This is a genomic window from Aequorivita xiaoshiensis, from assembly GCF_022008395.1.
GTDB lineage: Bacteria > Bacteroidota > Bacteroidia > Flavobacteriales > Flavobacteriaceae > Aequorivita > Aequorivita xiaoshiensis.
In genome coordinates, this window is the sequence record NZ_JAIRBB010000007.1 from 57,672 (window position 1) to 115,342 (window position 57,671).

Below are 57,671 nucleotides of genomic sequence, written 5' to 3' on the forward strand. Positions count from 1 at the left end.
CTTGTATTCGCTACTCACAATAAAAATAAATTTACCGAGGTTAAGGCACTTCTGCCGCATCATATCGAATTATTAAGCTTAGATGATATTGGTTGTAATGAAAATATTGAAGAAACTGCCGACACCATCGAAGGAAATGCTATTTTAAAAGCTAATTACGTTCGGGATAATTATAATCTAGATTGTTTTGCAGATGATACCGGATTAGAGGTGAAATCGTTAAATAACGAGCCAGGGGTATATAGTGCTAGATACGCTGGGCAGGATAATAACTCTAAAGCCAATATTGAAAAGCTTCTGAATAATTTAGCAGAAAAAAATGACAGAAGTGCAAGATTTAAAACTGCAATAGCTCTTTCAATGAATCACTCAGAAGTATTATTTTTAGGCATTTGTGAAGGTAAAATTATAGAAGAATTGCGTGGGGATTCAGGGTTTGGTTACGATCCCGTTTTTCAACCTGATGGCTATGATAAAACATTTGCCGAAATGACACTTCAACAAAAAGGTGAAATAGGCCATAGAGGAAAAGCAATGCGTCAATTAATTGATTATCTGACTGAATAAGTGGCAATTTGGTAAGGCGATAGATAGTGATTTTTGTGATAAATATTAAATATATCCCAATATATATTGTTAGTTAAAAAGTAAACACTACTTTTGCGGCCTTGAAAAATCATAGCGTAAGGCTTTTGATGATCAAGAATCCTCAGGGTGAGGAGTGCTATAGTGAAGCTGTCCGTTTTTATTTTATATGTCCAGTCGCTTCTCGTTAGCACGCATATAAAAATTTATTTTACAAAAAATGACAGCATTTAAAGCACTCGGCTTAGAAGAGAATCTTCTAAAGGCCATCGCAGACTTGGGTTTTGAAACCCCCTCAGAAGTTCAAGAAAAAGCAATTCCAATTTTATTAGACCGCGAAACCGATATGGTTTCTTTGGCACAAACAGGAACAGGTAAAACCGCAGCTTTCGGTTTTCCCATGTTGCAAAAAATAGACGTAAACAGTCGCACTACCCAAGGACTTATCCTTTCACCTACACGTGAATTGTGTTTACAGATTACAAATGAAATGGTGGCGTACGGCAAGTATATGCCAGGTTTAAACGTTACTGCTATTTATGGTGGTGCAAGTATTACCGAACAAGCTCGCCAAATTAAAAGAGGCTCGCAAATTATTGTAGCTACTCCAGGTCGTATGAAAGATATGATTGGCCGTGGCTTAATTGATATTTCTAAAATTGAATATTGCGTTCTCGATGAAGCAGACGAAATGCTTAACATGGGCTTTTTTGAAGATATCACCGAAATTCTTTCGCATTCTCCTAAAGACAAGAGTACATGGTTGTTTAGTGCTACAATGCCTAAAGAAGTATCTACAATTGCCAAAAAGTTTATGCATACTCCAGTGGAAATCACTGTAGGAGCAAAGAATGTTGGTTCAGATCAAGTAACTCACGAATATTACCTAGTTAACGCAAGAGATCGTTACAACGCATTAAAACGTTTGGCAGATGCTAATCCGGAAATTTTTTCTGTAATATTCTGTAGAACAAAACGCGATACTCAAAAAGTAGCTGAACAACTTATAGAAGATGGATATAACGCAGCTGCAATTCACGGAGATCTAAGTCAAAGTCAACGCGATACAGTAATGAAATCATTCAGGAATCGTCAAATTCAAATGCTTGTTGCAACAGATGTAGCTGCACGTGGAATTGATGTTGATGATATTACACACGTTATAAACTATCAACTTCCAGATGAAACTGAAGTGTACACTCACCGTAGTGGTCGTACCGGGCGTGCTGGTAAAACAGGAGTTTCAATAGTTATTGTTTCTAAAAGTGAAGTTAGAAAGATAAGATCTATTGAAAAGATAATTCAAAAGAAATTTATTGCTAAGGAAATCCCTTCGGGAATGGAAATTTGTGAAGTACAAATGTTTCACTTAGCAAATACGATAAAAAACACTGAGATAAATCCTGAGATTAACGCTTACCTTCCAAATATAAACGAAGTATTAGCAGATTTTTCAAAAGAAGATTTAATCAAGAAAGTATTTTCAGTAGAGTTTACTCGTTTCTTAAATTACTACAAGAACAGTAAAGATTTAAATATCTCTGGTGGAGATCGTAACTTTTCTGAAGATGGCGGAGATAGCACTCGTTATTTCTTAAATGTTGGTGGAAAAGATGATTTCGATTGGATGAGCTTGAAAGACTTCCTTCGTGATTTATTAAATCTTGGTAAAGACGATGTTTACAAAGTTGATGTAAAAGATAGCTTCTCATTCTTTAATACCGATACAAAGCATCAGGAAATGGTGATGAGTGTATTCAAAGATTTTAAACTCGATGGAAGACAAATAAACGTTGAGATTTCTAAAGACACAGGTCGAAGTGGAAGTGGTCGTAGTCGCGGAAGGAAAAGAAGCGATAGAGGCAATCGTAATGATGGTGGAAGAAGAGGTGGCTTTAAAAAGCGCAGTGGTAGTTCAGGTAGTGATAAATCAGCCTTTAAAGGAAAGAGTAGAAGAAGTAACGAACGTCCAAACGTAAAAGGGACTGGCGGTAGACGTAGAAGAAATGCTTAATTAATTCATCATACTGATTTATTAAAATTTAGCGACGTCTTATCGACTATATAATTATATTTACGGGCCTTTTATAAGGGCCCGTTTTTTATTTATTTAAAATGCGCTTTTGGCATAGAGCGTGTACTAATTAATTAGGAGGTTTACCATCCCTAAGGTTAGCTTCTTAAAAATGTTACTTTTAATTATAATGTTTACTATACTAGGGTTCGAATAAACTATAATTTGTCTTAGTTTGTTAATTGTTATTTTTGAATAAGACGAATGCAATTTTTACTATGAAAAAAAATCTCTTACTAATTCTTCTCCTTTTTGTTTCAATTTTATCATTCTCCCAGGAATTACACGATATAAAAGGAGTTGTAATGAACGATGCTAACGATAAAATTTTAGAAAATGTAAACATCGTAAACCTTAATCAGGTAAAAGGAACTACTACTAACGACAAAGGAGAGTTTGCATTAAAAGCAGCAGTAAACGACACTTTATATTTTTCATATCTAGGATTTAAATCGCTTCGTGTACGTGTTACCAATGATTGGCTTAGATTTGGAGACATTAAAGTAAAAATGACTGAACTGGGTATTGCGTTAGAAGAAGTAGTTGTAAAGCCAGTTCAGCTTACGGGTTATGTAGAAATTGACGCTAAATTAATACCTGTTTATGATAATTACCGTTATAGAATTTCAGGATTGAGCACGGGTTATGAAGGAGGTAGTAATCAACCAGGCGCTGTAAGCAAAGTTCTAAGCTCTATTTTTAATCCTGCCGACTTTCTCTATAATGTATTTGGAAAACGGCCACAACAGATGCGGAAAATGCGCAAGATGAAAGAGGATGATGAAATAAGAAACCTACTTCAAAGTAAGTTCGATCGTGAAACCTTAATGGCTGTACTTCAGTTAGAACGTGTTGATATTGATGAGATATTAAACAAATGTAATTACTCTAAAGATTTTATTAGAACAGCAAATGACCTTCAAATTTTAGATGCAATAAGTGGTTGTTATGAAGAGTATAAAATATTGAATAGGGATAAGTAGTGTTGAAATCTAAATCGAAATTGAAATTGAAATTAAAGATGAAGTCGTCTTTCCGTCTGACTCAGTTACTTTAAAAAGAATTTTAAATTTATTTATTGATTTTTTCTTCGGTATCTCTGTGTTCGTATGTGCTTCTTTGTTGTTTCGTTTACAGAAGTTTTCTAAATTTAAGAAAATACATCAATCATGAAAGAAATCATTAATGCACAACGTAACTTCTTTAATACTCACGCTACAAAAGACATTCAGTTTAGAAGGGCTCAGTTAAAAAAACTTCAACAAGCTTTAGAGCAAAACGAAAAATTACTTCACGAAGCAATTTACAAAGATTTCAAAAAATCTGAATTTGATAATTATAGTACTGAACTCTCCTTGCTTTATAAAGACATAAAGGAAGCTCAAAAAATGATTTACAAATGGGCGCGAAAGGAAAGTGTGCCTACTGGAATTCTCAATTTCCCAGCATCAAGTTATATCATTCCTGAGCCTTTAGGAGTTTCTTTAGTTATTGGGGCGTGGAATTATCCTTATCAGCTTTCCTTTGCTCCAGCAATAGCTGCAATTGCCGCAGGGAATACGGTAATTTTAAAGCCTAGTGAATTACCGACCAATACCGCAGCAGCGATGGCAAAAATTGTAAAGGAAAATTTTGATCCTGCGTTTTTTACCGTGGTAGAAGGGGGAGTGGAAGAAACTCAAGAATTACTTAAACAGAAATTTGATAAAATATTTTTTACTGGAAGTACTACAGTTGGTAAGATAGTCTATAAAGCTGCTGCCGAAAACTTAACTCCAGTTACTTTAGAGCTTGGAGGCAAAAGCCCTGCTATTGTTACGGAGAATTGTAATTTAAAAGTTTCAGTAAAACGTTTAGTTTGGGGTAAATTTTTAAATTCCGGCCAAACTTGCATCGCTCCAGATTATGTATTGGTTCATAACAGTATTGAACAAAGATTTCTCAATCAACTAAAAATAGAAATTGAAAGTCAACACTTCGCTTTTGAAAATGATAATTTTCTCCAAATTATCAATAATAAAAACTTTGACAGATTGGTTAAAATGCTCGACCCGCAAAAAATATTTTACGGAGGCGAAACGAATCGCGAATCGCGCTATATTCAACCTACTGTAATGCAAAATGTAAATTTTGACGATGTCGTGATGCAAGAGGAGATTTTCGGCCCTATACTTCCTGTAATTACATATGAAACTATTGAAGAGGCGATTGTAAAAGTAAATAGTTTACCTAAACCATTATCCTGCTATGTATTCACAAAAAGCAATGCCATTAAAAAGAAAGTTTTAAAAGAAATCTCCTTTGGTGGTGGGGCAATTAATGAAACAGTGATGCACATCACAAACGAAAATTTACCATTTGGAGGTGTTGGTTTTAGTGGAATTGGTAATTATCACGGGGAAGCTGGATTTAAAGCATTTACCCATTATAAAAGTATTATGGATAAACCAACTTGGTTTGATCCTTTTATAAAATATTATCCTCATACAAACTTTAGATTAAAGCTGATGCGCTGGATTATGAAGTTGTAAGAAGCTTTTTTTAACTTCACGCTTACCTTTTGCTAGTAGGAAATAATTCATTTTCAGTAATCTCATAATTATTGCTTATATTCTGTACTAATTAATAAGTCAATATATGAAGTTGCGATTAACGCTTTTAATGGTTTTTTCTATTATGACGATTTCTGCTCAAAATTTTACCAAAAAAGCAATTAAACTGGACAATGCTTCTAGTTTAGACCCACTCATTGCTGCTGCTTGGGATAAAAAGTTAGTCTTGTTGGGAGAAGCCAGTCACGGTACCCATGAATATTACATATGGCGAGATAAAATAAGCAGAAGACTTATTGAAGAACACAACTTTAATTTCATTGCCGTGGAAGGTGATTTCGCTAGTCTTTATAAGTTAAATCAATATGTTAAGAATTTTGAGGGGGCAGGAAAGTCGGCAAGAGAAGTTTTAATGCAGTTGAATCGTTGGCCTACGTGGATGTGGGCAAATGAAGAAGTTGTAGCTCTTGCTGAATGGTTACGACAGTATAATGATAGTTTGCCTCCAAACAAGAAAGTTGGTTTTTATGGGATGGATGTTTACGACGAATGGGTTTCAAAAGAAATGGTGTTGGAAACACTTAAAAAAATAGATGAATCGAGCTATAATTATGTTAAACTTCAATACAACTGCTTTAATCCTTATAAAGGCGATAGTTGGCAATATGCTCGTGCAGTTAAAGACGGAAAACCAGATTGCGAAGCTGCGACCGAAAGGGTAGTTACTTATATTAGAAATAATCGTGAAATTTTAGAGAACCTTTCAGATGACGAATATTTTTACTTGCTTCAAAATGCAATTGTAGTACATAATGCTGAAGAGTTTTATCGTGAAAGTATAGCTGCTAAAGATGCCGTTTCTTGGAACTCTAGAGTTTTTCATATGCGAGAAACAGTAGGCGATTTACTGGCGCTTTATGGTAAAAATGCTAAAGGTGTAGTTTGGGCACATAACACGCATATTGGCGATGCTTCGTTTACTAGTATGCGAAATACAGGTGAAATAAATATCGGACAGCTAAAACGTGAAAATTTAGGGAAGGATAATGTTTTTCTAATTGGTTTTTCTAGTTACAAAGGAAAAGTAATTGCTGGTTCTAGATGGGGCGCTAGAATGGAAGAAATGACGATTCCTAGGGCATTAAGAAGTAGTGTTGAGTATAAACTTAAGAAAACCGGTTTGGATGCTTTCTATCTAATTTTTGACGAAGAAGATAGAAAGGAAGAAAATCTAAAGGTTATGGGGCACCGTGCGATAGGAGTGGTATACAATCCCCAATTTGACAGAAGACAGTTTGTACCTACTATTATACCACTTCGATACGACGCGTTAATTTTTTTTAATGAAACAACAGCTTTGCAGCCCTTGCATAAATAGAGGGACTACTTATTCAAATTCTTAAATCTTTGCAACAGTGTAGGGTGCGAATAGTGTGCGAAAACATAGAGAGGGTGTGGAGTTAGGTTACTTAAACTATTCTTCGAAAGTTTTTTTAAACCTGAAATTAGCGGTTCTGATGCGAAAGTGTTTTTAGCATAATCATCTGCTTGGTATTCAAACTTCCTACTTAAGTAATTCATTATTAAACTTGTAATCCCAGAAATCGGGCTATATAACACTCCAAATGCCACCAACCCAATGTGAAACGATGGTTGAGAAACATTTAAGGCTTCAGAAAGTAAAGGGTTCCCAATAAATAAAGATAATAACCACAACGTAAATCCTGTGGTTAAAATGGCAACTAGTAGGTTGATAATAATGTGATTGCGTTTATAATGGCCTACTTCGTGCGCGAGGACGGCCACTATTTCTTTTTCGTTTAAATCATTAATTAGGGTGTCGTAAAGTGTTACGCGTTTCTCACTTCCAAATCCTGAGAAATAAGCATTTGCTTTTGTACTTCTTTTACTTCCGTCAATAACAAAAATTTTGTCTAAAGTAAAACCAACTTTCGATGCGTATTTTTCAATTTCTGAACGCAAGAAACCTTCTTCTAAAGGAGTTTGTTTGTTAAATAAAGGAACTATAAAGCGTGCGTAAAATAAATTCATCAGCACAGTAAATACGGTTATAATTCCCCAAGCATAAAGCCAAAAATTTTCTCCTGTGGTTTGATAAAACCAAATTATTGCTCCTAAAATTATTCCACCAAGAACTGCACCCATAAGCCATCCTTTCAATTTATCGAGAAAGAATGTTTTACGAGATGTTTTATTGAAACCGTATTTTTCTTCAATAACAAATGTGCTGTAATAGCTAAATGGAGTATTTAAAATATCACTTGCAATCATTATAATGCCAAAGAAAACCAAAGCAATTATTATTTCATTGTTGGAAATGGAACGCGCTAAATTGTCAACATATGCGAAGCCATCGAAAAAGAAGAATAGGAGCGTGGCTATTAAAGAAATGGATGAAGTAAGCAGTCCGAATTTATAACGCTCTGTTTTATATCGTTGGGATTTTTGATATTCCTGTTCATCAAAAATATCCTGTAATTCGGTAGGAAGAGAATCACTAAAGTGTTTTGCATTCAAGTAATCCAACGCCTGGTCAATAATAAAACTGACAATTAATATTCCTATTATTATATAGAAAAGAGTTTCTGGACTCATAAGTTAGGTTCTAAATTTTAAGCACCAAAATCCAATACAAGTCATTAATTAAAACTCTGACTTTTTTTTTGGGATTTAGGATTTGGACTTATGTGATTTACGAAATTTACTTTAGGAAATTTCGCTGCCTTTTGGCTTCAAAGATAAGGATTCCCGCAGCTACAGACACATTCATACTGTCAATTTCCCCTTGCATTGGGATGATGATATTTTGAGTGCTGTTTTCTAGCCATTCATCACTTAAACCAGTTGCTTCTGTGCCAACTACAATTGCTGTACTTTCTATAAAATCGCAAGTGTGATATGGTACGGACGCTTGTAAGGCAGCACAATAGATGTTGATGTTGTTTTCTTTTAGAAATGCGATAATTTCCGAAGTACTTCCCGTCGCAATGTTATTTGTAAACAAACATCCCACGCTACTGCGGATAATATTTGGGTTGTACATATCAGTTTTAGGGTTGGCGATTATTACAGCATCAACATTAGCAGCATCAGCAGTGCGAAGAATAGCCCCAATGTTGCCAGGTTTTTCAGGTGCTTCAGCAATTAAGATTAAAGGTCCTCTAGATACGTTCGAGGAACCGTTATTAAGAGAGTTCGAAATCGTTAATGTAGAAATACTTAAATCTTTTACCATTGCAATCGCCAAAACTCCTTCCGTTGAGCTTCGATAAGCTAGTTTTTCATAGATTTCTGAAGTGATTTCTATGATTTCAGTGTTCGTACTTACAGATTTCTTTAGCGCATCAAAATCTTTTTTAGAAATTATTTCAAGACAATATAATAAGGTTTTTAACTGATATCCTCCTTTTACTGCAAGTGAAATTTCACGTAGTCCTTCTATAAAGAAAAGACCTGTTTTTCTACGTTCACGCGATTTTTCTTGAAGGAGAAAAATCTGTTTTATCAACGGATTTTGAAGACTTGTAATTGATTTTTGCATTTTGCAAAGATAAGCTACATATACTTATGTGCAGTTCCTAAATTTATGCGAAGTCCGAAACTAATGTTGAGGTAATTAGCACCATTAAAAGTGTCTTTTAATTCGTTAGGAACATTCACATTCATAAAATCGTGACGTAATTCCGTAGAAGCGTAAACACCTAAATAGTTTGAGAATCGATAGCTTACTTCAGGATTTAACCAAACTGCAGTTGCGGTATCGCTAAAATTGTCACCTGTGGCGTGATTGCGATAGGTTGAATACCCAATTCCAAGTCCTATGCTAGCGTCAAAATCGCCTATGTGCTTTTCATAATTAACCATCCCTCCAAACACATAATTATTGGATCGGAAATAGTTTCCTATTAGCTCGGGGTTGGAAACATTAGATTTAAAAAAACTGAAATATGGGCCAACATATAAGTCTTCAATTGTATTAATTTTAAAAGAAAATCTCGCTCCCATTTTTAAATCCAATCCATTGTTTGCAAAATTATCACCAAAAGCAATTGGAAAATATGGGCCAATACTTATGTTGCCAATGTTCTTACCTGGTCCTAAGCTGTCTATTTTAGTAGTTTCTGTTTGCTGTGCAAGTGCGGTGGATGAAATAAATAACGCCAACACAAAAGTTCTAATATTCAAAAACATATGTATTTTCAGGGTTTGTTAGTGGGATGGAAATTGATTGTTCAGGCTCGCCATTCAATTTGTAAATAAAATCAACAGTTGAACCTAGTTGACTTTCTACATTCATATAAATATCTGAGTATTCGGAGTCTAAAAATCTAAATTCAAAATCCTCATCTTCACATTGGTTAAAATCATTGCCATTTAAGTCAACTCTACAAATAGCGGAATCATAGTCTAATTTGAATTCAAGAGTATTAGTGTCTCCTGGAATGTTGTTGATATGGAGGTTTAGTTTTGCGTACTTGTTTAGCTGAATAACTCCTAGATTATATGTTGTAGCATTGCGGTTACTGGTTTCGTCGTAAAACGCTTTGGCAGAATAATCTATATTTTCAATTAGCTCGGTATCATAGTGGTAATACCATATTTCACCAAAGGGTTTTGAATTAACTGCTATATAAAAATTATAAGGAGGTTTGGACATAAGCGAAGTGAATTCAAATTGTCCGTTTTCATCACTTATAGCTTCGCCTAAAATTGCATTACGGGTTGTTTGAGAGCGTACCGAAATATTTGGTATAGGGTTGTTGTCACTGTTAACAATGGTTCCTGTAACCAAAACACGTTTATCATTCATTATATCAACCTCACAAGATTGAAAGAGCAATACCATACCAAGTAGAAAGTATTGAAATAAATGTTTTCTTCTCATAAATAAGCAATTTTGAATGGGGCAAGAATAATAAAAAAACACCTCAATTATTAAAGAAATCGCTAATTTTTCCTTTTAAATAGGGCTGCTTTTATCAATTATATCATCTAATTCAAATATTATTAAAAGAACCCAGAACAATTATAAAGTTCTCTCTTCGAAATAGTTAACCACCAAAGCCACCATATAATTATAACTCTTTATACCATCACTTTGATTATTTGCTTTTAAGAAATTATCCCAAAATACTTTTGAAAATGTTTCCAAAGGGTTTTCATAACTTCCCCAAAAATCTTGCATTTCTCTATAGCTGTCTAAAATTCCTGGGTTAATGGTTTTTGTTAATTCAAAAAAATCATCTTCACTGTTTCTAAACACATCGCTTAGTAAATAGCGAAGTGTAAATATGTGACCCGCGTATTGTATATAAGTATCGTTATTGTGAAGGGTTGCTAAAGTTGCGATAAAATTAGCTTCATTTTCGGCAGCGTAACCAATTTGATGTGCTTCTTCGTGACAGACCACAACTGGAAATTTATACGTTTTAATTAAATTATTCACTTGTGCTTCTCCAGAAAACGGGTTTATGTAACCGCTGTACCCCATATAGGTTAATCCTAAGCTCCAACCGCTATTTTTAATACTTCGAGGAGAGTAGGCGAGTTGTGGGAATTCTTTTTCTAAATTAATATAGCCATTTATGGATTTTTCCAACATTGTTTTTTGAGTATAGGGAACCGCTACTTTTAGAGTATCACCCCCGTTTAGTTCATTGTGCAATGTGTTGCTCTTTTCAATAAATTTTTTAGTTGTTTCCAGTAATTGCTCGTAGCTGTAATCGCTTTCTAATTGCAGCGATTTATGAAGGGGTAATCTATAGTAATTGAAAGCCCAAAGTATATGGAACATAAAATATACCACTGAAACTGCAGCAGTAATGTCTATTAAAACTCGAAATGGTTCAAAACGAAGTCGATGAGAGTTTTTGTACACCCATCGTATGGCAATAATACCAATTAGTAAATAAAAAACGTCTCCAACCGAAAATGGAACCCAACCAAATAAATAGCGAGAGATTTTTGAAATTATGGGGTACAATCCCAAACTGTAATACTTCTCTACAAATTCGGGAAAATTCTTTAGAATTTGAAGCAGAGATATCTGTATTGGTAGTAGCAGCGCAATGATTAGTGAGGTTCGTCTTTGCATAATTCAAACTTACAAAGGAATTCTTTCTCCTCATAATTTTTATAGCGGATGAAAAACGGTAATTTTGTGGAAATATGCCTCGAATTTAAAAGTCAATTAAACCTTCAAGAAGTTTCGCATATAAAGTGAAGAATAATTTGCAGGAGATTTGTGAATTCGCGGTAAGAATTTTTTCACAATAAAAATTATAACGTATATGAACCAAGAAATAAGAAACTTAGAGCCCAAAGCGCTTTGGAACAAATTTGCAGATCTTAACGCCGTACCGCGACCTTCAAAAAAGGAGGAACGTGTAATTGCTTTTATGAAAGACTTCGGAAAAAGTCTTGGATTGGAAACCATAGAAGATGAAGTAGGAAACGTAATTATCCGCAAGCCTGCAACTAAAGGAATGGAAGACCGAAAAATGATTATTTTACAAAGTCACTTAGATATGGTTCACCAAAAAAACAACGATACAGACTTCGATTTCGACAAGCAAGGAATTGAAATGTATGTTGATGGGGATTGGGTACGCGCTAAAGGAACTACACTTGGGGCGGACAATGGTTTAGGAGTTGCTACAATAATGGCGATACTTGAAAGTGACGATATAGAACATCCAGCAATAGAAGCGCTTTTCACTATAGATGAAGAAACAGGAATGACAGGTGCAAAAGGCTTAAAAGGAGGCATCTTGAAGGGAGATATACTTTTAAACTTAGACACAGAAGAAGATGATGAAATTGGAATTGGGTGTGCTGGGGGAGTAGATATTACTGCTACAGGCGAGTATAAAAATGTTGAAGCCTCTAAAAATGGGCAATCGTATATTATTAGTGTAAAAGGACTAAACGGTGGCCATAGTGGTATGGACATCATTAAGGGTCTTGGAAATGCAAATAAGTTGATGAACAGATTGCTTTTTGCTGCTAATGATTCTATGAATATAGCAAAGCTTGAAGGAGGTAGTCTTCGAAATGCAATTCCGCGTGAAAGTGTTGCTGAGGTTGTTGTTACAGATGAAACTAAGTTTCAAGCAGCGTTCGAAAGCATGAAGAATGATATTCTTGTAGAGTATAAATCTTTAGAAGAGAATCTTTCAATTACTGCTGAAAAGAGCGATGATACTTTTTCTAAAGTAATGCATGACGAATGTCAAACTAAGTTTTTAAATGTTATGAATGCTGCGCATAACGGTGTTTATAGAATGTCTCCCGACATTGAAGACTTGGTGGAGACTTCAAATAATATTGCAAAAGTATCTGTTGCAGATGGTAGCATTAAAATTGAATGTCTAACCAGAAGTTCTGTTGAATCTTCAAAAGCGACTTTAGCAAATGCGTTAAAATCAACTTTTGAATTAGCAGGTTACGAGGTTAAGCTTTCAGGTGATTACCCTGGATGGGCACCAAATATGGATAGTGCTATTTTAAAAGTAATGGATAGTCTTTATGAAAAAATGAATGGTGAAAAAGCCAATGTTGCCGCATGTCATGCAGGGTTAGAATGTGGTATTCTAGGTCAGAATTATCCAGGGATGGATATGATTTCCTTTGGTCCAACTATTAGAGGAGCGCATTCTCCTGATGAGCGTGCAAGTATTTCTTCAGCTCAAAAATACTGGGACTTTACTCTAGAAGTAATGAAGAATATTCCTAAGAAATAACGCTGAGTCGTTTCGTTATTCCAAAGATATAAGAATAGGGTAGGCTAATAGCTTAACTAGCGCTTTTCAATTAATTTAAATAAAAAAGAGGAACTGATTTTAAATCAGTTCCTCTTTATGTATTTAGCAAGATTTGAAATTACTTCACAATCTCTACAAGTTCAAGTTCGAAAATTAATTCAGAATCAGCAGGGATAACTCCTGGAACTCCTCTTTTTCCATATGCTAAATGAGAAGGAATAAAGAGTGTAGCTTTATCGCCAACTTTCATATTTAGTAATCCTTCGCGGAAACCTGGAATTAATTGCGCATTTTTACTGTAATCTGTTGGTACTGGTACGTATTGTCCAGCTGCTTTACGCATTTCATCGACCATCTCGTATTTTTCAGCCTGTGCCAAAATATTTGAATCGAATAATTTTCCGTTTGTTAAGAAACCAGCGTAGTTCATTAAAATTTTATCACCTTCGTTAGGCTGTTCTCCTTCTGATTTTTCGTTGAAGTAAATTTTTAATCCTGATGGAAGAGAATCAGCTTTAGCTTTTAGGGCATTTAATTCCTCTGCTTTGGCAGCTGCAATTTTATTAATGCGTTCTTCTTTCTCTTTTTTCTCTTTTTCTATTTTATTCATTTCTTCAGTAAAGTAAGGTACTTTCACCTTTCCTTTATTGATGATGTTTACTTTTTCAATAATTACTGGAGAAACCGGTTTATCACCAGGTTTTTCTGTTTCTACTACTCCAATTGTATCAACAATATCTTGACCAACTACAATCTCACCAAAAATAGTGTGACGGCCGTCTAACCAAGGAGTTTCTTTTAAAGTAATAAAAAACTGACTTCCATTTGTCGCTGGACCTGAATTAGCCATTGCTAAAAGACCTTTTCTGTCAAATCGAATAGTGTCGGTAATTTCATCTGGAAATGCGTACCCAGGGCTTCCTGTACCATCACCTTTTGGATCTCCACCTTGAATCATAAAATCTTTTATAACTCTGTGGAAAGAAAGTCCATCGTAAAAGCGCTTTCCTTTGTAAATAGAATCTACCATTGCGTTAGTACCTTCGGCTAAGGCTACGAAGTTAGAAACAGTAAGCGGTGCAGTTTCATTTTTTAGTTTAGCAACAAAAGTTCCTTTATTAGTAATAAATTCAGCATATACACCATCTTCTTTTAATTCAGGATATTTTTCCTGACAAGACGCAAATGCGAGCGTAAGTGATAATAATAGAAATGATAATTTTCTCATAAATAATTAATTTTCGTTTGATTGTTCAATTGAGTGTAAAGTTACAGTGCTCTGCACAGGAATATTAGTACCGAGTTTTTTTTCGATCCCATAATAGCCATAGGCTTTATAGGAAGGAAATAGGAAAGTTACTGTTTCACCTTCCTTCATAAGTTTTATGCCATCACGAACACCAGAGATAAGTTCTTGATTGCTTTGGTCTACCTTGTATTGCTGTAAACCATTATCTTTTTCTGAAAGAATCATGGAGCCGTTTAGGTCTTTAATGTCGTAAGTGAATTTTACAATATCTCCTGGATCAGGCATATCTGAAGATGTAGTATCACGTTTATTGTAAAAATACCAAAATCCACTTTCCGACATAATGTAGTTGTGAGTTGAGTCTTTTGCGATTATTTTTTCGATATAATCTTTTTCCTCTTCATAAAGTTTTTTATTTCTTTCTGCAGATTCTTTTATGAATGTACCAGACTGACTTTGTATAGGCTTTCTAGCTTCAGGGCTTTTACAAGAGGTGATTAAAGCCGAGAATAATAATATGTATATTAGCTTATTGAGCATTAGCAAGTTCGTTTTTATAACGTGGCAAGATACTAATAAATTCGTTTATGGTTTTGTTAAGGTCTTGCGAACTTTTTCCTCCGGCAGCGTTAATATGTCCGCCACCACTGTAATGATTGCGAGCAAAATCATTTACCGAAAACGTTCCCTTACTTCTAAAAGAAATTTTCACAATACTCTCTTGTTTATTTTCAATGAATATTACAGCGAAAACAATACCTTTAACCGACAATGCATAATTTACAAACCCCTCGGTATCTCCTTTTCTAAAGTTATTTTCGTCTAATTCCCTTTGCGTAAGTGTGATGTAAGCTGTGTGTAATTCTGGAATTAAATGCAAGTTGTTTAAAGCAACGCCTAGCAATTTTATTCTTTCGGGGCTATTGTTATCGTAAACATTTTGATGGATGATAGCACTTTCTGCACCAGTTTCAATCAATTTTGCTGCAACCTTATGTGTAGTAGGGGAGGTAGAAGAAAAACGAAATGATCCCGTATCTGTCATTATCCCAGTATAAAGATTGGTAGCTATTTCTTTTGATAACTTATCAATTCCAGCTAAGGCATCTATAAAATGGTATACCATTTCTGCAGTAGAGCTCATTTTAACATCGCTATATGTTGCAATAGCGTAATCTGATGGTTGTTGGTGATGGTCTATCATCACAAAGTTTGCAGAAGATGCTTCCAATACCCCCCTAAGTGGGTCGCCCACTCTACTTAAATCGTTAAAATCTAGAGTGAAAACTATATCGGCTTGATTTAACGTCTCATTGCTTTTTTCAATCTCCTTTTCATAAATCAAAATATCATCTGCTCCAGGCATCCATTTTAAGAAATCTGGAAAGTCATTAGGCATTAATACAGTTGTATTATGTCCTTCACCTTTCAAATAAAATGAAAGGCCTAAGCAAGAACCAAGCGCATCCCCATCAGGGTTTCTATGACCGATAATTACTATGTTTTGAGGCGAATTAAGTAGGTTTTTAACTACTTCGGTGGTTTCTTTATTCATAGGGCGCGAAGATACGACAAAGCCTTTTAACCCCAAAGAATCGAATATGGTTAATTATTGTAGGAAATACTGCTGAAGGGATGGAATTATATCTAATTATCTATACTTAGTGTTTAAACAAAAAGCATAGGTTTTGAATGTTGAAAATAAAATACCTATTTTTGCCGAAATTTAAAAAACACAATGAGAACAGACAGAACATTTACAATGTTAAAGCCAGATGCGGTTGAAAAAGGACACATAGGCGCAATTCTTGAAAAAATTAACGCTTCAGGTTTTAGAATCGTAGCGATGAAACTTACGCATATGACTACAAACGATGCTAAAGCATTTTATGCAGTACATAGTGAGCGTCCATTTTATGGCGAATTAGTAGAATATATGACACGCGGTCCAATCGTTGCTGCAATTCTTGAAAAAGAGAATGCAGTTGAAGATTTCCGTACATTAATTGGTGCTACCAATCCAGCAGATGCTGCTGAGGGTACTATCCGTAAAATGTATGCAGCTTCAATTGGCGAAAACGCAGTTCACGGAAGTGATAGCGATGAAAACGCTGCAATTGAAAGTGCTTTCCATTTTTCAGGTCGTGAAATGTTTTAAGCATTTACAAAATAATTTAATTGAAAACGCCTTCCAATTTGGAAGGCGTTTTTGTTTTTACATTATTATTTTGCGTTATCGTAAAATCAACTTTTTTATTAATTCTCTTCCTAGCTCTTCATTGAGTAGTTTAACTATTTTTTCTTTTCCGTAACTGAGCTCTTCACGTAAAACTGAAGAAGTAAGCTGCACGTATAACGTCTCACGATCCAATTTTACATCGGATGTGTATTTTACAATCGCGTGACCCATTACGGTTACCCAAGCTTCTTTAGCGTTTACCTTGTCCAAGCCTTTGTCAAGCTTGTTTTTACCGATAAACTCTTTTAAAGCATCTCCAAGTGATATATTTTCTGCGTATCGTTTAGCCATTTTTTAATTTTAGAAATGTAAATTTTAAGGTGAATTATATACTATTCTACATCTATATTCAATCAACAATGTCAAATTTTCTAAACCTATTGTACGTGTAAGTTTTATTATCTCTGTTTTTTAAAACTAAGGTGCTATCTTTTGCTTCAACTACAGTTTCTTTCCACTCGTCAAATGAAGTTTTGTAGTGCATGATTAATTGGTTTTCTTCAATATTTAAGGTGAAGTCCTCTGTTACACCATTTGTGTTAAAGGTGCCATCAAATTTTGGTGAAACCTTTGTGCGAGTTCCGCTATCGCCATTTATCTCAATATAGTCTATTATAGTGTTTACACCAAAGTTTTTAACTTCTCCGTCTGGCATTTCTACGGTGTTTATTTCCCAATAACCACTAAGATGTTGCTTTTGTTCCTCTGGATTAGGTTTTGCACAAGAAAATAAAACGGTAGTAAGTATTAATAGTATTATTCTAAAATTCATCTTTTCTTTAGTTTATAGCTGAAACATTTTATACGTTTGATGTACTTTTTTGATTACTTCTTCGGTACGTTCGGCGTGAGTATCACTTATGAATAGCTGCCCGAAGTTTTCCTTGTCAACTAAAGTAATTAAATGTTCTACTCGAGTTTCATCGAGTTTGTCAAAAATATCATCTAAAAGTAAAATAGGGTTAGTTTTAGTGTGATTTTTTATAAAATCGAATTGCGCTAGCTTTAAGGCTATAAGATATGATTTTTGTTGCCCTTGTGAGCCAAACTTTTTGATAGGATGTCCGTCAATTTCAAAAATTAAATCGTCCTTATGAATTCCAAAGTTGGTGTACTGCGAAATTTTATCCTTTACAATATTTGTTTCAAGAAGGGTTAGTAAATCGTTTTCTTGTAATTGGCTTTGATAAAGTAAGTTTATGGATTCGTCGCCACTGCTAATCGACTTGTATCTATTTTGAAATATTGGAAAAAATTCTTCTAGGAATGCGTTTCTTTTTCCGAAGATAGATGTTCCGTAATTGTGAAGTTGTTCATTGTAAATGTCAATTGTATCTTGATTAAAGGTGTTGTTTGCTGCAAAATACTTTAATAGGGAATTTCGTTGTGATAATACCTTATTGTATTTGAGAAGAGTTTGTAAGTAATTTGAATCTCTTTGCGAAATAACACCATCGATAAACTTTCTACGTGTATCGCTTCCTTCAATAATTAAATCTCTATCGGCGGGTGAGATGATCACTAGAGGTAAAAATCCAATGTGCTCACTTAATTTCTCATATGCCTTTCCATTTCTTTTTATTATTTTTTTTTGGCCTTTTTTGGCGCTTACAACAATTTTTTCCTGACTATCTTTTCTATCGTAAAACCCTTCAACTACAAAAAACTCTTCTCCGTGTTTTATATTTTGAATTGTAATAGGATTGAAATAACTTTTTCCAAAGGATAAGTGATAGATAGCATCTAGAACGTTAGTTTTTCCTACACCATTATTCCCTACGAAGCAATTGATTTTGGGATCAAATTCGAAGGATTTGGCTTCAAAATTTTTATAATTAAGTAAGGATAGCTTTTGTAAATTCATATAAAAAATTGACTTAGGACATTTAAACCCACCCGATGATACTAGTGCCTTTAAGAACTATTTTAGAGGTTGTTTTCAATAAGGATGTAAAAATACAAGGTTTAACGTGATTTTGTCTAAAGACTTGCGTTCTTTTGTTTAAAATCTATTTTAAAAAGTTTATTATTGCACGTAAATGGTGCTTTGAGGTTTATTAACAGTAGGATTGAATATTAATAAAAAATAAGAAATATTAATCCTTTTAAATTCCATTAAAAATTTTATTTTTGCGCCACTATAATCAATAACTATGGCAACGTACAAAAAACGCGGAGGCAAACCTAGAACTAAGGTTGAAAAAGAAGAACAATTAGAAGACGGCAGCACAACTGCAGAAGTATTTAATACCCTTGACGAAGGCGCATCTAAAACGGAGGCGTGGATTGAAAAAAATCAGAAAGGTATTTTAGGTTTCATTATAGTAGTAGCTGTTTGTGTTTTAGGATATTTTGCTTACGACCAGTATGTAAAAGCTCCTAAAGAGGCAGAAGCAATGAACGAGTTGTTTCAAGCACAAAACTATTGGGAACAAGCTTTAACGGCTCCAGCTAAAGACTCTTTATACAATTTGTCACTTCAAGGAGGTGAGGGTAAATATGGTTTTATTGATATAATCGAAAACTATAGTGGAACAAAGGCGGCAAACCTTGCACACTATTACGCGGGTATGGCTTACCTTAACACTAATAAATATCAAGAAGCAATTGCTCAGTTAGATAAATTTAGCAGCAAGGATGATGTCCTAGCTCCTCTAGCTAAAGGTGCAATTGGTGATGCGTTCGCTCAACTAAATCAGAATGAAGACGCTTTGAAATATTATGAAGAAGCTGCAAAAATGCGCTCTAATGAATTTACTACGCCACGTTTCCTGCTAAAAGCTGGAATTGTAGCGATAGCTTTAAATCAGAATGACAAAGCATTAAAGCACTTCAAACAAATAGCGGATGAATATCCGAATTCAACTGAAGCTGCAAAAGCCGAAATTTATACCGGTCGTGCAGAAGCAATGAAATAAAGAATGGCAACAGAAAATACAAATTTATCGGCTTACGATAAAACAACAATCCCAAATGCGAAGGACTTTCGATTTGGGATTGTTGTTTCAGAATGGAATCACGAAATAACAGAGGGAATGTTTCAAGGCGCTTTCGATGCTTTGAAAGATTGTGGTGCTATTAACGAAAATATAGTTCGTTGGAATGTTCCTGGGAGCTTTGAGTTAATTTACGGATGTAAACGTATGACTCAGAGTTATGATATGCTTGATGCGGTAATTGCCATAGGTAGTGTGATTCAAGGAGAAACTAAACATTTTGATTACGTTTGTGAAGGCGTAGCACAAGGAATTAAAGATTTAAATGTTCAAGGGAATATCCCGGTTATTTTTTGTGTTCTTACAGATAATACTATGCAACAAGCTATAGATCGTAGTGGCGGAAAGCACGGGAACAAAGGAACCGAAGCAGCTATTGCAGCGATCAAAATGGCGCAACTTCGCAAAGATTCTAAATTTTAATATTTAGTATTTATACTTCAAATTCGCTCGGTACCCGAAATTTAAGACTCAAATCCAAATTTTTTCACTCTGAGCATAATCGAAGGGTGCGAATTACTACGCACTGCCAATGAGCAAGTAATACACAATTGGTACAGTAATTGTTCAAAAAACATTTAAATTCAGAATTGAATTGAGTAACTTTGAGGCACAACAATTATGGGACTAATAGGTAGAAGAAAAAATAAGAAGTATAACTATAAACCACGTCATTTTGAATATGACGGAGAAGGTAGCCCTTTTTCTATAGGTCATAAATTTGACCAATACAGGACTACTGTTGGTGAAAACACAGGGATAAAAGCTAAATTTAGAACTGCTTGGGTAGATTTAAGACAGTCTTCAGATAGAAAAACCAATTTAAGACTTTTAGCTATAATTGCAATTCTTGTGCTTATTTTCCTATTTATTATTGATTTCGATTTATCCATTTTCTACGCATAGATTTCAATGTCAGACATTATTCAGTTATTACCAGATCACGTTGCTAACCAAATTGCAGCTGGGGAAGTTGTTCAACGCCCTGCTTCGGTAGTAAAAGAGTTATTAGAAAACGCCATTGACGCGAAAGCTACTGCCATAACACTTGTTGTTAAAGATGCGGGAAAAACACTAATACAAGTTACCGATAATGGAGTAGGGATGAGTGTTACCGATGCGCGATTGAGTTTTGAACGCCATGCAACTTCAAAAATAAAATCGGCTGAAGATTTATTTAACTTAAATACAAAAGGATTTCGCGGAGAAGCTTTAGCTTCTATTGCTGCAATTGCGCACGTTGAATTAAAAACCAAAACTGCGGATTCAGAAATAGGAACTCATTTAACTATTGAAGGTAGCAAAGTAATCTCCCAAGAACCCGCTGTTGTACCGAAAGGAACAACTATATCGGTGAAAAATCTATTTTACAATATTCCTGCTAGACGCAACTTTCTTAAAAGTAATACAGTTGAAACGCGTCATATTATCGACGAATTTCACCGTGTAGCTTTGGCACATCCTGGTGTTGCATTTCATATGCTACACAATGGAAGCGATGTTTTTAATCTTCCATCGTCGAATTCGCGTCAACGAATTGTAAATATCTTTGGAAGTAAAACCAATGAAAAACTCGTACCCGTTAGTGAAGAAACCGAGATTTTAAAAATAGAAGGTTTTGTAATGAAACCTGAATACGGAAAGAAAAGTAGAGGAGAGCAGTTTTTCTTTGTAAACGATCGTTTTATAAAAAGTCCGTATTTACATCACGCGGTAAATTCGGCATTTGAAGGCTTGATGAAAAACGATGTTCATCCAGGGTACTTTTTGTTTTTAGAGGTAGATCCACATTCTATTGATATCAATATTCATCCTACAAAAACCGAAATTAAGTTCGACGACGAACATTCTATTTATGCAATGCTTCGCGCAACTGTAAAACACAGCTTAGGACAGTTTAATATTGCTCCTGTACTTGATTTTGAAAGAGATAAAGGGTTTGATACCCCTTATGAATACAGTAAAAAAGCACCTACAGCCCCAACTATAGAGGTTGATAGAGATTTCAATCCGTTTAAAGAAAAACCTAAACAAGCAAATATAAAATTCCCGTTTAACAGAGGTAAAGAATCTTCTTGGGAATCGTTGTATGTTGGATTGAAAGGTGAAATTGAAACTTCTAGTTTCGGTACCACGCAACAAGCCCAAGGGAGATCTTTGAGTGCCGTAGAAATGGAGTTTGAAAGTGAAGAAGTTACAGGGAATCTTTTTACTGATAAAGAAACTGAACGTGGACAAACAACGTTTCAACTTCAGAATAAATACATTATAAGTCCGTTAAAAAGCGGAATGATGGTAATTCATCAAAATCTAGCGCATCAACGAATTCTTTATGAGGAATTGCTGAAAAACATAACAGTTAAAGAAGCGGTGAGTCAGCAGTTATTATTTCCACTTCAACTTAGTTTTTCTAAACCTGACGTGGCTATTATTGAAAAAATAAGAGAACAGTTGGAGAACACAGGTTTTGTTTTTTCAGAGTTAAAAGATGAAACTATTGAGATTAGCGGAATTCCGGTATTGATACTAGAAAGCCATGTTGTAAATTTGCTAAGTCAGCTTATTAACGATATAAAAGAGGAAGTGCCGGATAGTGGCTTCAGTCAGAACGATATGTTATCTAAATCGATGGCAGCGAGTATGGCGATTAAAACGGGTGTTTCTTTAAATAGCGAAGAACGTGAACATTTAATAAACCAATTGTTTGCTTGTAAGGAACCGTCTGTAAGCCCAACCAATAAGCCAGTTTTCATTACTTTAGACGTAAATGAACTGGATAAGAAGTTTATGTAGAATTAACCTTTAGGGGTTTAAATAATTTTACCGAGGTTTATTAAGATGTGGTGTTTTAAAACACATTGTTTCAATTAGAGGTAGTAATAATTATGGGAAGAATAACAGATACAGTAAAGTTTCTATTAATCCTGAATGTGATCTTTTTTATAGGCACACAGTTTACAGGAGGAATTGCGGAGAGATTATTCGCTTTATATTATTTCGAAAACTCTAATTTCCAATTCTGGCAGCCGGTTACATCAATGTTTATGCATGGCAGCTTTTTCCACATACTTTTTAATATGTATGCCTTGTGGGCTTTTGGTTCACCTTTGGAAATGCGTTGGGGACAGAAGAAATTTCTGTTTTTCTACTTTTCTGCAGGAATTGGTTCGGCGTTAATTTATACCCTTGTAAATTACTTCCAGCTTCATAGTGGCATGGATGATTTGTTAAGTGCGGGGCTAAGTCAGCAGCAAATCATGGACATCTTGGAAACTGGAAAGTATAACACTGCAATTTTAGAGTATGTGTCTCAGGACACAATTCAGAGTATGTACAATATATACAACGGAGTGGCATTGGGTGCTTCTGGAGCAGTATATGGAGTGTTAGTGGCTTTCGGAATGATGTTCCCTACAGTAGAGTTGATGATGATTTTCTTGCCTATACCTATTAAAGCAAAATACTTTATCCCAGGTATTATTGTTTTAGATTTAGTTTTTGGAATTACAGGAACTCAAACAGGTATTGCACACTTCGCACATATTGGAGGAGCGTTATTCGGGTTTATTATGGCTTGGTACTGGAAGAAAAATAGTTTTGATAACCATCGCTGGAATTAATTATGGCAGCAAACAATCTTATAGATAAATACAAGTCGGCCAATATACTGGTGAAGCTTATTGTGATTAATGCAATTGCATTTTTTGCAGTTTATCTAGGCTCTTTCTTTTTAAACACTAGTCAATTTTATTTTTCTCGTTGGTTTGTTTTAAGTGATGATATTGGAAGTCTTATAACTAAGCCATGGACTTTAATCACTTATGCTTTTCTGCATTTCGGGTTTTTACATATCTTATTTAATATGATATGGTTGTACTGGTTTGGACAATTTGTGCTAAACCTGTTTACAGGTAAAAGATTGCTCACGGTATATTTGTTAGGAGCACTTTTTGGTGGCCTTCTATTTGTAGTATCTTATAATCTTTTTCCTGTTTTTAATGAAAGTAGAGGTTACTTGATTGGGGCATCTGGAGCGGTTACTGCTGTAATGATATTTATAGCTACATATACTCCAAATACAGCATTCCGATTATTTAGTTTTACAATTAAACTTTGGCAAATTGCGCTATTTCTTTTTGTGTTGGATTTAGTTAGAATTCCAGCTGGAAATGCCGGTGGAATTTTAGCCCATGTAGGAGGAGCAGTCTTTGGTTATGTATATGCAATTCAGCTTGCAAAAGGTAATGATATTGGGAAATGGTTCGAGAATTTCATGGATTGGATAGCCAATCTTTTTAAGCCAAGAACAAAAAAAACCTTTCGAAAAGTTCACCGTACAACACAACCAAAAACTAAGCGTTCTAAGCCTAAAGAATCAAAGTCTGATTATCAAAAAAAGATAGATGAGATTTTGGATAAAATAGGTAAAAGCGGTTATGAAAGTCTAACAAAAGAAGAAAAAGACTTTCTTTTTAAAGCCGGGAAAGAAGATTAATTCCATGCGAAGATTTATCAATAAGATGATTTTTTGGGGCAACTTGCTCGCAGCATTTCTATTATTGATTTCTTTCGTTTTACCTTACCTACCTCCCAAGACCTTTCCAATACTTTCTTTGCTAAGCTTGGTGGTTTCATTGCTAATTATAGTTAACATTATTTTCGCTATTTATTGGGCAATACAGTTTAGAAAACGATTTTTTGTTTCGTTTACTGTTCTTTTAATTTCATATTTCTATTTCAATGTTTTTTATGAAATTTCATCGCAAGTTGATGCTTCACAGTATCAAAATAGTTTGAATATTTTGTCGTATAACGTTAGACTTTTTAATGCATACGAGAAAAATTTAGACGATGAAGCTTTTGATATTATGACTGAAATTCTCTCTGAAGAAGATCCCGATGTCGTTTGCATTCAGGAGTTTTATAAGGGCAATAAAATTGACTTTTCAGCATATCCTTATAAATTCATTCATTTTAAACACAACAAAGCAGCTTTAGGTCACGCTATTTTATCAAAATATCCAATCATAAAGAGAGGTTATTTTGATTTTTCGGAAACTTATAATAATGCATTATATGCAGATATAGTTAAAGGAAAGGATACCCTTAGAGTTTATAATTTGCATTTACAATCTTTAGGTATAATACCTCGAGTTAGCTTTTTACAAAAAAATGATAATGAAAAGTTGATGAAGCGGGTTTCTTATGCCTTCAGAAAACAGCAATCACAAATTGAAGAAATAAATGCCCATAAAACTAAAGTATCGTACCCGATAATTATTGCAGGTGATTTCAATAACACTCCTTTTTCTTATACCTATAGAAAATTAAAAGAAGGTATGCACGATAGCTTTAGAAAACGTGGGAATGGTCTAGGAACAACCTTCAATTTCGAAAAATTCCCAATGCGTATTGATTATATTTTTGCTTCTGAAGAGTTGGATATTTTATCATTTGATACTATGAAAAAAACCTTCTCCGACCACTACGCTATCCGCTCTACTGTGGGGTGGTAGTCTTTTAGCTTTTGATGTAATTCTCAAAAACTTCGGCATTTTCTAAATACGTTAATGTGTTTGGTCCTTCATTAAACAGTAAATCTAATACCGATAGATTTGGTAAAAATGAATGATTTGCTTCGTGAACTTGAGTGTATTTTTCACACTTAAATGCCGACTTTCTCTTAGCGTTAACTAATATACGTAGGTCATCAATTTCGGGTTTCTTTTCAAATTCTGTGGTATGTGAAACTTCAATGTCTATTCCTATTATTTCACAGAGGATATTAAAAATATTTAGATTGAACTCCATTAAGCTTTCTACCTTTTCGGTGAATATAGGTTCTAGGTCGTCTTCATAAAACTCAAAAAAAGGAGAGGTGCGATAAGCGCTTTGCAAACTTTTCCAATGATGGTCTTGCCAAGGAAAGTCGTTTTCTACTAAAATATCCTTAGTTTTTTGACGATTTCCATTTTTGCTGTGCTTCACTGGAATGTTCAACAGTAACTTCCCGTTGCTATGCGCAATATATGTTCGATTTCGGTAAGTTTGCTTTTGGTAGTTATCCTCCACTTCAAAAACTACTTTTTCAGCTTGCGCTACCGCCGCCATTTGTTCAATAGTAGGAAAATATGATGGGTATAGGAGGATTGTTTTCATTTTAAATAATTGAGCGTTTCAAAATTAAAAAAGAAAACCATATTCAAAACAAAATTGATTGACATAGTTTTAAATAGTGTAAAGCTTTTAGGTTTTCACTATAACCTGAAGTAATAAAAAATAAACCTAAACTAACAACCGGAGTGCTATCTAAGGGTGGAACTTGAAACCATTTTCCCTACCTTTGTAAAAATCTTTTAAATATGCTCATAATTGGCATTGCCGGAGGAACCGGTTGTGGTAAAACTACAGTAGTCGATCAAATTGTATCAGAACTTCCAGAAGATGAAGTGTGTATAATATCTCAAGATTCATATTATCACGATACAAGTCATTTAACATTAGACGAACGAACCAAAATAAACTTTGATCATCCACAAGCTATTGATTTTGAATTGTTAGTTAGTCATTTAAAAGAACTTCGCGCTGGAAATTCGTTTGAGCAACCAGTTTATTCATTTATAGAGCATAATCGTACAGGAGAAACAATTACTACCTACCCAAAAAAGGTTATAATTGTAGAAGGAATCCTTATATTATCAGATCCTGTTATTCGCGATATGTTTGATATTAAGATATTTGTACATGCTGATAGCGACGAACGATTAATCCGCAGATTAAAACGCGATATTGCCACTCGTGGTCGTGACTTAGAAGAGGTTTTAAACAGGTATCAAACCACACTAAAACCGATGCATCAGCAGTTTATAGAGCCTACAAAAGAGTATGCCGATATAATTATACCAACCAACAAATACAATACTGTAGCTGTAGAAGTTATTAGAAGTATTATAGATCATAAAATAAGACTTAAAGAATAGTGAATTTATCAGAACTTAGGAATAATAAATTCGTGCGGATTGTAAGTAACAAATTCGTACTAATTCTTGTTGTGTTCATTATTTGGATGTTGTTTTTCGATGCAAATTCCTATCTAACTCACCACGAATTAGACAGTGAAATTAATGCGCTTGAAAACAATGCCGAGTTCTATCAAAAGGAGATAGAAAATGATAAAGCATTTATAAAGAAAATGCAAGATAAAGAGGAAATGGAAAAATTTGCTCGAGAAAAGTATTATTTGAAAAAAGAAAACGAAGATATTTATATTATCGAAAATCAAGATAGTATTAAAAAAGACGATAAGCGATGAGTGAGTTTCTATTTGAAGAATTTGACGAAGTTTCAGCCAAACAGTGGAAACAGCAAATTCAATTTGACTTAAAGGGAGCAGATTATAACGAAACATTAGTTTGGCAAAGTCCTGAAGGAATACACGTAAAACCTTTTTATCATCAGGATGATTTTGATAAAGCGTTTTCTCCAATTCCAGGGCAACCCGAATCATGGAAGATTGCCCAAAAAATATTTATCGATGAGGAGCAAATAGCTAATAATATTGCTATTGATGCAATTAATAGAGGTGCAAATGCTATAATTTTTACTGCAGATGAAGATTTTGATATTAAAGTCGTTTTTAAAGATTTTCCACTTGAGAATGTCTCAGTTTATTTCAACTTAAAATTTCTTTCAGAAACATTTTATACTAAGCTTTTTGAGTTTTTTGCAAATAAAGAAGCATCAGTATATTACAATATTGATATTATTGGAAATTTAACTCGTACTGGGAATTGGTTTCATAACTTAAAGAAAGATCACGAAATTTTAGAGGGTGTTATAAAGAAAAATTTTTCATTAAACTTATTATCTGTAGATACAACTGTTTACCAAAATGCTGGTGCTAATATCGTTCAGCAATTGGCTTACGCCATATCTCACGCTAATGAATATTTAAATCACTTAATTAATTCAGAAGCTAATACTGAAATTTTAAACAAGGAAGAAGCTCAAAACTTAAATATGACTTTTCAATTAGCTACAGGAGCTAATTATTTCTTTGAAATAGCAAAAGTCCGAGCTTTAAGAAAGCTTTATAAAGTTTTGGCTATGGAATATGGAGTAAAAGAAACTTGCCATATTGTTTCTACACCTTCAAAACGGAATAAAACCCTTTACGATTACAACGTAAATTTATTGCGAAGTACTACCGAATGTATGAGTGCTGTATTAGGTGGCGCCAATACAGTCTGTAGCTTACCATATGATGAAATTTATCACAAGAGCAATGAGTTTGGTGAACGCATTTCTCGTAATCAATTACTGATTTTAAAACACGAAAGTTATTTTGAAAGTGTAAGTAATCCTGCTGATGGAACTTATTATATCGAGCAACTTACAACTGAACTAGCTGAAAAAGCATTAAAACTGTTTAAAGAAATCGAGAAGAATGGTGGTTTTCTAAAGCAGTTAAAAGAAGAATCAATTCAGAAAAAAATTAAAGAAAGCGCTGAAAAAGAGCAGCAGCTTTTTGATAGTGGCGAATTAAAACTATTGGGAACCAACTATCATATTAACAAGAATGATAGGATGAAAGAGGATATTGAGCTTTTTCCGTTTGTAAAACACAATCCGGTAAAAACCTTAATAGTTCCAATCATTCAAAAACGTTTAGCAGAAAAAGTTGAACAAGAAAGATTAAGCAATGAGTAGAAGAGATATACAACATATTAGCTTGGATAATTCAGAATTCAGAACTCAGAATTCAGAATTGAATGATGATACATCTTCCACAGCGGAGAATATTGAATTAAAAAAGGAATACTCCAAGGAAGATATTGACAAGCTTCAGCATCTAAATTTTGTAGCGGGAATTACTCCAAATCTTCGCGGACCATATTCTACTATGTATGTGCGCCGTCCTTGGACAATTCGTCAATATGCAGGTTTTTCTACTGCAGAAGACAGCAATGCTTTTTATAGAAGAAACTTAGCTGCAGGTCAGAAAGGACTTTCTGTAGCTTTCGATCTTGCTACTCATAGAGGATATGATAGCGACCACGAAAGGGTAGAAGGTGATGTTGGTAAAGCAGGAGTGGCAATTGATAGCGTTGAGGATATGAAAATCCTTTTCGATCAAATTCCTTTGGATAAGATGAGTGTTTCGATGACGATGAACGGAGCTGTTCTACCAATTATGGCATTTTACATTGTTGCAGCCGAAGAACAAGGCGTTGCACAAAAAGATCTTTCGGGAACGATTCAGAACGATATTTTAAAGGAGTTTATGGTGAGGAATACTTATATCTATCCACCAACACCATCGATGAAGATTATCAGTGATATTTTTGAATTCACTTCTAAAAATATGCCTAAGTTCAACAGTATTTCTATATCTGGATATCATATGCAGGAAGCTGGAGCAACGGCAGACATTGAACTTGCATATACTTTGGCCGATGGATTGGAATACATCCGAACAGGAATTAAAGCAGGAATGGATATAGACACCTTTGCCCCTAGACTTTCTTTCTTTTGGGCAATTGGGATGAACCATTTTATGGAAATCGCAAAAATGCGAGCTGCAAGAATGCTATGGGCTAAGATTGTGAAGAAATTCAATCCTAAAAACGAAAAATCACTTTCATTGCGTACGCACTGCCAAACCAGTGGCTGGAGTTTAACCGAGCAAGATCCGTTTAACAATGTTGCTAGAACTGCAATTGAGGCAGCAGCAGCGGCGTTTGGTGGTACACAGTCTTTACACACCAATGCATTAGATGAAGCCATTGCTTTACCAACAGATTTCTCTGCCCGTATTGCGAGAAACACGCAAATTTATCTACAAACTGAAACCCAAATAACAAGAACTGTCGATCCTTGGGCAGGTAGTTATTATGTAGAAAGTTTAACTAATGAAATCGCAAATAAAGCTTGGGCGTTAATTGAAGAAGTTGAAGAGTTAGGAGGAATGACTAAAGCTATAGAAGCGGGTATACCTAAAATGCGTATTGAAGAAGCTTCGGCTAGAAAACAAGCGCGAATAGATAGTGGTCAGGATGTAATTGTTGGGGTTAATAAATACCGATTGGCAAAAGAAGACCCTTTACAAATTTTAGATGTTGATAATAAAAAGGTTAGAACTTCTCAGATTGAACGCTTAAATCAAATAAAATCTACTCGAGATAATACTAAAGTTGAAAAAGCTCTTGCAGATATTACCGAATGTGCCTGTACAGGTGAAGGGAATTTATTAGCTTTAGCTGTAGAAGCTGCTCGTTGTAGAGCCACTCTTGGCGAAATCTCTACCGCAATGGAAAAAGAATTCGGAAGGTATAAAGCACAAATAAGATCATTTAGCGGCGTGTATAGTAAAGAAATAAAACAAGATGAAAGCTTTGCAAAAGCTAGGGAAATGGCAGATCAGTTCGCAGAATTAGAAGGCCGTCGTCCACGTATTATGATTGCAAAAATGGGACAAGATGGTCACGACCGAGGAGCGAAAGTTGTTGCTACCGGTTATGCCGACGTAGGTTTTGATGTGGATATAGGTCCACTATTCCAAACTCCAGCCGAAGCTGCTAAACAAGCTGTAGAAAATGATGTCCACATTCTAGGCGTGTCGTCTTTGGCAGCAGGCCATAAAACGTTAGTGCCTCAAGTAATTGAAGCTTTAAAAAATTACGGCCGTGAGGATATTATGGTTATCGTTGGCGGTGTAATTCCTGCACAAGATTATCAATACCTTTTTGATGCAGGGGCTATAGCTGTTTATGGTCCCGGAACCCGCATTAGCGATGCAGCAATTGAAATGTTGGGAGTGTTGATTGAATCTATAGAGTAGTGGAATTGGGGCATTTGACTGCTGTATGGTATAAATTAGCAGAATAAATGAGAATTTTTATATAAAGCTTCAAAAACACTTAAAGTTGTACGTTTTGTTGGAAGATAAAATCAACTTTGAAAATGCGATGACCCGCAAACAATTGCCATTCTATTCTGAAGTAAAGGAACAACTATTTATTGATGGTGAAATTAGGTATTTCGTTCTTTAAACTGATAGACAAAAAATAGATTCATTGCTTCTTGAAAATGATATAGTTGCTGGTACTGAAACAATACCAAATCAAGATTTTCGCAATAATAAGAAGGTTTATAAAGTATATGCTTTAGTAGCAGTAAGTATGGTTGTTTTAATAGCTATTACTTTAATTATAGAATTCATTGTTTTCAACAATTAATTTACTTCCATAAAAATTATAATGCTTCAAACAATTATTCATTATACATTACATTTATTAGTTCCTGGACTAATAGCTTATGTTTTCTTCAGCAAAGAATGGAAGAAAGCTTGGTTGTTAATGCTGGCTACAATGCTAGTAGATTTAGATCATCTTTTGGCTACGCCTATTTTTGATCCAGGTAGATGTAGTATAAATTTTCACCCATTACACACTTATTGGGCAATGGCGGTTTATGTGGTGATGTTATTCTTCAAAAAAACAAGAATTATAGCAGTAGGACTGCTATTCCACATGCTAACAGATTTTATAGATTGTCAATGGAATTAAAATTCTACACCATAAATAACATCTCACGTCTCACATTTTAAGTCTCACTATTTATGGTGATACGGTTCATTTCTTAAAATTGTGAACCCGCGATATAGTTGCTCAATAAAAAATAACCTTACCATTTGATGAGAAAAAGTCATTGAAGAAAGTGATACTTTTCCATTCGCACGTTTATATACCTCCTCACTAAATCCATAAGGGCCGCCAATTACAAAAATTAGATTTTTTAGGCCGCTATTCATTTTCTTTTGCAAAAATTGAGAAAATTCTTCAGAAGTATATGTTTTTCCTTTTTCGTCGAGAAGAATCAAAACATCAGCTGTATTTGTTCGCTTTAGAATTTCATTACCTTCCGCTTGTTTTTGAAGGGCTTCAGATAATTTTTTTGCATTTTTAATATCTGGAATTACTTCCAATTCAAATGGAATATAAAACCCCAACCTTTTGATGTAATCATCCATTAAGGATTGTAACTGTTTATTGTCGGTTTTCCCTATTGTAAGTAGTGTAATTTTCATCTAAAAGTTTTCAGATTTCAAAAATACAAAGATAATAGGTGTCTCTTCCTACTTCTCACTTCGACTTTATAACTTTTTAAAGTATTTTAGCTAAAATTTTAAGCTATGATTTCAGAAAAACAATTCAACAAAGAGATAGATATCATTATCGCAAATGCAATTCGTGAGGATGTAGGGAATGGCGATCATAGTTCATTAGCCTGTATTCCAGAAGATGCTACCGGTTCGGCTAAACTTTTGGTAAAAGACGAAGGTATTATTGCAGGGATAGATTTTGCGAAACAAGTATTTGAATATATTGACCCAGGTCTTGAAGTAGAGGTAAATATAAAAGACGGCGCTCCAGTAAAATATGGAGATGTGTGTTTCTATGTTTCAGGACATTCACAATCAATTTTAAAAGCTGAAAGATTGGTTTTGAATGCTATGCAACGTATGAGTGCAATTGCAACTAAAACAAATCAATATGTTAAGCTTCTGGAAGGCACTAATACTAAAATTCTAGATACTCGTAAAACCACACCTGGAATTCGCGCATTAGAAAAATGGGCTGTGAAGATAGGAGGGGGAGAGAACCATCGCTTTGCGTTATACGATATGATAATGCTAAAGGATAATCACATCGACTTCTGCGGAAGTATTACTAAGGCTATTGAAAAAACGCAAGCATATTTAAAAGAAAATCATTTTGATCTTAAAATAATTGTTGAAGCAAGAAATCTTGCTGAGATTGAAGAAATCCTTCAAAGTGATGGGGTTTATAGAATTTTAATTGATAACTTTAATTACGAAGATACTCGTAAGGCTGTAAAACTAATTAACGGTAAGTGTTTAACAGAATCTAGTGGAGGAATTACATTAGAAACAGTCAGAAAATATGCAGAATGTGGTGTAGATTATATTTCAAGTGGTGCGTTAACGCATTCGGTTTATAATATGGATCTTAGCCTAAAAGCGGTTAAATGAGCGAAAACCAAGAAAAGGAAATAAAAATTCCTGTAATACGGGAATTGGTTGATGTAACAAAAAGAATAAAACTCCCAGGATTAGGCCAGTTTTCACTATATCATTTATTAGAAATTTATGTAAATGGTATTGTAAAAGGTTCCTTTTCGCCGCGAGCTAGTTCTATTGCTTATAGTTTTTTTTTGGCATTATTTCCTTTTTTACTTTTACTTTTAAACCTTATTCCATATATCCCTATAGATGGGTTTCAAACGCGGTTTTTAATTTTTATTGAAGCCTTATTGCCTCCGCAAACCACTCAGTTTTTCTATCCTATTATTGCAGATATTGCGGTAAACCCACGCTCTGGTTTGCTGTCGTTTGTGTTTGTACTATCGCTGTTCTTATCAGCAAATGGGGTGAATGCTATATTTAGTGCATTTGAGTACTCATTTCACGTATCTGTAAATAGAAATTTTTTCCGTCAATACCTTGTAGCCCTAAGTGTTGCTATTTTCTTGGCATTGTTGTTGTTAACTTCAGTAGGGGTTATCCTTTATGGAGAATTTATTATTCGCGACTTCCAATCTAGAGCTTATATCGATAATGATTTGTTTTGGATTCAGTTCTTTCAATTTCTTGTATTCCTAATTATGATCTATGTCGTAATTGCGACCTTGTATTACTATGGTACTAAAGAAGGGAAGTCTTCTAGCTTTTTCTCCATTGGAGCCGTAGTTACTACAGTGTTGTTCTTGTTAACCACATATTTTTTTGGAATATATATTAATAATTTTTCAAATTATAACGAGTTATATGGCTCTATTGGTGCACTTTTAATATTGATGTTATATATTTGGATAAACGCAAACCTTTTGCTGCTGGGTTTTGAGTTGAATGTTTCAATTAAGCAGCTGAAAGAAAAAATTAAAAAATAACTTAATCTCTTCAAATTATGAATAAAATATTTTTAACTCTCTCATTAGCTTTAATGACTGTATTTGCTGCTTCGGCTCAAGATGTAACTGGAAAATGGAAAACTATTGACGACGAAACAGGGGAAGCAAAATCTATTGTTGAAATCTATAAGCAAAACGGTAAAGTTTATGGTAAAATAGTCGAAATTTTAAACCCTGCTAAGAAAAATGCAGTATGCGATAAATGCCCAGGAGCAGATAAGGGGAAGCCAATAGAAGGACTTGTAATACTTAAAGGCCTTGAGAAAGATGGCGATGAATATAACGACGGAACTATTATGGACCCCTTAAACGGGAAAGTTTATAAAAGCTATATTAAATTAAATGGAGCAAATAAGCTTGACGTACGTGGGTATGTTGGTTTCTCACTTTTAGGAAGAACACAAACTTGGTCTAGAGTGAATTAAAAAATCATAAAAACAGTATCTTTAGGCCACCATTTTGGTGGTCTTTTTTGTGGTTTCAAATCAAATATTAATCTAATAATTATTCCACTTGTTTTTTATAGATGTTATTCTTCCTATTCCTTTAAAACAAACTTTCACCTATAGTGTAAATAAGGATGAGGCGGCGTTTCTGCAACCGGGTATGCGTGTAGCTATCCCATTTGGAAAGTCAAAAGTTTTTACAGGAATAGTTTATCAAGTTCACGATCAAGCTCCGGTAGGTTACGAAACTAAGTCTATAGATCATATTTTAGATGAAAACCCCATAATTACAACTCATCAGTTAAAGCATTGGGAGTGGATTGCGAAGTATTATATGTGTTCACTAGGGGAAGTTATTAAGGCTGCTTTACCAAGTGCTTTTTTATTGGAAAGTGAAACAATGATTAAGCTTTCTACCGAAATTAATATAGAGGAAAAATCACTTACAGATGAAGAGTTCTTAGTATTCGAAGCGCTTCAAAATCAAACTTCATTACACATAAATGAGGTGCGCTCTATTCTAGATAAGAAAAATGTGGTTTCTGTTATTAATAAATTAATAGATATAAAAGTTGTTGATGTTGAAGAAACCGTTTACGAACAATACACTCCAAAGCTCGTTCGCTATGTAAAGCTTTCACCTGAATATACTTCTGAAGAGAATTTACGTCAACTTTTAGATTCGATGAGTCGCGCTCCAAAACAACGCGAAGTGCTTATGAATCTATTTGTGTTGAGTAGTCAAACAAAAAAGCCGATTACAACTGTAGCACTTCAAAAGAAAAGTAATGCCTCGGCTTCCACTTTAAAATCACTTATCGATAAAGGAGTTTTAGAAGAATATTTTATTCAAAAAGATAGAGTAGAGTTTTCTGGTGAAGTTACCACAGCTATTAAGGAGTTAAGCGAAGCACAAACAACAGCTTATCAAGAGATTAAAGCTACTTTTGCTGAAAAGGATGTTGTGTTACTTCACGGAGTTACATCTAGTGGGAAAACTGAAATTTATGTTCGTTTAATAGAACAAATGATAGCTACGGGAAAGCAGGTTTTATATATGCTACCTGAAATTGCATTGACTACACAATTAATTACTCGACTTCAAAAATATTTTGGAGAAAAAATAGCTGTTTACCATTCAAAATTTTCAGTAAATGAAAGGGTAGAGGTTTGGAATAATATTTTAAATGAAAAGCCAAAAGCACAAGTGGTTATTGGTGCACGTTCATCATTATTTTTGCCTTTTAAGAATCTAGGATTCATAATAGTAGATGAAGAGCACGAAGCATCATTTAAGCAATACAGTCCTTCACCACGTTATAATGCTCGAGACAGCTCTATAGTATTAGCAAAACTACACAAAGCAAAGGTTTTGATGGGGTCTGCAACACCATCTTTAGAAAGCTATTACAATGCTAAAACAGGGAAATTTGGGTTAGTTACGCTAAAAAAGCGTTTCGGAAACGTACTAATGCCTGAAATTGAATTGGTAGATATAAAGGAGAAAAGCCGAAAAAAGCAAATGACGGGGCTTTTCAGTGATAGACTGCTGGAAGAAATGCGTGAAACGTTAGGAAATGGGGAGCAGGTTATTCTTTTTCAAAATAGAAGAGGTTATTCGCCAGTGGTAGAGTGCACAACTTGTGGTGTTTCGCCTCAATGCCCTAATTGCGATGTAAGTCTTACTTTTCATCAATATAAAAATCAATTGCGTTGCCATTACTGCGGATACAAAATAGCGATGATGCTAAGTTGCATAGCTTGTGGAAGTGAAACGCTAGACACAAAAGGATTTGGAACCGAACAGGTTGAAAACGAGTTAAAACCACTTTTTCCGAATCATAAAATCGCACGGATGGACCAAGATACTACCAGGGGAAAACACGCGTATTCAAAACTTATTGAAGCACTGGAAAACGAAGAAATAGATATATTAGTGGGTACTCAAATGCTGGCTAAAGGGTTAGATTTTAGAAATATAGGTTTGGTAGGGGTAATGAATGCAGATAATCTTTTAAACTTCCCAGATTTTAGAGCTCACGAACGAAGTTTTCAATTACTTCAACAAGTGTCGGGTAGGGCAGGGCGTACACAAAAAAGAGGTAAAGTTTTAATACAAACGTATAATCCGTATCATCAAATTTTAAAGCAAGTTAGCGTTAACGATTATGCCGAGATGTATAAGGAGCAATTAGAAGATCGGTACAATTTTAAATATCCTCCATACTATAGAACTATAAAAATTGTTTTTAAAGACAAGAATTTCAAAAAAGTTCAAAAAGCTTCTGCTTGGTTTGCTCAAGCACTACAAGTTCCGTTTAAAGAAAATGTTTTAGGTCCTGAACCTCCACCAATAGGAAGGATTAAGAATATGTATATTATTAATATCCTCATAAAAATTCCTAAGGATCAGTCTTTAAGTAAGAGTAAGAAATTCATTAATAATGTACAGCGTAGTTTTAATACGATTAAAGATTTTTCAAGTGTACGTATTAATATAGATGTGGATAATTATTGAAATTTAGAATATGTTGAGTATATAAAAACTTTAGTAAAGAGTATCAACTTGAAGATTTTTGGGGCATTTCTTTAAATTCTATTTAAAAATAGGTTTGATTAAACCAAATAATGTATTACTTTTGCACCCTCTTTGGCAGGAAGTCAAGGAGTTTTAATAATAATTTTAATAGATTTTTTATGAATCATTACGAAACTGTTTTCATCTTAAATCCCGTTTTATCTGAAGATCAGATAAAGGAGACAGTAAAGAAATACGAAGATTTTCTTGTTTCTAAAGGTGCTAAGATGATATCCAAGGAAAATTGGGGCTTGAAGAAACTTGCTTACCCAATTCAAAAGAAAAAAAGTGGGTTTTACCACCTGTTTGAGTACACTGTAGAAGGTGATACTGTAAACGAATTAGAAACTGAATTCAAAAGGGATGAGCGTTTTATGCGTTACCTTACTGTAAGCCTTGATAAGCATGCAATTGCTTGGGCAGAGAAGAGAAGAAATCGCAATAAAAAATCAGCTTAAATTATGGCAACATTACAACAACAAGCAAAAGGAAAAAAAGACGGAGAGATCAGATATCTTACTCCGCTTAATATAGAAACAAACAAGACTAAGAAGTATTGTATGTTTAAAAGGTCAGGTATTAAATACGTTGACTATAAAGATGCAGATTTCTTATTAAGATTTGTAAACGAACAAGGTAAAATTTTACCAAGGAGACTTACTGGAACTTCATTGAAGTACCAAAGAAAAGTTGCAGTTGCAGTTAAAAGAGCACGCCACTTGGCACTTATGCCATATGTAACCGATCTATTAAAATAAAAAACCAGAACCTATTATGGAACTTATATTAAAGAATGACGTAGAAAATCTGGGTTTTGCAGATGATATTGTAACTGTTAAGAACGGCTACGGAAGAAACTACTTGATACCTCAAGGACATGCAGTACTTGCTACTCCTTCAGCTAAAAAAGTACTTGCTGAAACTTTAAAGCAACGCGCTTTTAAAGAACAGAAAATAGTTGATGAAGCAAAAACACAGGCTGAGAAATTAAACGGACTTGAAATTAAAATCTCTGCCAAAACTGGTGAAGGTGATAAATTATTCGGTTCAGTAAACAACGCTGATCTTGCAGAAGCACTTGAAAAAGAAGGTGTATCTATCGAGAAGAAATTCATCATGATTGCCGGTGGAGCTATTAAGCGTACAGGACCTTACGAAGCAACTATCCGTTTCCACAGAGATGTGATTAGCAACTTCGCTTTTGAAGTTGTTGCGGAAGCAAAATAATTTATTCAATTGAATATAAAAAAGCCTTTCTCAGTTTGAGGAAGGCTTTTTATTTGGAAATAGGTTTTCAATTACCATAGATAACAGATACCAAAAATGAAATACGCCAGATTAACAAAAGAACAATTTGAAGAATTACACCAGGAGTTTATTAACTTTCTTGCTACTCAGTCGATTACTGCAGACGAATGGGCTAAGTTAAAAGTTGAAAAACCTGAAGTAGCTGAAGAAGAGTTAGATGTTTTTAGCGACTTAATTTGGGAAGGTGTGCTTAATAAAGTTAAATATCTAGAGCACATTTCGCCTAAGCAATTAATGCTTTTTCATATTACCGATGCTTTTATGGAGCTGGTCGCAATAAAAATTGATAAGGAAGAGGTTGATATTACAACCGAATACGGCTACAAATGGCTTCAGCAAAATTTACACGACGATGCTGTAAGCTTGTATACTTCTACTAAAGCAATTAAAGAAGATAGAAATAAAGATATTTTTATTCTAATTCAACAAGGGGCTGTTATTACAAAAGGTGAACTTTATACTTATTTTAGCGACTTATTGAAAGAATAATATTCAAATTTAAAAGCTCCAAATTTCAGAAGTTTGATTTTGAGATTTGGAGCTTTTCTTATTTTAGGGTTTTACTTATTCATATCTTAAACTCTCAATAGGATCTAAACGTGCAGCTTTTGAAGCAGGGTAGGAGCCTGCAATAACAGCTACTATAAAGGTTATTATTGTAGCCCAAATCATTGCAGTCCAAGGTAAGGTAAAATCAAAATCGAAAGCCTTTGCAAAGCCATATCCGGTTAGGATTCCGAGAATAATCCCGAGAATACTTCCAAACTGACCAATTACTATAGTCTCCATAAAGAACTGAGTAGAAATTGTTGATCGTTTGGCTCCTAATGCCTTACGGACACCAATTTCCCGAGTACGCTCAGTTACAGATACGAGCATAATATTCATCAGAGCTATTGACGACCCCAATATTGTGATGATACTTATTATCCATGCGGCAATTTCTAAATACCCCGTCATGGTTGCAATCCTATTTATTAAATCGTCACTGCGCTCAAGACCGAAGTTGTTTTCTTCCACTGGACTAAGTCCGCGTATGTTTCTGAAAGTAATTATTGCTTCATCTTGAGCTGCTTCCATATACTGTTTGTCGCCAACCATTACACTAATATTGTAATTAATGTTAGGCTGAGTGTACATACTCCGAGCAACTTGAACGGGTATCAAAACCCTTAAATCTTGATTATTACCAAATGTAGAGCCTTTAGATTCTAATAAGCCTATAACTTTAAACTTAACTCCACGTATGCTAATTGTTTTATTAATAGGGTTTTCATTCTTAAAAAGACTTTTCATAAAATCGGAACCTATGATACACACCTTATTGTTGTTTTCAACATCAAAAAATGTAAAATTTCTTCCTTTTTCTATTTCTGTACCTGAGGTTTCAAGATAGTTTTCGTTAATGCCATAAACTCTTACTTCTGGATCTGTCTTTTCTGAGCCAAATTTTACCTCGGCGCCGGCGGTACCTAAAAATGAAAGCGAAGTTTTTGTATGTGGGAATTCATATTTATTTAAAAATTCACGAACGTTGTTGTAGCTAATTATAGGATTTACCTTTTCGCGTTCGCCGCTTCTATTGCTTTGTACTTCAAATTCGTATCGTTGAATATTGAAAGTATTGGCACCCATAGAGGCAAAATTGCCAGATATGGTGTTTTCCAATGCCTTTACGGCGCTTAAAATGCCTACAAGGGCCCAAATACCAATACCGATAATTACGATAGTTAATATTGTTCTAAGCAGCTGACCTTTAATAGAGCCAAGTGCAATTCGAACATTTTCCCAAAAGAGTGAAAACATATTTTTAGTTTGAGTTTCTCATTAGACGGCAAAAGTTGGATAAAGTTACTATTATTTAAGATATTTGCTTCTTTAAGTTATGAGTTATGAGTTATGAGGTATGAGTTATAAGTTTGGTTGTTTGTTTAAAATTCTCACCATCTTTCTCTTTATTCTTTTATCTCTTTTCTCTTCTCTTTTTTTAAAATCTAAAATCTATAATCTATTTTGAAACCGTCTATTCCAAAAGGTACTCGCGATTTTACTCCTGAAGAAGTATCTAAACGTAACTATATTACTAATACTATAAAAGAAATATTTTCTCTTTATGGTTTTCAGCCTATTGAAACCCCATCATTTGAAAACAGTGATACCTTAATGGGGAAATATGGTGAAGAAGGAGATCGTTTAATTTTCAAAATTCTTAATAGTGGAGATTACCTTTCAAAAGTAGACGATGCGCTTTATTCTGAAAAAAATAGCATTAAAATGACGGCTAAGATTTCTGAAAAAGCCTTGCGTTATGATCTTACAGTTCCATTTGCTCGCTATGTTGTTCAACATCAAAACGAAATTACTTTTCCTTTTAAACGTTACCAAATTCAACCTGTATGGCGTGCAGATAGGCCTCAAAAAGGACGGTTTCGCGAATTTTATCAGTGCGATGCAGATGTTGTAGGTTCAAAATCGCTTTGGCAAGAAGTGGAGTTTGTACAGCTCTATGATGCTGTTTACACCAAACTTGGACTAAAAGGAGTAAATATTAAAATAAACAATCGTAAGGTTTTAAGCGGTATAGCAGAAACTATTGGTGCAGAAGATAAACTGATAGATTTCACTGTGGCTTTAGATAAACTTGACAAAATAGGGGAGGAAGGCGTAAAAAAAGAAATGCGTGAAAAAGGAATTTCTGAAGAAGCCTTAAACAAATTGCAACCCTTATTTTCTTTCTCAGGAAACAATGATGAAAATTTAACATCCCTAAGCGTAATGCTGTCTGAATCTGAAACAGGAATGCAAGGAGTGGAAGAGTTACAGTTTATCACAAGAAATATTGAAACGCTCGGTTTAAAGTCTGCTTCATTACAGATAGATGTAACCTTAGCGCGTGGTTTAAACTATTACACAGGTGCTATCTTAGAAGTAGCAGCTCCCAAAGAAGTGAAAATGGGAAGTATAGGCGGTGGCGGAAGATACGATGATCTTACCGGGATATTTGGCTTAAAAGACATGAGTGGGATGGGAATTTCTTTTGGTTTGGATAGAACTTATCTTGTGCTTGAAGAGTTAAATCTTTTTCCAGAAACCATTTCTGAAAATAGTAGAGCGCTTTTCCTAAACTTTGGTGAAAAAGAAGCGTTGTATGCCATGAAAACAATTTCAAAATTGCGTAGTGCTAATCTAAAAGCTGAGTTATACCCAGATTCGGCAAAAATGGGAAAACAGATGGGGTACGCCGATAAGCGCAATATCCCATTTACAATCTTAGCAGGTGAAAAGGAAATGGAAGCTGAAGCCTTTACCCTTAAAAACATGAAAACAGGAGAACAAACTATGATGAATTATTCGGAACTAGAAAGTTTTTTAGCAGAATAGATTAATACTACTTTACGTAGGTATATCAACAATCCCACTGAAATTTTATTCAGCGGGATTTTTGGTTTTTATAAATATTATAATTCATGGTGCCGAAGATTAGTTCTAATACTTATTAGCAAAACTCACTGATAGCTATCTAATCTATATCCCATAACGCATACTTTTGCTGGTAAAAATTCTTAGAATTATTTTCCAAATGTTTGAATGTTATTTAAAGTTTTAGATAGTGGAATTTCTATGATGTCATGCTAATTTAAAAAACATGTTGTAACTTATAACAGAATCAATTAAAGCTGTTTTATGAAATCTCCAGACTTTACCAATTTGAGTGCGATTTATGTAAATTGTACACTAAAAAAAACTCCAGAACCTAGTCATACTGATTCATTAATAAATGTTTCAAAACAAATAATGACAAAGGAAAAGGTTAAAATAGATGAAATAAGATTGGTAGATTTTGAAGTTGCCTCTGGGGTGTATCCTGATATGACGGAACATAATTGGGATAAAGATGACTGGCCAATGTTGTTTAAAAGAATCATTAATGCAGATATTCTTATCGTAGGTACACCAATATGGCTGGGAGAAAAATCTTCAATAGCACAAAAACTTATTGAAAGACTTTACGCTATGAGTGGTCAAACCAATGATAAAGGTCAATACTTGTTTTATGGAAAGGTTGGTGGGTGTGTAGTTACAGGCAATGAAGATGGTATAAAACATTGTGCAATGGGAATACTGTATTCACTCCAACATATAGGGTATTCTATACCTCCGCAAGCCGACTGTGGATGGATAGGAGAGGTAGGTCCCGGGCCTAGTTATGGAGATACCGAATGGCAGGGTAAAAAACTGAAGCAACCCGTGGGTTTTGAAAACGATTTTACCAATAGGAATACTACTTTTATGACTTATAATCTACTTCACCTAGCTTCAATGTTAAAATCGAATAATGGTTACTCTAACTATGGAAATTCTAGAAATGATTGGGATGATGGGGTACGTTGGGAGTTTAAGAACCCTGAATATCGCTAGTATTAGAAAAGAATATTTTTTTAAAACAATAGATTTGGGGGCGGAACCTCCTCAATAATATAGGGTTTATTTGTGTTTAAATTCCGTTTATAAAGATCTGTGCTTACAGGATGAGCCTTAAATTCCTTTGATGTAAAGCCGTTTTTAATTAATTCTAATACATTTCCTTCACTTAAATCAGGATTAAACCATTCGCTGTACAATCCTTCATCAAGTACAAAAGGTTGTCTTTTTTTGATATTGTGAACCTCAGTAAAGAAAGAATTCGCTTCCATAGTAAGTATGGAGCAGGTAAATTGATTTGTTTCATTATTTACTTCAGAATAAATCCCACCAAATACAAACAAATCACGGTTATCTTTATATTTATCGGTTGGGATATAACAGAAGTAAGGAATAGAGTTTCCTGCAGTTTTATGCGGCTCAAAAAAACCATCGGCTATAATTAGGCAGCGGTTCTCGAAAGCAGCTTCTTTGGATACCCCTTGAAATAGGGTTTCAGACTTTATATTTAAGGTGTTGTATTTTTTTCTAAACGCTGTGATATCTCTTATTCCCCAACTAGGTACATATCCCCATTCAGCCGGATAAATAGTGTTAGGTTCATTCATTTTAACAATTTGAAGATTGGGATTAGTAAACCCAGAGCGATGGTAGTAAATCTCGTATTGTTCGGGATTAGCAAAGTCTTTTTTAAAGTTTTCTTTTACTTCCTTTTTCTTTTTTGTGAGGGCGGTTTCGTAGCACATTATAGATAGGTGTGATTTTAAGAATTATCATTTAGAATAGTTTGTTCCAAATCGTATCCAATTCTGTGCTCTAAGGTACTAAATCCAAAAGTCGATTTCATAAAAAAACGGTTAGAAATAAATCTAACCGTTTAAATTTGAGTATTAACCTCTGTAGCGAGATCGGGACTTGAACCCGAGGCCTCCGGGTTATGAATCCGACGCTCTAACCAGCTGAGCTACCTCGCCATTTTAGATTTTAATCTAAATTTGCTACAGCCAAAAGGCCTAAGCGGCTGCAAAGATAGTAACAAAATAAACTGACGCAAATTTTATCTCAAATTTATTTCATTTTTTTTATAACTTAATCTTATAAATTTTTTAAACGAATATTTCGGGATTATAATTAATATATATATATTGGGCAGCAACAAATATAGTGCTATGGAAGACAAAATTAAATATGAAATGGAATTCCCTATTCAGGTATCTCCACCATTATTATATCAATATATTTCAACACCTTCTGGGTTATCAGAATGGTACGCAGACAACGTAAACTCACGTGGAGAATTCTATACTTTTATTTGGGAAGGTAGCGAGGAGAAGGCTAAGTTACTAAGCAAAAAAAGCCCTGAACGCATTAAATTTAGATGGTTGGAAGATGAAGGGGAGGAGTTTTATTTCGAACTTAGAATACAAGTTGACGAAATTACTAAAGACGTTTCGCTTATGATAACAGACTACGCTGAAGAAGATGAAATAGAAGAAGGAAAAATGCTTTGGGAAAATATGGTTTCAAACCTTAAACAGATTTTAGGATCTGCTTAAAACCGCAATAAATATATTATTTTAGAACCGTCTTATAGCTAAGACGGTTTTTTATATGATAAACTTAAATGGTAAAATAGTAAAAGAACATGATGCCTCTATTACAATTAATAATAGAGGCTTGCATTATGGTGATGCTGTTTTTGAAACTATGCGTTATGGAAATGAAAAGATTTACTTTTGGAATGACCATTTTCTACGTTTAAAATCGTCATTGAAAATTCTGAAATTGGAAGGTGCAGAAAATTTTTCTAGCAACTTTCTTAAACAAGAAATTTCAAGAACTATAGCTGCACAGGCATCTATAAACTCCTCATATAGAGTAAAGTTATTAGTTTGGCGTAAGACTGGAGGAAAATACACGCCTTTTAGCAATGAGGTTGAATATGCAATTATGGCTGAACCATTAGCTTCACAAATGTATCCATCGAATACTGCAGCATATATAATAGGGGCTTATGACGAACACTTAGTTTCCTCAGGAGAGCTTTCCACTTTAAAATCGAACAATAGATTAATTAATGTTTTAGGTAGTGTTTTTGCTAAGGATAATGGTTTTGATAACTGTTTTCTTTTAAACGAAAAGAATAATGTGGTAGAGGCTTTAAACGGTAATTTATTTATTGTTTCAGGGAAAACTATTATAACTCCTCCAATCCATGAAGGATGTTTAAATGGTGTAATGCGAAAGCAACTTATTGCTATTGTACAAAGCAACACAGAATATTTGATAAAAGAAACGTCTATTTCGGTTATGGATTTACATAACGCAGACGAAATTTTTATAACCAATGTTATTCAAGGAATTGTTCCTGTATCTAGGTATAAGGAAGAGATTTTTGAAGATAAAGTTGCAAAAGTTTTATTGCAAAAATTGAATGAATGGGTAACAACTAATTAGTTGTAAGTAGGGTTTTCTGGAGCGTTAGACCATAAAATATAATCGCCTCCAAGTTCGATCATTTTTTGTTTCCAAAAATTGGCTTTGGTTTTTCCTATTATCTCACTGTTGTAAGTATTTGGGACTACCACCCAACTATGTACTTCTAACTCCTGGTCTAATTGGTCGGCCTCCCATCCTGAATATCCTAAGAAGAAACGGATTTGATTTTCGTTTAATTTATCTTCTTTAAGTAAATCTAAGATTGCATTAAAATCGCCACCCCAATAAATGCCTTTCGAAATTTCTATACTTTCCGGAATAATGTCTGGAATACTATGAATAAAATAAAGGTTGTCTTGTTCTACAGGTCCGCCATTGTAAACGGTGAGCTTAGATTTAATTTCTGGGATAAAGTCTCTAAGCTTGTGTTTTAATGGCTTGTTGAGAATAAAACCAACAGAACCCGATTCATTGTACTCTGCCAATAAAACGACAGAACGATTGAAGGAAACGTCACCTATAATAGATGGTTCCGCAATTAATAGATGGCCTTTTTCGGGTTTAATTATGGTCATTAGTTTTTATTTGGTTTATTAAAGCTAAGTAATTAATTTAAGAATGCCAAAAATTTAATCAAACCAAAGTATAATTATGATTAACTCATTATTATTCATAAAAAAGAATGAATTACTAATAAACTATAAATCAGACCAATAAAAAAACCTTCTTATCAAATAAATTGAAAAGAAGGTTTTAAATTTTGTAAAGTATTTTTTACAATTAATTTACGCTATTTTGTAAATCAGAACCAGCTTTAAATTTTACTACGTTTTTAGCAGCAATTTTGATGGTTTTTCCTGTTTGAGGGTTTCTTCCTTCTCTAGCAGCTCTTTTTGAAACTGACCAAGAACCGAATCCTACAAGAGATACACGGTTACCTTTCTTAAGTGAGTTTTGAACATTTTCTAAGAAAGATTCTAAAGATTTCTTAGCAGCAGCTTTAGTGATTCCGGCATCTTCTGCCATTGCATCGATTAAATCAGATTTATTCATAATTTTTTTTAAATTAAATTGTTGGTTAAACTTCGATTAATTGCTCTACAAATTTAAAAGGATTATCCGTTCAAGCAAGTAACCACGCAGTAAATCCACTATATTGTTAATAACTTTGGTCGATTGTTAATAAACTTGATTGTTTTTAATTAAAATTTAATCAAATCAGTGTTTACGAGGGTTTACGACAGTTTTGAATTTGCATCGAATGAATAACCATTTAAAAGTGATGCACTATCCATTTTTCGCTTTCCAGGAAGCTGTAACTCCTTCACTAAAATGTAACCATCACTACAAGCAACTTTTATTTCCTTTTTTGTGGTTTCAATTTTTCCTGACTCTTGATTGTGATCTGCGTTTTCGTATTTGGCTGAGTATAGCTTAGCTTTTAGCTCTTCATTATTATTATGTAATACAGACCAAGCAACAGGATAGGGGGAAAGACCTCTAATAAATGCTTCAATTTCTTTCCCTGGTTTGTTCCAATCTATTTGAGTGTTTTCTGGTGTGAGCTTTGGTGCCTCTTTAAGGTCGCTATTGTTAGATTGCTTTTTTGGATTAACATTACCCTTTTCTATTAAGGTAAGCGTTTCTAAAACTAGTTTACCTCCTACATCCATTAATTTATCGTGAAGAGTTTCGGCGTTTTCATCATCCACTATATCAACTTCACTATTTGCTATTATTGCTCCAGTATCGATTTTCTCATCTATAAAGAAGGTGGTTACACCTGTTTTCTTTTCACCATTAATAATGGCCCAATTAATTGGCGCAGCTCCTCTGTATTGCGGTAAAAGTGATGCGTGAAGATTAAAAGTGCCCAATTCAGGCATTTGCCAAACAACTTTTGGAAGCATTCTAAAAGCAACAACTACTTGAAGATTTGCTTGTAGTTCTTCAAGTTCATTTAAAAAATCTTTGTCCTTTAAATTAGTGGGCTGTAGAACCTTCAATCCTTTTGAAACAGCATAGTTTTTTACTGCCGACCCCATTAGTTTTCGTCCTCTTCCAGCAGGTTTATCTGCTGCCGTAACTACACCAACGATGTTTCTTCCTGCTTCAACCATTTTTTTTAAAACTCCAACCGCAAAATCTGGAGTTCCCATAAATACTATTCTTAAATCTTTTGGCATTTTTAAATCTCTATAATAAGTTTAATGACGTAATTATATATAAAGAAGATATCTAAAAAACTCCAATAGGATGTTCTAGATATTTTAATTATAAAGTCAAAATTAAGGTATGTAATATTCGTTTTTAGTACTCACTTTTATCTTTTCAGCATCCAGTAATATTCGGATTACTTTTAAAACAGTGTCTTCTGCAAAAGTAAGTTTTTCTGTTATTTCACGCGAACTTAAATCATTTCCTTCAAGCAAAGCTAGTATTTGTACAGCAATGTTTTTTAATTCTTTGTTAGAAGCTTGTGGCGAGGATAAATTACAATTTGAGCAAATTCCACATTCTTCTGAGGTTGTTTCCCCAAAGTATTTTACTAATTGAACACTCCGACAGGTTTTTGTGTCGCTTATATAATTTAACACCGAATTTACCTGAGCGGTCTTTTTTCTATTTAAAGCTTCTACATCCCGTGAGATAACGTTAATAGTTTTATCATCTTCTCTTGGAACGAGGAAAGTAAGAGTAGCATCGGTAATTTGTAAAGACAATTCTACCACTTGATCGCGTTCTAACTTTTTTAAAGTTGAAATAACAGTATCGATAGATTGCCCAGTTTTTGATGAAATAAGTTCTAAATTAATGGAAGTAGGCATTTCAAAAACTCCACCGTAAATTCTTAAAATCGTTTTCCCAATTATTGAAGATGTGATGTCTTTGTCAAAATAGCTTAATAAACGCTCTGAAGAAATTAAAAACTGAATGGTGGATTTTCGTCCAAATTCTTGTGATAGTTGAATAATACCTAATCGGTCTAAATTGTTTAAAGCATTATACGCAAGAAGAGGGTTGATGTTATAAGTTTTACAGAACTCCGAAAACTCAAAGTTGTGCTTTGTGAACTCTCCTTCACCATAAGATATCTGGAAAAAATTGTTGAGTTTCCGATATATCTTTTTTAAATCTGCTGCGGAAGGAAGTGATTCTATAAATTGTTTTTGTACCTGTATTTTATCGGAATCATTATAGAGTAAAACTGCTGTTGCAAGCTTACCATCGCGTCCCGCACGACCTGCTTCTTGAAAATAGCTTTCAATGCTTTCTGGAATTTGTAAGTGAATTACATAGCGAACATTGGGTTGGTCTATCCCCATTCCAAAGGCATTTGTCGCTACCATAGTCGACACTTCACCTCGTCGCCAAGATTGAAGTTTTTTAGCTTTTTCCTTAGTGGAAACTCCTCCGTGATAATATGTTGCAGTGATTCCTAAGCTATTTAGTTGTTCGCTTATTTCAATAGTTCCTTTTCGGTTTCTGACGTAAACAATTGCTGAGCCAGTATTGCTCTTTAAAAATTGCTCTGCCTTATAAAGTTTATCTTCTTCTTTATAAACCTGATAGGAAAGATTTTTTCTTACAAATGAGTTTTTAAATATCTCAGGTTGTTCGAGTTTTAATTCTGCTATAGTATCCTTTAAAACCTCTGTTGTCGCTGTTGCAGTAAGTGCAATAATAGGAGTTAAAGGATGTATTTCACGAAGAATTGTTATGTTTTTGTAGGCAGGTCTAAAATCGTTTCCCCATTGCGATATACAGTGCGCTTCATCAATAGCAATTAGGTTCACATTCATTTGCCTGATGTAATTCTGAACTACTTCCTGTTGCAGCCTTTCAGGAGAAAGATATAGAAACTTATATTTTCCATAAAGGGCGTTGTCTAAAAGTGTATTCAATTCAGAAAATGAAATTCCCCCCGTTAGGTTTAATGCTTTTATACCGCGTTCCTTCAGTGAATTTACTTGATCTCCCATTAGTGCTACCAAGGGAGAAACTACGATACATATTCCTTCCATGGCCATTGCTGGAACTTGGAAGCATATAGATTTTCCCCCGCCAGTAGGTAACAAAGCCACGGTATCCCTTCCATTTATTACCGAATTAATTATATCTTCCTGCTTTGGTCTAAAGGAAGTATAACCCCAATATTTTTCTAAGATGTCGTGGACATTTGTCAAATTGACGAAGTTTATTATGTACTAAGTTATAAATAACTATTTATATATGTGAGGAATAAAGATTTTACTTTAAATACCTATTCGTTTAAGCTTCTAAGAATGTAGTGAGCGCGATCTTCAATTGACCCTACTGGTACTTCGTGAATTTTATAACCGAAACTAGTGTAACCTTTTTTTAGAAATTGAAATATTTCTTCGGCTTGGTCAAAAGACTCATAGCGTTCGTTGTCTTGTTTATAGATTTGTTTCCAAGGTGGTAATAAAAAAACTTCATCGTATCGGTGTTCAATACAGGCTTTTGAAAATGATTCAGGGTATTCGGTATTTACAAAATCCATATAAGCAGTCACATCTGGCATACCGCGATCGTAGAAAAGAATTTTGTCAGCACAGTCATTTCCTTCTAGGTACTGCTTTAATCTTCCCTCTAACAGTTTTTGGCTAAATAGGATGGGTTTTTCCAAAAAAAGTTGATCAATACCCTCTTTTTGAGCTTGAATTGTAACTTCTCGGGAGATTTCTTCTTTTACTTTATATCCCTTATCTTCTAAATACTTTATCAAAGAGGTTTTTCCGGAGCCTGGCCCACCAGTAATTACAATTCTTCTTGTTTTCAAAAGTTATAATTTTATACAAAGTAAGTAAATAATTATTTGTGGTGAAAGTGTATCTTTGCAGTTCACCCAACTACTTACTATATAAATGAGTCAAGATAAAAAGACTACAGAGTTTTACGAACGTTTAAAAGAGCAACTTAAAGAAGACACTACTTGGCCTTCACCATACCTCTATAAATTTGTAGTACCTGCAAATCTTGAAAAGATAGCAGAAATACGTGCGGTTTTTGATAAAACTGATGCTGCGATTAACACAAGAGATTCTTCAAAAGGCACGTATACAAGTATATCGATAAGAGTTACTATGTCTTCACCAGAAGAAGTTGTAGAAAAATATCTTGAAGTTTCTAAGGTTGAAGGTGTAATTTCACTTTAATTTTTAGTAATTTGCAAGTGAAATGATTTTTCAATCTTTCCAAGTAAAATAATTCTCTCCCCTAATATTAAAAATTTGATACAAGAAGTTTCACAGATAGAGTATAATACAGAGCGTCCAAAATTAATAATACCTGAATACGGTCGCCATATACAGAAAATGGTCGATCAGGCTATTGCTACCGAAGACAAAGAAGAACGCAATAAAATGGCAAAAAGTATAATTGCTGTTATGGGTAATTTAAACCCTCACCTTCGCGATGTTCCAGATTTTCAACCGATGCTGTGGGATCAACTCTTTATAATGTCTGATTTTAAATTAGATGTTGATTCTCCATATCCAATTCCTTCCAGAGAGGAGTTATTGGAAAGACCAGAACCTTTAAGTTATCCGCAGAATCATCCAAAGTACCGATTCTACGGGAACAATATTAAAAGGATGATAGATGTTGCTAACAGCTGGGAAGATGGGGATAAAAAAGATGGTTTAATCATAACTATCGCAAACCACATGAAAAAGTGTTTCCTTAATTGGAATAAAGACACTGTTGAAGATGATGTGATTTTCGGACACCTTTTTGAGCTTTCAGAAGGGAAAATCAATCTTAAAAATAGTGATGAAGACTTAAGCGATGCATCAAACTTACTAAAAGTTAAAAAGCGCTATTCATCTTCAAGTTCAAATAAGAAAAACTACAAATCGAATTCTAATAATCGCAACCGAAAGCGTCACTAAATTTCCAATCTTTATTTATGGGTAGTTTCCAAATAGAAGGTGGGCATAAACTAAAGGGCGAAATAACCCCTCAAGGTGCCAAAAATGAAGCCTTACAAATTCTTTGTGCAGTATTATTAACTCCTGAAAAAGTTATTATTGAGAATATTCCAGATATTCTAGATGTTAATAAGCTTATACAGATACTTGGTAATTTAGGAGTAAAAGTTGAAAAACTTGATAAAGGAAAATATTCATTCATTGCAGATGATATTAACCTTAAATACCTAGAGTCTGAACTTTTTAAGCAAGAGGGTAGCTCTCTTCGCGGTTCTATCATGATTGTAGGTCCGCTATTGGCTAGATTTGGAAAAGGATATATTCCGAGACCTGGTGGCGATAAAATAGGAAGAAGACGATTAGATACTCACTTTGATGGGTTTATTAAATTAGGTGCAAAATTTAGGTACAATAGGGAAGAGCGCTTTTATGGAGTAGAAGCTCCAGAAGGTTTAAAGGGAGTTTATATGCTTTTAGACCAAGCTTCAGTTACTGGAACTGCAAATATTATAATGGCTGCAGTTTTGGCTGAAGGAACAACTACAATTTACAACGCTGCTTGTGAACCTTATATACAACAACTTTGTAAGATGCTTGTCTCGATGGGAGCTAAGATTAAAGGTGTTGGTTCAAACTTACTAGAGATTGAAGGGGTAGAAAAACTTGGTGGATGTAATCATCGTGTTTTACCAGATATGATTGAGATTGGTAGTTGGATTGGTCTTGCGGCAATGACAAGAAGTGAAATAACCATTAAAAATGTAAGTTGGGAAAATTTAGGGCTTATTCCTGAAACTTTCCGCAAACTAGGTATTACATTAAATAAGGTAGGGGATGATATTCATATCCCATCGCAAGAAGAATACGAAATTCAAGGTTATATTGACGGTTCTATCCTTACTGTAGCCGATGCACCATGGCCAGGATTTACGCCAGATTTATTGAGTATTGTTCTTGTAATTTGTACTCAAGCAAAAGGAAGTGTGCTTATTCATCAAAAGATGTTTGAAAGCCGCTTGTTTTTTGTAGATAAATTAATAGATATGGGTGCAAAAATTATTCTTTGCGACCCGCATCGTGCAACAGTAATCGGACATAACTTCCAGTCTAATTTAAAGGCAACTACAATGGTTTCGCCAGATATACGCGCAGGAATATCGTTATTAATTGCAGCGCTTTCTGCACAAGGTACAAGCGTTATTCACAACATCGAACAAATAGATCGAGGTTACGAAAATATTGATGAAAGATTAAGAGCTATTGGAGCTAAAATAACAAGAAAGGAAAGTAATTAAACTTTCCTGTTCTTGTTGATTTCGTCTTGAAGTTTTCTACGTAATTTTTGCTCGCGTTCTAAACTATTTCTACGGTTATCTTCTAATTCAATCTCTAATTCAGCCATTTTTAATTGAGCCGCTTTAGTAATTTTATGACTGTTTAAAAATCTATAGAATAAAAAGCCTGAGATTAAAAGCAGAATTCCTATAATAGACCACATAATGGTATTATAGGTGCTTTTGGAAGTAAGTATTCCAAATAATTCGATTCCGTCTTCTTTTTCTTTAGAAGCCGCTAAGTTTTCTTGAACTTGATTTAAGTTTTGAGTTAGTGAGTCAATTTCAGTATTCTGATTTTTTATTTCACTTTCTAAACTTGTAATTTTTTGCTCTAGCGTAGAAACAGAATCTAAAATGTTTCTTTTTAAAGTTGCTAGTTGGGTTTTCTTAATTACCTTGTACTCTTGATAACTGTTACTTTTATCAAAGGCATCGGTCATTTGATTTTTAAGGGTGTTTTTTTCAATTTGAACAGAATCCTGAGCATTTGCGCTTATGCTGAACAGAAATAGTGGAATAGTTAATAATAAAATTTTTTTCATGTCTTTAAGTTTGTTTGCTTGCCTTCATTAACTGCACAAGAGTAGCAAAATTGTGTAGAATAGCACAAAATTAGTCTTGATTTACCTTTTTTTTAACAAATGAAAAAAATCTTAGGAGAAAAACTTATGAAATAGCAGCTTTATACACTTTTAAACATCGCTCTCTAGCTACCTTATGGTCGACTATTTTCTCGGGGTATTTGGCAGTTTCAAATTCGGAAACATACTTTTTAATATACTTGTAATCTTTATCGTATTTTTCAATCTGTGTTGTAGGATTAAAAATTCTAAAGTAGGGTGCTGCATCTACACCGCAACCTGCTGCCCACTGCCAATTCCCAACGTTGCTAGAAAGTTCGTAATCTAATAATTTTTCGGCAAAATACGCCTCTCCCCAACGCCAATCTATTAATAGATGCTTACACAAAAAACTTGCTACAACCATCCTTACGCGGTTATGCATATAACCAGTAGTGTTTAACTGTCGCATGCCAGCATCTACTAAAGGATAACCAGTTTTCCCCTCTTTCCACCTTTGAAATTCAACTTCATTGTTTCGCCATTTAATTCTGTCGTATTTCTTTTTAAAGGCATTTTCCACCGTTTCAGGAAAGTGCCATAAGATTTGCATAAAGAATTCACGCCAAATTAGTTCTTGCCAAAAAACTTCATTTTTCTCGGCTGTAGCCTTCTTCATTATTTCTCTAATACTTACCGTACCAAATCGCAAATAAATTCCTAAATGTGAAGTAGCATCTTCAGCCGGGAAGTCTCTTTTGTTTTCATATTGCTGAATGGTTAATGGAGTTATGGAGTAATCTGGAACTTTAATTGTAGACTTCTCAAATCCGATATCATTTAATGAAAGATTTGGTAAACGTGAATTTTGATATAAATTTTTAAAGTGTTTCTTTGAATTTAATATCTCACCTTCAAACTCCGTATTATACTGCGCTTTCCATTTTTTCATATATGGAGTGTAAACGAGGTAAGGAGTACCGTCACCTTTAACAATTTCATTCTTCTCAAAAAGCACCTGATCTTTAAAAGTGTGAAATTTGATTTTATTATGGCTTAGAAATTTTTCTATATGCTGGTCACGATCTCTCGCATAAGGTTCATAATCGTGATTTGTAATTACATTTTGAACTCCAAATTTTGAGATTATTCCTTGAAAAACGTCCTTAGTATTTCCGTGGTAGATTGCTAGACTACTGCCGTGCTTTTGTAATTCCGCGCGCAAACTTTGTAGGGTTTGAAAAATAAATGTAATGCGGGCATCGTCTTTAGGAAGTTCACTAATTATTTCTGTATCAAATATAAAGATTGGAAGTACGGGGTATTTTCCTTTTAGGGCATTCTGAAAACCCGTATTGTCGTGAAGCCTTAAATCTCTTCGAAACCAAAATATATTTACTTTTTGTGTCAAATCTAAATTAGTGTTTTAGGTTGGAGTTTTTTCGTCAAGTTTTAATAATAAGCTATAAAAATTATCCGGAAATTGACTTTTACAAACGGAATTAATTAATTTTGAAAACTCTCTTAAGAGTTATTTTTCCTTCAAAAGATTTGTTGTCAGTATCACAAGGTGCCGAAGAGCTCGTGCAATTTATTTTTTCGATATTCGAATATTTCGTCTAATTTCGGTTTAACCAATAGTGGGTGGACTAGTTGCCCGAGAAATCCAAAAGGAAGTTTATAATGAAGTAAGTCTTCCATTTCAATTCCGCCGTCAATTTCTTTAATAAAATGCTTGTGATGCCAAAGAGAATACGGGCCAAAGCGTTGTTCGTCTACGAAATATTCGCGATTCACAACATGTGTAATCTCAGTTACCCACTTTGTTTTAATGCCTAAAATAGGGGTTACTATATACTCAATTATTTGTCCGGCAAACATAGGTTTTTCTGATCCAGACAGAATATCGAACCCCATATAATCGGGAGTAATAACTTTTAAGTTCTTAGGGTTTGAAAGAAACGCCCAAGCTTCATCAACTGTTATAGGTAATTTTTGTTTTGCTTGAAGTGTATAAATTTTCATTAAAGATTATCTACTTCTTTTAATTGTAAGTCTCTTATTCATTGACAGTAACCTGTAAGTATCTACATCTAAAGCCTTATATCTCGACTTAACTCTTATCTTATTCCTTAATTTTTTCAACATAGCTCAATTTTTTCTTTAAAATTACTTTGTTTTAAACTGTAATGAAAAGGTTAAACAAAAATTTAACATATAGAGGTCGTTTCTTGTATAGCTTGGACTTAGAAGTATTGTGTTTGTGGGTTTTTTAAGTTTTTATTAACTTTAAAGAAGGTATTCAAACAGTACCTTCGTAAGTAATATAAACACCCAAAAACCAATAAAGATGAAAAAGATAATTTTACTTTTTTCTGTTTTAATGCTAACTGCAAGTATTCAAGCACAAATAGAAACTCCACAACCGAGTCCGTTTCAGAAAATTGAACAAAAAGTGGGGCTTACAGATATTACATTAGAATATTCTAGACCTTCTATGAGAGGTAGAACAATTTTTGGCGATTTAGTGCCTCACAATAAAATGTGGCGTGTAGGAGCTAATACAAATACAAAAATAACGTTTAGTGATGCAGTTGAAATAGGAGGAAAAAAACTCGCTGCTGGTTCGTATGCAGTATACGCAAAGCCGAGTGCCACAAATTGGGACGTATATTTCTACAGCGATTCAAACAATTGGGGGTTGCCTGAAAAATGGGATGATAAGAAAGTAGCTGCAAAGGTTTCAGTTCCAGCTTACCCGATGCCTATAAAAATTGAAACGTTAACAATGACGTTTGATAATCTTACCAATGACTCTGCAGTATTAGGAATTCTTTGGGCCGACACCTATGTAGGAGTACCAATAAAATTATTTACTGATAAAGCCGTTACAGCTAACATAGAACGCGCAATGAGCGGTCCTAGTTCTAACGACTATTACGCAGCAGCAGTATACTACTTAACTGAAGGGAAAGACATCAATAAAGCTAAAAATTGGATTGATAAGTCGTTTGAGATGAATAAAGACCCTAAGTACTATCAGGTTCGTCAGAAAGCGCTTATTTACGCAGCTGCAGGTGATAAAAAAGGAGCCATTGAAGCTGCCAAGCAATCACTTAAAATGTCTAAAGAGGCTGGAAACGACGATTATGTAAAAATGAACGAAAAATCTATTGAAGAATGGGAAGGTAAATAATCTTAATCACTTACCTGAAGCTATAAAAAGAGGCTATCTAATGTAGATAGCCTCTTTTAGTATATATAATTAGTTTAAATTTTATTCTGCTTCTAAAGCTTCCCAATATTCATAAGCTCTTCGTAAATGCGGAATTACTATGGTTCCGCCAATAAGAAGTGAGATACTCATCCCTTCAACAACTTCTTCTTTTGTAAGTCTGAGTCTATGACATTCTTCTAGATGATACCGTACGCAGTCATCACAACGAAGTACTAATGAGTTTCCTAAACCTAGGAGTTCTTTTGTTTTCTTTGGGAGTGCACCTTCAGTAAATGCATTGGTATCCAAATTAAATATACGCTTGATGATTTTGTTATTATCTTCAAGCATTTTTTGGTTCATCTTTTCCCGATAGGCGTTAAATTCTTCAACAATATTTTTTTCCATAGCTGTTATTTTTATTCAAAACTTAGATACGCCAATACTCAAAATAAGGTTCGGTTGTTAATTGAAACGCTACTATAAAAACTATTTCAATTTAACCTATTAATTGGTATTTATGCATTTTTCATTCTTTTCAATTCTCTTTCTTGATTTCTTATTACAATTTTTGATATGTAGATACTTACTTCATACAGTATTAAAATAGGGATAGCCACGATTATCTGGCTAACAATATCTGGAGGAGTAATTACAGCAGAAAGAACTAACACAATAACCAACGCAAATTTTCGGTATTTGCGAAGAATTTCAGGAGTTACCAGGCCAATCTTAGTTAAGATGTACATTATAATTGGCAACTCAAATACTATTCCTGAAGCCAATACAGATGTACGAACCAAGGAGATATAACTATCTAAATCGAAGTCGTTAAAAACCCTATCGCTTACTTGATAGTTTCCTAAGAAATTAATTGAAAGCGGTGTAATAATGTAGTAACCAAATAAAACACCAACAAAGAAAAGTAGGGATGCGATTACAATAAACCCACGGCTAGACTTGCGCTCTTTTTCTTTTAAGCCTGGGCTAATAAACTTCCACAATTCATAAAGTATGTATGGAAAAGCAATTATAATTCCCGCGTAAATAGATGTCCACATGTGAGCTGAAAACTGCCCAGCCATAGTTCTACTCTGAATTCTAAAAGGCATTTCATCAAAACAAAAGGCGTCCATTCCTAGTTTTTGAGAAAAATCACAAAAAATGCGATAGGTGAAAAAACTTGGCCTTGAAGGTCCAAATATTAATGTATCGAATATAAAACTCTTAAAAATAAAGGCAAGTATTCCAACCAAGACTACAGCCATTGTTGAACGTACTAAGTGCCAACGTAATTCTTCTAAATGGTCCAAAAAGGACATTTCTTTTTCGGGGGAAGCTATTTTTTTCATTAAATAATACCCTCTTTAGTAAGGTTATGAATATGTACGATCCCGCTATATTTCCCATCTTCTTCAGCGATTATTTGCGTGATTCCAAATTTCTCCATCATTTCCATCGCTTCAACAGCCATAGCATTATTGTCTATTACCTTTGGATTGTTAGTCATAATATCTTTTGCGGTTAATCCTGCAAAGGTATCTGCTTTAGTTAACATTCTACGCAAATCTCCGTCAGTAATTATACCAACAATCTTATCGTTTTCTATAACTGCTGTTACACCAAGCATTTTCTCAGAAATTTCTACAATTACCTGTTTTACATCGGTATCGGGAGCTACTTGAGGCTTTTCGTTTAGTGAAGTGAGGTTGCTTACACGTAAGTACAACTGCTTGCCCAAAGATCCTCCTGGGTGAAATTTAGCAAAATCTTTGCTCGAGAATCCTTTTAAATCTAATAGACACATGGCTAAAGCATCACCAATTACCAATTGCGCAGTAGTGCTAGTAGTAGGAGCAAGGTTGTTAGGACAAGCCTCTTTTTCTACATAAGCATTCAAAACAAAATCTGCTTGCTGCCCTAAAAAAGATTCTGTGTT

The 57,671-nt window shown here is 34.2% G+C and carries 61 protein-coding genes, 1 tRNA gene and 1 pseudogene (2 of these 63 cut by a window edge); 36 read left to right on the forward strand and 27 right to left on the reverse strand.

Translation table 11 applies throughout. From position 1 onward, the window contains the following. The 5 genes from K8344_RS09265 to K8344_RS09285 form a co-directional block, all read left to right on the forward strand. Positions 1–567, forward strand: partial view of a non-canonical purine NTP diphosphatase gene (locus K8344_RS09265; protein ID WP_237608424.1) — the 3' portion only. It extends 6 nt beyond the left edge of the window; the window shows 567 of its 573 coding nt (coding positions 7–573); the start codon falls outside the window, past its left edge; it ends in the stop codon at positions 565–567. A 238-nt stretch (positions 568–805) separates the two neighbouring features. Beyond that, positions 806–2,599, forward strand: a complete 1,794-nt coding sequence (locus K8344_RS09270) for a DEAD/DEAH box helicase (RefSeq protein WP_237608425.1) — start codon at positions 806–808, stop codon at positions 2,597–2,599. 278 nt (positions 2,600–2,877) lie between these two features. Next, positions 2,878–3,642, forward strand: a complete 765-nt coding sequence (locus K8344_RS09275) for a carboxypeptidase-like regulatory domain-containing protein (RefSeq protein ID WP_237608426.1) — start codon at positions 2,878–2,880, stop codon at positions 3,640–3,642. A gap of 186 nt (positions 3,643–3,828) precedes the next feature. After that, the gene (locus K8344_RS09280; RefSeq protein WP_237608427.1) at positions 3,829–5,190 is read left to right on the forward strand and encodes an aldehyde dehydrogenase; all 1,362 of its coding nucleotides are present in this window, start codon (positions 3,829–3,831) and stop codon (positions 5,188–5,190) included. 106 nt (positions 5,191–5,296) lie between these two features. Continuing rightward, positions 5,297–6,589: an erythromycin esterase family protein gene (locus tag K8344_RS09285; protein WP_237608428.1), complete on the forward strand. Its 1,293-nt coding sequence runs from the start codon at positions 5,297–5,299 to the stop codon at positions 6,587–6,589. A gap of 5 nt (positions 6,590–6,594) precedes the next feature. On the opposite strand, the gene K8344_RS09290 is transcribed toward K8344_RS09285, so the two are convergent. The 5 genes from K8344_RS09290 to K8344_RS09310 all read right to left on the reverse strand — a co-directional run bounded on the left by K8344_RS09290 (position 6,595) and on the right by K8344_RS09310 (position 11,326). Next, a complete protein-coding gene (locus tag K8344_RS09290) occupies positions 6,595–7,827 on the reverse strand; it encodes a M48 family metallopeptidase (protein WP_237608429.1) in 1,233 nt (410 codons plus the stop codon). A gap of 106 nt (positions 7,828–7,933) precedes the next feature. After that, complete coding sequence (locus K8344_RS09295; RefSeq protein WP_237608430.1) at positions 7,934–8,773, reverse strand: TrmH family RNA methyltransferase; 840 nt, start codon at positions 8,771–8,773, stop codon at positions 7,934–7,936. 14 nt (positions 8,774–8,787) lie between these two features. Continuing rightward, positions 8,788–9,417 (reverse strand): hypothetical protein, encoded by a 630-nt coding sequence (locus K8344_RS09300; protein WP_237608431.1) that lies wholly within the window; start codon positions 9,415–9,417, stop codon positions 8,788–8,790. After that, positions 9,407–10,117, reverse strand: coding sequence for a carboxypeptidase-like regulatory domain-containing protein (locus K8344_RS09305; RefSeq protein WP_237608432.1), 711 nt, complete (start codon positions 10,115–10,117; stop codon positions 9,407–9,409). Before K8344_RS09305 ends, K8344_RS09300 begins: the two co-directional genes overlap by 11 nt. Positions 10,118–10,258: 141 nt before the next feature. Continuing rightward, positions 10,259–11,326, reverse strand: a complete 1,068-nt coding sequence (locus K8344_RS09310) for a DUF3810 domain-containing protein (RefSeq protein WP_237608433.1) — start codon at positions 11,324–11,326, stop codon at positions 10,259–10,261. Positions 11,327–11,522: 196 nt separating this feature from the next. On the opposite strand from K8344_RS09310, the gene K8344_RS09315 reads away from it, so the two are divergent. Continuing rightward, positions 11,523–12,974 (forward strand): aminoacyl-histidine dipeptidase, encoded by a 1,452-nt coding sequence (locus K8344_RS09315; RefSeq protein ID WP_237608434.1) that lies wholly within the window; start codon positions 11,523–11,525, stop codon positions 12,972–12,974. 139 nt (positions 12,975–13,113) lie between these two features. On the opposite strand, the gene K8344_RS09320 is transcribed toward K8344_RS09315, so the two are convergent. Genes K8344_RS09320 through K8344_RS09330 form a run of 3 tightly spaced genes read right to left on the reverse strand, consistent with a single transcriptional unit; the run spans position 13,114 to position 15,799 of the window. After that, positions 13,114–14,223 carry a peptidylprolyl isomerase gene (locus tag K8344_RS09320; RefSeq protein WP_237608435.1) on the reverse strand — a complete coding sequence of 370 codons (1,110 nt, stop codon included), beginning with the start codon at positions 14,221–14,223 and terminating at the stop codon, positions 13,114–13,116. Positions 14,224–14,229: 6 nt separating this feature from the next. Then, complete coding sequence (gldI, locus tag K8344_RS09325) at positions 14,230–14,784, reverse strand: gliding motility-associated peptidyl-prolyl isomerase GldI (protein ID WP_237608436.1); 555 nt, start codon at positions 14,782–14,784, stop codon at positions 14,230–14,232. Continuing rightward, positions 14,774–15,799, reverse strand: a complete 1,026-nt coding sequence (locus tag K8344_RS09330; protein WP_237608437.1) for a DHH family phosphoesterase — start codon at positions 15,797–15,799, stop codon at positions 14,774–14,776. The genes gldI and K8344_RS09330 overlap by 11 nt, the downstream gene beginning before the upstream one ends. 183 nt (positions 15,800–15,982) lie before the next feature. On the opposite strand from K8344_RS09330, the gene K8344_RS09335 reads away from it, so the two are divergent. Further along, the gene (locus tag K8344_RS09335) at positions 15,983–16,402 is read left to right on the forward strand and encodes a nucleoside-diphosphate kinase (protein WP_165148494.1); all 420 of its coding nucleotides are present in this window, start codon (positions 15,983–15,985) and stop codon (positions 16,400–16,402) included. Between the two features lie 75 nt (positions 16,403–16,477). Here the strand turns inward: K8344_RS09335 and K8344_RS09340 are convergent, their stop codons facing one another. The 3 genes from K8344_RS09340 to recF are packed head-to-tail and all read right to left on the reverse strand — an operon-like array spanning position 16,478 to position 18,347. Further along, positions 16,478–16,774 carry a DciA family protein gene (locus K8344_RS09340; protein WP_237608438.1) on the reverse strand — a complete coding sequence of 99 codons (297 nt, stop codon included), beginning with the start codon at positions 16,772–16,774 and terminating at the stop codon, positions 16,478–16,480. A gap of 58 nt (positions 16,775–16,832) precedes the next feature. Beyond that, positions 16,833–17,255: a lipocalin-like domain-containing protein gene (locus K8344_RS09345; RefSeq protein ID WP_237608439.1), complete on the reverse strand. Its 423-nt coding sequence runs from the start codon at positions 17,253–17,255 to the stop codon at positions 16,833–16,835. A 12-nt stretch (positions 17,256–17,267) separates the two neighbouring features. Further along, positions 17,268–18,347: a DNA replication/repair protein RecF gene (gene recF, locus K8344_RS09350; RefSeq protein WP_237608440.1), complete on the reverse strand. Its 1,080-nt coding sequence runs from the start codon at positions 18,345–18,347 to the stop codon at positions 17,268–17,270. Between the two features lie 289 nt (positions 18,348–18,636). Here recF and K8344_RS09355 point away from each other — a divergent pair, with 289 nt between their 5' ends. The 7 genes from K8344_RS09355 to K8344_RS09385 all read left to right on the forward strand — a co-directional run bounded on the left by K8344_RS09355 (position 18,637) and on the right by K8344_RS09385 (position 24,995). Then, entirely contained in the window at positions 18,637–19,401 is a 765-nt protein-coding gene (locus K8344_RS09355) for a tetratricopeptide repeat protein (protein WP_237608441.1), read from the forward strand. Positions 19,402–19,404: 3 nt separating this feature from the next. Continuing rightward, positions 19,405–19,902, forward strand: coding sequence for a 6,7-dimethyl-8-ribityllumazine synthase (ribH, locus tag K8344_RS09360; protein ID WP_139854948.1), 498 nt, complete (start codon positions 19,405–19,407; stop codon positions 19,900–19,902). A 198-nt stretch (positions 19,903–20,100) separates the two neighbouring features. Next, positions 20,101–20,385: a riboflavin synthase subunit beta gene (locus K8344_RS09365; RefSeq protein ID WP_237608442.1), complete on the forward strand. Its 285-nt coding sequence runs from the start codon at positions 20,101–20,103 to the stop codon at positions 20,383–20,385. 6 nt (positions 20,386–20,391) lie between these two features. Continuing rightward, entirely contained in the window at positions 20,392–22,272 is a 1,881-nt protein-coding gene (gene mutL, locus K8344_RS09370; protein WP_237608443.1) for a DNA mismatch repair endonuclease MutL, read from the forward strand. Positions 22,273–22,364: 92 nt separating this feature from the next. Next, entirely contained in the window at positions 22,365–23,099 is a 735-nt protein-coding gene (locus K8344_RS09375; RefSeq protein ID WP_237608444.1) for a rhomboid family intramembrane serine protease, read from the forward strand. Positions 23,100–23,101: 2 nt separating this feature from the next. After that, positions 23,102–23,974: a rhomboid family intramembrane serine protease gene (locus tag K8344_RS09380; RefSeq protein WP_237608445.1), complete on the forward strand. Its 873-nt coding sequence runs from the start codon at positions 23,102–23,104 to the stop codon at positions 23,972–23,974. A 4-nt stretch (positions 23,975–23,978) separates the two neighbouring features. After that, positions 23,979–24,995 carry an endonuclease/exonuclease/phosphatase family protein gene (locus K8344_RS09385; RefSeq protein WP_237608446.1) on the forward strand — a complete coding sequence of 339 codons (1,017 nt, stop codon included), beginning with the start codon at positions 23,979–23,981 and terminating at the stop codon, positions 24,993–24,995. A 4-nt stretch (positions 24,996–24,999) separates the two neighbouring features. Here K8344_RS09385 and K8344_RS09390 read toward each other — a convergent pair whose 3' ends face one another. Further along, on the reverse strand, positions 25,000–25,638 hold the full coding sequence (locus K8344_RS09390) for a WbqC family protein (protein WP_139854942.1): 639 nt from the start codon (positions 25,636–25,638) through the stop codon (positions 25,000–25,002). A gap of 203 nt (positions 25,639–25,841) precedes the next feature. On the opposite strand from K8344_RS09390, the gene udk reads away from it, so the two are divergent. The 6 genes from udk (at position 25,842) to K8344_RS09420 (ending at position 31,046) form a co-directional block, all read left to right on the forward strand. Continuing rightward, positions 25,842–26,459 carry a uridine kinase gene (gene udk, locus K8344_RS09395; RefSeq protein WP_237608447.1) on the forward strand — a complete coding sequence of 206 codons (618 nt, stop codon included), beginning with the start codon at positions 25,842–25,844 and terminating at the stop codon, positions 26,457–26,459. Further along, positions 26,459–26,791 (forward strand): FtsB family cell division protein, encoded by a 333-nt coding sequence (locus K8344_RS09400; protein ID WP_237608448.1) that lies wholly within the window; start codon positions 26,459–26,461, stop codon positions 26,789–26,791. The genes udk and K8344_RS09400 overlap by 1 nt, the downstream gene beginning before the upstream one ends. Continuing rightward, positions 26,788–28,188, forward strand: a complete 1,401-nt coding sequence (locus K8344_RS09405; protein ID WP_237608449.1) for a methylmalonyl-CoA mutase subunit beta — start codon at positions 26,788–26,790, stop codon at positions 28,186–28,188. The genes K8344_RS09400 and K8344_RS09405 overlap by 4 nt, the downstream gene beginning before the upstream one ends. Further along, on the forward strand, positions 28,181–30,319 hold the full coding sequence (gene scpA, locus K8344_RS09410) for a methylmalonyl-CoA mutase (RefSeq protein ID WP_237608450.1): 2,139 nt from the start codon (positions 28,181–28,183) through the stop codon (positions 30,317–30,319). Before K8344_RS09405 ends, scpA begins: the two co-directional genes overlap by 8 nt. 235 nt (positions 30,320–30,554) lie before the next feature. Beyond that, positions 30,555–30,716, forward strand: a complete 162-nt coding sequence (locus K8344_RS09415) for a hypothetical protein (protein WP_237608451.1) — start codon at positions 30,555–30,557, stop codon at positions 30,714–30,716. A 21-nt stretch (positions 30,717–30,737) separates the two neighbouring features. After that, a complete protein-coding gene (locus K8344_RS09420) occupies positions 30,738–31,046 on the forward strand; it encodes a DUF6122 family protein (RefSeq protein WP_237608452.1) in 309 nt (102 codons plus the stop codon). Between the two features lie 47 nt (positions 31,047–31,093). Here the strand turns inward: K8344_RS09420 and rlmH are convergent, their stop codons facing one another. Then, a complete protein-coding gene (gene rlmH / locus K8344_RS09425) occupies positions 31,094–31,567 on the reverse strand; it encodes a 23S rRNA (pseudouridine(1915)-N(3))-methyltransferase RlmH (protein WP_237608453.1) in 474 nt (157 codons plus the stop codon). Positions 31,568–31,672: 105 nt separating this feature from the next. Here rlmH and nadC point away from each other — a divergent pair, with 105 nt between their 5' ends. The 8 genes from nadC (at position 31,673) to K8344_RS09465 (ending at position 38,292) form a co-directional block, all read left to right on the forward strand. Further along, the gene (nadC, locus tag K8344_RS09430) at positions 31,673–32,533 is read left to right on the forward strand and encodes a carboxylating nicotinate-nucleotide diphosphorylase (RefSeq protein ID WP_237608454.1); all 861 of its coding nucleotides are present in this window, start codon (positions 31,673–31,675) and stop codon (positions 32,531–32,533) included. Further along, complete coding sequence (locus K8344_RS09435; protein WP_237608455.1) at positions 32,530–33,450, forward strand: YihY/virulence factor BrkB family protein; 921 nt, start codon at positions 32,530–32,532, stop codon at positions 33,448–33,450. Before nadC ends, K8344_RS09435 begins: the two co-directional genes overlap by 4 nt. A 17-nt stretch (positions 33,451–33,467) precedes the next feature. Continuing rightward, positions 33,468–33,896 (forward strand): DUF2147 domain-containing protein, encoded by a 429-nt coding sequence (locus K8344_RS09440; protein WP_237608456.1) that lies wholly within the window; start codon positions 33,468–33,470, stop codon positions 33,894–33,896. An 88-nt stretch (positions 33,897–33,984) separates the two neighbouring features. After that, on the forward strand, positions 33,985–36,435 hold the full coding sequence (priA, locus tag K8344_RS09445; protein ID WP_237608457.1) for a replication restart helicase PriA: 2,451 nt from the start codon (positions 33,985–33,987) through the stop codon (positions 36,433–36,435). Between the two features lie 179 nt (positions 36,436–36,614). Next, entirely contained in the window at positions 36,615–36,953 is a 339-nt protein-coding gene (gene rpsF, locus K8344_RS09450; RefSeq protein ID WP_139854930.1) for a 30S ribosomal protein S6, read from the forward strand. 3 nt (positions 36,954–36,956) lie between these two features. After that, on the forward strand, positions 36,957–37,253 hold the full coding sequence (rpsR, locus tag K8344_RS09455) for a 30S ribosomal protein S18 (RefSeq protein WP_073216777.1): 297 nt from the start codon (positions 36,957–36,959) through the stop codon (positions 37,251–37,253). A gap of 16 nt (positions 37,254–37,269) precedes the next feature. Next, complete coding sequence (rplI, locus tag K8344_RS09460; RefSeq protein WP_237608458.1) at positions 37,270–37,722, forward strand: 50S ribosomal protein L9; 453 nt, start codon at positions 37,270–37,272, stop codon at positions 37,720–37,722. 96 nt (positions 37,723–37,818) lie between these two features. Continuing rightward, a complete protein-coding gene (locus K8344_RS09465; protein ID WP_237608459.1) occupies positions 37,819–38,292 on the forward strand; it encodes a DUF6495 family protein in 474 nt (157 codons plus the stop codon). A 75-nt stretch (positions 38,293–38,367) separates the two neighbouring features. Here the strand turns inward: K8344_RS09465 and K8344_RS09470 are convergent, their stop codons facing one another. Further along, positions 38,368–39,609, reverse strand: a complete 1,242-nt coding sequence (locus K8344_RS09470) for an ABC transporter permease (RefSeq protein WP_237608460.1) — start codon at positions 39,607–39,609, stop codon at positions 38,368–38,370. Between the two features lie 207 nt (positions 39,610–39,816). Between K8344_RS09470 and hisS the strand changes: the two genes are divergently transcribed. Continuing rightward, positions 39,817–41,184, forward strand: a complete 1,368-nt coding sequence (hisS, locus tag K8344_RS09475) for a histidine--tRNA ligase (protein ID WP_262913419.1) — start codon at positions 39,817–39,819, stop codon at positions 41,182–41,184. A 303-nt stretch (positions 41,185–41,487) separates the two neighbouring features. Continuing rightward, positions 41,488–42,222 carry a flavodoxin family protein gene (locus K8344_RS09480; RefSeq protein ID WP_237608461.1) on the forward strand — a complete coding sequence of 245 codons (735 nt, stop codon included), beginning with the start codon at positions 41,488–41,490 and terminating at the stop codon, positions 42,220–42,222. A 20-nt stretch (positions 42,223–42,242) separates the two neighbouring features. On the opposite strand, the gene K8344_RS09485 is transcribed toward K8344_RS09480, so the two are convergent. Further along, entirely contained in the window at positions 42,243–42,971 is a 729-nt protein-coding gene (locus K8344_RS09485) for an SOS response-associated peptidase (protein WP_237608462.1), read from the reverse strand. A 154-nt stretch (positions 42,972–43,125) separates the two neighbouring features. Then, positions 43,126–43,199 (reverse strand) — tRNA-Met (locus K8344_RS09490). A gap of 195 nt (positions 43,200–43,394) precedes the next feature. Here K8344_RS09490 and K8344_RS09495 point away from each other — a divergent pair. Together K8344_RS09495 and K8344_RS09500 are read left to right on the forward strand one after the other, a co-directional pair. Further along, positions 43,395–43,781, forward strand: a complete 387-nt coding sequence (locus K8344_RS09495; protein ID WP_237608463.1) for an START-like domain-containing protein — start codon at positions 43,395–43,397, stop codon at positions 43,779–43,781. A gap of 55 nt (positions 43,782–43,836) precedes the next feature. Beyond that, the gene (locus K8344_RS09500; protein WP_237608464.1) at positions 43,837–44,682 is read left to right on the forward strand and encodes an aminotransferase class IV; all 846 of its coding nucleotides are present in this window, start codon (positions 43,837–43,839) and stop codon (positions 44,680–44,682) included. On the opposite strand, the gene K8344_RS09505 is transcribed toward K8344_RS09500, so the two are convergent. From K8344_RS09505 to K8344_RS09525, 5 genes and pseudogenes are all read right to left on the reverse strand, one after another. Next, entirely contained in the window at positions 44,679–45,239 is a 561-nt protein-coding gene (locus K8344_RS09505; RefSeq protein ID WP_237608465.1) for a YqgE/AlgH family protein, read from the reverse strand. The genes K8344_RS09500 and K8344_RS09505 overlap by 4 nt on opposite strands. A gap of 205 nt (positions 45,240–45,444) precedes the next feature. Beyond that, positions 45,445–45,729 (reverse strand): annotated as a pseudogene (locus K8344_RS09510) (HU family DNA-binding protein); the annotation flags it as partial. 170 nt (positions 45,730–45,899) lie between these two features. After that, on the reverse strand, positions 45,900–46,850 hold the full coding sequence (gene fmt, locus K8344_RS09515; RefSeq protein WP_237608466.1) for a methionyl-tRNA formyltransferase: 951 nt from the start codon (positions 46,848–46,850) through the stop codon (positions 45,900–45,902). A 102-nt stretch (positions 46,851–46,952) separates the two neighbouring features. Further along, positions 46,953–48,851 carry a RecQ family ATP-dependent DNA helicase gene (locus K8344_RS09520; RefSeq protein WP_237608467.1) on the reverse strand — a complete coding sequence of 633 codons (1,899 nt, stop codon included), beginning with the start codon at positions 48,849–48,851 and terminating at the stop codon, positions 46,953–46,955. 77 nt (positions 48,852–48,928) lie between these two features. Continuing rightward, positions 48,929–49,468: an AAA family ATPase gene (locus K8344_RS09525; protein WP_237608468.1), complete on the reverse strand. Its 540-nt coding sequence runs from the start codon at positions 49,466–49,468 to the stop codon at positions 48,929–48,931. An 85-nt stretch (positions 49,469–49,553) separates the two neighbouring features. On the opposite strand from K8344_RS09525, the gene K8344_RS09530 reads away from it, so the two are divergent. The 3 genes from K8344_RS09530 to murA all read left to right on the forward strand — a co-directional run bounded on the left by K8344_RS09530 (position 49,554) and on the right by murA (position 51,913). Beyond that, positions 49,554–49,844, forward strand: a complete 291-nt coding sequence (locus tag K8344_RS09530; RefSeq protein ID WP_237608469.1) for a DUF493 family protein — start codon at positions 49,554–49,556, stop codon at positions 49,842–49,844. A gap of 75 nt (positions 49,845–49,919) precedes the next feature. Beyond that, a complete protein-coding gene (locus tag K8344_RS09535) occupies positions 49,920–50,579 on the forward strand; it encodes a DUF4290 domain-containing protein (protein WP_237608470.1) in 660 nt (219 codons plus the stop codon). Positions 50,580–50,596: 17 nt separating this feature from the next. Next, complete coding sequence (murA, locus tag K8344_RS09540; RefSeq protein ID WP_237608471.1) at positions 50,597–51,913, forward strand: UDP-N-acetylglucosamine 1-carboxyvinyltransferase; 1,317 nt, start codon at positions 50,597–50,599, stop codon at positions 51,911–51,913. Here the strand turns inward: murA and K8344_RS09545 are convergent. From K8344_RS09545 to K8344_RS09555, 3 genes are all read right to left on the reverse strand, one after another. Beyond that, positions 51,910–52,497, reverse strand: coding sequence for a hypothetical protein (locus tag K8344_RS09545; RefSeq protein WP_237608472.1), 588 nt, complete (start codon positions 52,495–52,497; stop codon positions 51,910–51,912). The two genes, murA and K8344_RS09545, sit on opposite strands and share 4 nt — an antisense overlap. Before the next feature lie 124 nt (positions 52,498–52,621). After that, positions 52,622–53,926: a cryptochrome/photolyase family protein gene (locus tag K8344_RS09550; protein ID WP_237608473.1), complete on the reverse strand. Its 1,305-nt coding sequence runs from the start codon at positions 53,924–53,926 to the stop codon at positions 52,622–52,624. 152 nt (positions 53,927–54,078) lie between these two features. Then, the gene (locus K8344_RS09555) at positions 54,079–54,540 is read right to left on the reverse strand and encodes an SRPBCC family protein (RefSeq protein WP_237608474.1); all 462 of its coding nucleotides are present in this window, start codon (positions 54,538–54,540) and stop codon (positions 54,079–54,081) included. Positions 54,541–54,865: 325 nt separating this feature from the next. On the opposite strand from K8344_RS09555, the gene K8344_RS09560 reads away from it, so the two are divergent. Continuing rightward, the gene (locus K8344_RS09560) at positions 54,866–55,711 is read left to right on the forward strand and encodes a DUF2911 domain-containing protein (RefSeq protein WP_237608475.1); all 846 of its coding nucleotides are present in this window, start codon (positions 54,866–54,868) and stop codon (positions 55,709–55,711) included. 81 nt (positions 55,712–55,792) lie between these two features. Here K8344_RS09560 and K8344_RS09565 read toward each other — a convergent pair whose 3' ends face one another. The 3 genes from K8344_RS09565 to K8344_RS09575 all read right to left on the reverse strand — a co-directional run. Further along, positions 55,793–56,140 (reverse strand): carboxymuconolactone decarboxylase family protein, encoded by a 348-nt coding sequence (locus K8344_RS09565; RefSeq protein WP_237608476.1) that lies wholly within the window; start codon positions 56,138–56,140, stop codon positions 55,793–55,795. A gap of 110 nt (positions 56,141–56,250) precedes the next feature. Further along, positions 56,251–57,084: a twin-arginine translocase subunit TatC gene (gene tatC / locus K8344_RS09570; RefSeq protein WP_237608477.1), complete on the reverse strand. Its 834-nt coding sequence runs from the start codon at positions 57,082–57,084 to the stop codon at positions 56,251–56,253. Next, positions 57,084–57,671: the 3' portion of a KpsF/GutQ family sugar-phosphate isomerase gene (locus K8344_RS09575; protein WP_237608478.1), read on the reverse strand. 378 nt of this gene lie beyond the right edge of the window; only the last 588 of its 966 coding nucleotides appear in the window; its start codon lies beyond the right edge, outside the window; the stop codon is at positions 57,084–57,086. The genes tatC and K8344_RS09575 overlap by 1 nt, the downstream gene beginning before the upstream one ends.

Bases quoted from the DNA above. Each gene is read 5' to 3' on its own strand.
- K8344_RS09270 (WP_237608425.1), top strand. From the start codon at position 806: ATGACAGCATTTAAAGCACTCGGCTTAGAAGAGAATCTTCTAAAGGCC.
- K8344_RS09275 (WP_237608426.1), top strand. From the start codon at position 2,878: ATGAAAAAAAATCTCTTACTAATTCTTCTCCTTTTTGTTTCAATTTTA.
- K8344_RS09280 (WP_237608427.1), top strand. From the start codon at position 3,829: ATGAAAGAAATCATTAATGCACAACGTAACTTCTTTAATACTCACGCT.
- K8344_RS09285 (WP_237608428.1), top strand. From the start codon at position 5,297: ATGAAGTTGCGATTAACGCTTTTAATGGTTTTTTCTATTATGACGATT.
- K8344_RS09290 (WP_237608429.1), bottom strand. From the start codon at position 7,827: ATGAGTCCAGAAACTCTTTTCTATATAATAATAGGAATATTAATTGTC.
- K8344_RS09295 (WP_237608430.1), bottom strand. From the start codon at position 8,773: ATGCAAAAATCAATTACAAGTCTTCAAAATCCGTTGATAAAACAGATT.
- K8344_RS09305 (WP_237608432.1), bottom strand. From the start codon at position 10,117: ATGAGAAGAAAACATTTATTTCAATACTTTCTACTTGGTATGGTATTG.
- K8344_RS09310 (WP_237608433.1), bottom strand. From the start codon at position 11,326: ATGCAAAGACGAACCTCACTAATCATTGCGCTGCTACTACCAATACAG.
- K8344_RS09315 (WP_237608434.1), top strand. From the start codon at position 11,523: ATGAACCAAGAAATAAGAAACTTAGAGCCCAAAGCGCTTTGGAACAAA.
- K8344_RS09320 (WP_237608435.1), bottom strand. From the start codon at position 14,223: ATGAGAAAATTATCATTTCTATTATTATCACTTACGCTCGCATTTGCG.
- gldI (WP_237608436.1), bottom strand. From the start codon at position 14,784: ATGCTCAATAAGCTAATATACATATTATTATTCTCGGCTTTAATCACC.
- K8344_RS09330 (WP_237608437.1), bottom strand. From the start codon at position 15,799: ATGAATAAAGAAACCACCGAAGTAGTTAAAAACCTACTTAATTCGCCT.
- K8344_RS09335 (WP_165148494.1), top strand. From the start codon at position 15,983: ATGAGAACAGACAGAACATTTACAATGTTAAAGCCAGATGCGGTTGAA.
- K8344_RS09340 (WP_237608438.1), bottom strand. From the start codon at position 16,774: ATGGCTAAACGATACGCAGAAAATATATCACTTGGAGATGCTTTAAAA.
- K8344_RS09345 (WP_237608439.1), bottom strand. From the start codon at position 17,255: ATGAATTTTAGAATAATACTATTAATACTTACTACCGTTTTATTTTCT.
- recF (WP_237608440.1), bottom strand. From the start codon at position 18,347: ATGAATTTACAAAAGCTATCCTTACTTAATTATAAAAATTTTGAAGCC.
- K8344_RS09355 (WP_237608441.1), top strand. From the start codon at position 18,637: ATGGCAACGTACAAAAAACGCGGAGGCAAACCTAGAACTAAGGTTGAA.
- ribH (WP_139854948.1), top strand. From the start codon at position 19,405: ATGGCAACAGAAAATACAAATTTATCGGCTTACGATAAAACAACAATC.
- K8344_RS09365 (WP_237608442.1), top strand. From the start codon at position 20,101: ATGGGACTAATAGGTAGAAGAAAAAATAAGAAGTATAACTATAAACCA.
- mutL (WP_237608443.1), top strand. From the start codon at position 20,392: ATGTCAGACATTATTCAGTTATTACCAGATCACGTTGCTAACCAAATT.
- K8344_RS09375 (WP_237608444.1), top strand. From the start codon at position 22,365: ATGGGAAGAATAACAGATACAGTAAAGTTTCTATTAATCCTGAATGTG.
- K8344_RS09380 (WP_237608445.1), top strand. From the start codon at position 23,102: ATGGCAGCAAACAATCTTATAGATAAATACAAGTCGGCCAATATACTG.
- K8344_RS09385 (WP_237608446.1), top strand. From the start codon at position 23,979: ATGCGAAGATTTATCAATAAGATGATTTTTTGGGGCAACTTGCTCGCA.
- K8344_RS09390 (WP_139854942.1), bottom strand. From the start codon at position 25,638: ATGAAAACAATCCTCCTATACCCATCATATTTTCCTACTATTGAACAA.
- udk (WP_237608447.1), top strand. From the start codon at position 25,842: ATGCTCATAATTGGCATTGCCGGAGGAACCGGTTGTGGTAAAACTACA.
- K8344_RS09405 (WP_237608449.1), top strand. From the start codon at position 26,788: ATGAGTGAGTTTCTATTTGAAGAATTTGACGAAGTTTCAGCCAAACAG.
- scpA (WP_237608450.1), top strand. From the start codon at position 28,181: ATGAGTAGAAGAGATATACAACATATTAGCTTGGATAATTCAGAATTC.
- K8344_RS09420 (WP_237608452.1), top strand. From the start codon at position 30,738: ATGCTTCAAACAATTATTCATTATACATTACATTTATTAGTTCCTGGA.
- rlmH (WP_237608453.1), bottom strand. From the start codon at position 31,567: ATGAAAATTACACTACTTACAATAGGGAAAACCGACAATAAACAGTTA.
- nadC (WP_237608454.1), top strand. From the start codon at position 31,673: ATGATTTCAGAAAAACAATTCAACAAAGAGATAGATATCATTATCGCA.
- K8344_RS09435 (WP_237608455.1), top strand. From the start codon at position 32,530: ATGAGCGAAAACCAAGAAAAGGAAATAAAAATTCCTGTAATACGGGAA.
- K8344_RS09440 (WP_237608456.1), top strand. From the start codon at position 33,468: ATGAATAAAATATTTTTAACTCTCTCATTAGCTTTAATGACTGTATTT.
- rpsF (WP_139854930.1), top strand. From the start codon at position 36,615: ATGAATCATTACGAAACTGTTTTCATCTTAAATCCCGTTTTATCTGAA.
- rpsR (WP_073216777.1), top strand. From the start codon at position 36,957: ATGGCAACATTACAACAACAAGCAAAAGGAAAAAAAGACGGAGAGATC.
- rplI (WP_237608458.1), top strand. From the start codon at position 37,270: ATGGAACTTATATTAAAGAATGACGTAGAAAATCTGGGTTTTGCAGAT.
- K8344_RS09465 (WP_237608459.1), top strand. From the start codon at position 37,819: ATGAAATACGCCAGATTAACAAAAGAACAATTTGAAGAATTACACCAG.
- K8344_RS09470 (WP_237608460.1), bottom strand. From the start codon at position 39,609: ATGTTTTCACTCTTTTGGGAAAATGTTCGAATTGCACTTGGCTCTATT.
- K8344_RS09480 (WP_237608461.1), top strand. From the start codon at position 41,488: ATGAAATCTCCAGACTTTACCAATTTGAGTGCGATTTATGTAAATTGT.
- K8344_RS09485 (WP_237608462.1), bottom strand. From the start codon at position 42,971: ATGTGCTACGAAACCGCCCTCACAAAAAAGAAAAAGGAAGTAAAAGAA.
- K8344_RS09495 (WP_237608463.1), top strand. From the start codon at position 43,395: ATGGAAGACAAAATTAAATATGAAATGGAATTCCCTATTCAGGTATCT.
- K8344_RS09500 (WP_237608464.1), top strand. From the start codon at position 43,837: ATGATAAACTTAAATGGTAAAATAGTAAAAGAACATGATGCCTCTATT.
- K8344_RS09505 (WP_237608465.1), bottom strand. From the start codon at position 45,239: ATGACCATAATTAAACCCGAAAAAGGCCATCTATTAATTGCGGAACCA.
- fmt (WP_237608466.1), bottom strand. From the start codon at position 46,850: ATGCCAAAAGATTTAAGAATAGTATTTATGGGAACTCCAGATTTTGCG.
- K8344_RS09530 (WP_237608469.1), top strand. From the start codon at position 49,554: ATGAGTCAAGATAAAAAGACTACAGAGTTTTACGAACGTTTAAAAGAG.
- murA (WP_237608471.1), top strand. From the start codon at position 50,597: ATGGGTAGTTTCCAAATAGAAGGTGGGCATAAACTAAAGGGCGAAATA.
- K8344_RS09545 (WP_237608472.1), bottom strand. From the start codon at position 52,497: ATGAAAAAAATTTTATTATTAACTATTCCACTATTTCTGTTCAGCATA.
- K8344_RS09555 (WP_237608474.1), bottom strand. From the start codon at position 54,540: ATGAAAATTTATACACTTCAAGCAAAACAAAAATTACCTATAACAGTT.
- K8344_RS09560 (WP_237608475.1), top strand. From the start codon at position 54,866: ATGAAAAAGATAATTTTACTTTTTTCTGTTTTAATGCTAACTGCAAGT.
- K8344_RS09565 (WP_237608476.1), bottom strand. From the start codon at position 56,140: ATGGAAAAAAATATTGTTGAAGAATTTAACGCCTATCGGGAAAAGATG.
- tatC (WP_237608477.1), bottom strand. From the start codon at position 57,084: ATGAAAAAAATAGCTTCCCCCGAAAAAGAAATGTCCTTTTTGGACCAT.